44 protein-coding genes and 6 tRNA genes (1 of these 50 cut by a window edge) are annotated in these 57,274 nt (G+C 62.9%); 17 read left to right on the forward strand and 33 right to left on the reverse strand.

The window, feature by feature from the left end:
* The first annotated feature begins 437 nt into the window (after positions 1–437).
* Complete coding sequence (locus Q7V20_RS04545; RefSeq protein ID WP_304787650.1) at positions 438–1,832, forward strand: PLP-dependent aminotransferase family protein; 1,395 nt, start codon at positions 438–440, stop codon at positions 1,830–1,832.
* 54 nt (positions 1,833–1,886) lie between these two features.
* Here Q7V20_RS04545 and Q7V20_RS04550 read toward each other — a convergent pair.
* Positions 1,887–1,960 (reverse strand) — tRNA-Cys (locus tag Q7V20_RS04550).
* A 99-nt stretch (positions 1,961–2,059) separates the two neighbouring features.
* Positions 2,060–2,135: transfer RNA gene (locus Q7V20_RS04555), tRNA-Gly, on the reverse strand.
* A 139-nt stretch (positions 2,136–2,274) separates the two neighbouring features.
* Here Q7V20_RS04555 and Q7V20_RS04560 point away from each other — a divergent pair.
* Positions 2,275–2,364, forward strand: a tRNA-Leu gene (locus Q7V20_RS04560).
* 2 nt (positions 2,365–2,366) lie between these two features.
* On the opposite strand, the gene Q7V20_RS04565 is transcribed toward Q7V20_RS04560, so the two are convergent.
* Complete coding sequence (locus tag Q7V20_RS04565) at positions 2,367–2,825, reverse strand: DUF4124 domain-containing protein (RefSeq protein WP_304787652.1); 459 nt, start codon at positions 2,823–2,825, stop codon at positions 2,367–2,369.
* Between the two features lie 94 nt (positions 2,826–2,919).
* Here Q7V20_RS04565 and bla point away from each other — a divergent pair, with 94 nt between their 5' ends.
* On the forward strand, positions 2,920–3,828 hold the full coding sequence (gene bla, locus Q7V20_RS04570; RefSeq protein ID WP_304787654.1) for a class A beta-lactamase: 909 nt from the start codon (positions 2,920–2,922) through the stop codon (positions 3,826–3,828).
* A gap of 26 nt (positions 3,829–3,854) precedes the next feature.
* Here bla and Q7V20_RS04575 read toward each other — a convergent pair.
* The 9 genes from Q7V20_RS04575 to Q7V20_RS04615 all read right to left on the reverse strand — a co-directional run bounded on the left by Q7V20_RS04575 (position 3,855) and on the right by Q7V20_RS04615 (position 14,832).
* Positions 3,855–3,928: transfer RNA gene (locus Q7V20_RS04575), tRNA-Cys, on the reverse strand.
* Positions 3,929–3,994: 66 nt separating this feature from the next.
* Positions 3,995–4,070: transfer RNA gene (locus Q7V20_RS04580), tRNA-Gly, on the reverse strand.
* A 133-nt stretch (positions 4,071–4,203) separates the two neighbouring features.
* On the reverse strand, positions 4,204–6,633 hold the full coding sequence (gene lon, locus Q7V20_RS04585) for an endopeptidase La (RefSeq protein WP_304787657.1): 2,430 nt from the start codon (positions 6,631–6,633) through the stop codon (positions 4,204–4,206).
* Between the two features lie 95 nt (positions 6,634–6,728).
* A complete protein-coding gene (clpX, locus tag Q7V20_RS04590) occupies positions 6,729–8,009 on the reverse strand; it encodes an ATP-dependent Clp protease ATP-binding subunit ClpX (protein WP_304787659.1) in 1,281 nt (426 codons plus the stop codon).
* Positions 8,010–8,133: 124 nt separating this feature from the next.
* Entirely contained in the window at positions 8,134–8,754 is a 621-nt protein-coding gene (gene clpP / locus Q7V20_RS04595) for an ATP-dependent Clp endopeptidase proteolytic subunit ClpP (protein ID WP_304787661.1), read from the reverse strand.
* Between the two features lie 211 nt (positions 8,755–8,965).
* A complete protein-coding gene (gene tig, locus Q7V20_RS04600; RefSeq protein ID WP_304787663.1) occupies positions 8,966–10,285 on the reverse strand; it encodes a trigger factor in 1,320 nt (439 codons plus the stop codon).
* A gap of 38 nt (positions 10,286–10,323) precedes the next feature.
* A tRNA-Leu gene (locus tag Q7V20_RS04605) sits at positions 10,324–10,410 on the reverse strand.
* A gap of 104 nt (positions 10,411–10,514) precedes the next feature.
* A complete protein-coding gene (locus Q7V20_RS04610) occupies positions 10,515–13,658 on the reverse strand; it encodes an efflux RND transporter permease subunit (RefSeq protein WP_304787665.1) in 3,144 nt (1,047 codons plus the stop codon).
* A 16-nt stretch (positions 13,659–13,674) separates the two neighbouring features.
* Positions 13,675–14,832: an efflux RND transporter periplasmic adaptor subunit gene (locus tag Q7V20_RS04615; RefSeq protein ID WP_304787667.1), complete on the reverse strand. Its 1,158-nt coding sequence runs from the start codon at positions 14,830–14,832 to the stop codon at positions 13,675–13,677.
* Between the two features lie 176 nt (positions 14,833–15,008).
* On the opposite strand from Q7V20_RS04615, the gene Q7V20_RS04620 reads away from it, so the two are divergent.
* Positions 15,009–15,884 carry a squalene/phytoene synthase family protein gene (locus tag Q7V20_RS04620; protein WP_304787668.1) on the forward strand — a complete coding sequence of 292 codons (876 nt, stop codon included), beginning with the start codon at positions 15,009–15,011 and terminating at the stop codon, positions 15,882–15,884.
* On the opposite strand, the gene Q7V20_RS04625 is transcribed toward Q7V20_RS04620, so the two are convergent.
* Complete coding sequence (locus Q7V20_RS04625) at positions 15,867–17,015, reverse strand: TIGR03790 family protein (RefSeq protein WP_304787670.1); 1,149 nt, start codon at positions 17,013–17,015, stop codon at positions 15,867–15,869. The genes Q7V20_RS04620 and Q7V20_RS04625 overlap by 18 nt on opposite strands.
* Positions 17,016–17,139: 124 nt before the next feature.
* On the opposite strand from Q7V20_RS04625, the gene Q7V20_RS04630 reads away from it, so the two are divergent.
* A complete protein-coding gene (locus Q7V20_RS04630; protein WP_304787672.1) occupies positions 17,140–17,883 on the forward strand; it encodes an IclR family transcriptional regulator in 744 nt (247 codons plus the stop codon).
* A 94-nt stretch (positions 17,884–17,977) separates the two neighbouring features.
* On the opposite strand, the gene pbpG is transcribed toward Q7V20_RS04630, so the two are convergent.
* The 5 genes from pbpG to Q7V20_RS04655 form a co-directional block, all read right to left on the reverse strand.
* Positions 17,978–19,153: a D-alanyl-D-alanine endopeptidase gene (gene pbpG, locus Q7V20_RS04635; RefSeq protein WP_304787674.1), complete on the reverse strand. Its 1,176-nt coding sequence runs from the start codon at positions 19,151–19,153 to the stop codon at positions 17,978–17,980.
* Positions 19,154–19,263: 110 nt separating this feature from the next.
* Complete coding sequence (locus Q7V20_RS04640) at positions 19,264–20,805, reverse strand: 2-isopropylmalate synthase (RefSeq protein WP_304787677.1); 1,542 nt, start codon at positions 20,803–20,805, stop codon at positions 19,264–19,266.
* A 285-nt stretch (positions 20,806–21,090) separates the two neighbouring features.
* Positions 21,091–21,951: a CDP-diacylglycerol--serine O-phosphatidyltransferase gene (gene pssA / locus Q7V20_RS04645; RefSeq protein WP_304787679.1), complete on the reverse strand. Its 861-nt coding sequence runs from the start codon at positions 21,949–21,951 to the stop codon at positions 21,091–21,093.
* On the reverse strand, positions 21,926–23,260 hold the full coding sequence (locus Q7V20_RS04650; RefSeq protein WP_304787681.1) for a mechanosensitive ion channel family protein: 1,335 nt from the start codon (positions 23,258–23,260) through the stop codon (positions 21,926–21,928). The genes pssA and Q7V20_RS04650 overlap by 26 nt, the downstream gene beginning before the upstream one ends.
* Positions 23,261–23,271: 11 nt before the next feature.
* Entirely contained in the window at positions 23,272–24,207 is a 936-nt protein-coding gene (locus Q7V20_RS04655) for a histone deacetylase family protein (RefSeq protein WP_304787683.1), read from the reverse strand.
* 49 nt (positions 24,208–24,256) lie between these two features.
* Here Q7V20_RS04655 and Q7V20_RS04660 point away from each other — a divergent pair, with 49 nt between their 5' ends.
* From Q7V20_RS04660 to Q7V20_RS04680, 5 genes are all read left to right on the forward strand, one after another.
* Entirely contained in the window at positions 24,257–25,225 is a 969-nt protein-coding gene (locus Q7V20_RS04660; RefSeq protein ID WP_304787685.1) for a MoxR family ATPase, read from the forward strand.
* Complete coding sequence (locus Q7V20_RS04665; RefSeq protein ID WP_304787686.1) at positions 25,222–26,292, forward strand: DUF58 domain-containing protein; 1,071 nt, start codon at positions 25,222–25,224, stop codon at positions 26,290–26,292. Before Q7V20_RS04660 ends, Q7V20_RS04665 begins: the two co-directional genes overlap by 4 nt.
* Positions 26,289–28,418, forward strand: a complete 2,130-nt coding sequence (locus Q7V20_RS04670; protein WP_304787688.1) for a DUF3488 and transglutaminase-like domain-containing protein — start codon at positions 26,289–26,291, stop codon at positions 28,416–28,418. The genes Q7V20_RS04665 and Q7V20_RS04670 overlap by 4 nt, the downstream gene beginning before the upstream one ends.
* A gap of 45 nt (positions 28,419–28,463) precedes the next feature.
* On the forward strand, positions 28,464–29,639 hold the full coding sequence (mltB, locus tag Q7V20_RS04675) for a lytic murein transglycosylase B (RefSeq protein ID WP_304787690.1): 1,176 nt from the start codon (positions 28,464–28,466) through the stop codon (positions 29,637–29,639).
* Between the two features lie 151 nt (positions 29,640–29,790).
* Positions 29,791–30,129: an H-NS histone family protein gene (locus tag Q7V20_RS04680; protein ID WP_304787693.1), complete on the forward strand. Its 339-nt coding sequence runs from the start codon at positions 29,791–29,793 to the stop codon at positions 30,127–30,129.
* Positions 30,130–30,206: 77 nt separating this feature from the next.
* Here the strand turns inward: Q7V20_RS04680 and Q7V20_RS04685 are convergent, their stop codons facing one another.
* Positions 30,207–32,963 (reverse strand): M16 family metallopeptidase, encoded by a 2,757-nt coding sequence (locus tag Q7V20_RS04685; protein ID WP_370652402.1) that lies wholly within the window; start codon positions 32,961–32,963, stop codon positions 30,207–30,209.
* 120 nt (positions 32,964–33,083) lie between these two features.
* Between Q7V20_RS04685 and Q7V20_RS04690 the strand changes: the two genes are divergently transcribed.
* Genes Q7V20_RS04690 through Q7V20_RS04700 form a run of 3 tightly spaced genes read left to right on the forward strand, consistent with a single transcriptional unit; the run spans position 33,084 to position 36,122 of the window.
* Positions 33,084–34,064, forward strand: a complete 981-nt coding sequence (locus tag Q7V20_RS04690) for an HlyD family secretion protein (RefSeq protein ID WP_304787697.1) — start codon at positions 33,084–33,086, stop codon at positions 34,062–34,064.
* Positions 34,061–34,996 carry an ABC transporter ATP-binding protein gene (locus tag Q7V20_RS04695; protein WP_304787699.1) on the forward strand — a complete coding sequence of 312 codons (936 nt, stop codon included), beginning with the start codon at positions 34,061–34,063 and terminating at the stop codon, positions 34,994–34,996. Before Q7V20_RS04690 ends, Q7V20_RS04695 begins: the two co-directional genes overlap by 4 nt.
* Complete coding sequence (locus Q7V20_RS04700; protein WP_304787701.1) at positions 34,974–36,122, forward strand: ABC transporter permease; 1,149 nt, start codon at positions 34,974–34,976, stop codon at positions 36,120–36,122. The genes Q7V20_RS04695 and Q7V20_RS04700 overlap by 23 nt, the downstream gene beginning before the upstream one ends.
* A 15-nt stretch (positions 36,123–36,137) precedes the next feature.
* Here Q7V20_RS04700 and Q7V20_RS04705 read toward each other — a convergent pair whose 3' ends face one another.
* The 11 genes from Q7V20_RS04705 to Q7V20_RS04755 all read right to left on the reverse strand — a co-directional run bounded on the left by Q7V20_RS04705 (position 36,138) and on the right by Q7V20_RS04755 (position 47,259).
* Positions 36,138–36,620 (reverse strand): glycine zipper 2TM domain-containing protein, encoded by a 483-nt coding sequence (locus tag Q7V20_RS04705; protein WP_304787703.1) that lies wholly within the window; start codon positions 36,618–36,620, stop codon positions 36,138–36,140.
* Between the two features lie 82 nt (positions 36,621–36,702).
* Positions 36,703–38,301 (reverse strand): nitrogen regulation protein NR(I), encoded by a 1,599-nt coding sequence (gene ntrC, locus Q7V20_RS04710; protein ID WP_304787705.1) that lies wholly within the window; start codon positions 38,299–38,301, stop codon positions 36,703–36,705.
* A 53-nt stretch (positions 38,302–38,354) separates the two neighbouring features.
* Complete coding sequence (gene glnL / locus Q7V20_RS04715) at positions 38,355–39,464, reverse strand: nitrogen regulation protein NR(II) (RefSeq protein WP_370652404.1); 1,110 nt, start codon at positions 39,462–39,464, stop codon at positions 38,355–38,357.
* 53 nt (positions 39,465–39,517) lie between these two features.
* Complete coding sequence (locus tag Q7V20_RS04720) at positions 39,518–40,081, reverse strand: hypothetical protein (protein WP_304787709.1); 564 nt, start codon at positions 40,079–40,081, stop codon at positions 39,518–39,520.
* A gap of 97 nt (positions 40,082–40,178) precedes the next feature.
* Positions 40,179–41,597 carry a type I glutamate--ammonia ligase gene (gene glnA, locus Q7V20_RS04725; protein WP_304787711.1) on the reverse strand — a complete coding sequence of 473 codons (1,419 nt, stop codon included), beginning with the start codon at positions 41,595–41,597 and terminating at the stop codon, positions 40,179–40,181.
* A gap of 279 nt (positions 41,598–41,876) precedes the next feature.
* Positions 41,877–42,671: a molybdopterin-binding protein gene (locus Q7V20_RS04730; RefSeq protein ID WP_304787713.1), complete on the reverse strand. Its 795-nt coding sequence runs from the start codon at positions 42,669–42,671 to the stop codon at positions 41,877–41,879.
* On the reverse strand, positions 42,668–43,501 hold the full coding sequence (locus Q7V20_RS04735) for an EI24 domain-containing protein (RefSeq protein WP_304787715.1): 834 nt from the start codon (positions 43,499–43,501) through the stop codon (positions 42,668–42,670). The genes Q7V20_RS04730 and Q7V20_RS04735 overlap by 4 nt, the downstream gene beginning before the upstream one ends.
* 25 nt (positions 43,502–43,526) lie before the next feature.
* On the reverse strand, positions 43,527–44,531 hold the full coding sequence (locus Q7V20_RS04740) for a sterol desaturase family protein (protein WP_304787718.1): 1,005 nt from the start codon (positions 44,529–44,531) through the stop codon (positions 43,527–43,529).
* A gap of 10 nt (positions 44,532–44,541) precedes the next feature.
* Positions 44,542–45,360, reverse strand: a complete 819-nt coding sequence (locus Q7V20_RS04745; RefSeq protein ID WP_304787720.1) for a polysaccharide deacetylase family protein — start codon at positions 45,358–45,360, stop codon at positions 44,542–44,544.
* 7 nt (positions 45,361–45,367) lie between these two features.
* The gene (locus tag Q7V20_RS04750) at positions 45,368–46,339 is read right to left on the reverse strand and encodes a YncE family protein (protein WP_304787783.1); all 972 of its coding nucleotides are present in this window, start codon (positions 46,337–46,339) and stop codon (positions 45,368–45,370) included.
* 98 nt (positions 46,340–46,437) lie between these two features.
* Entirely contained in the window at positions 46,438–47,259 is an 822-nt protein-coding gene (locus Q7V20_RS04755; RefSeq protein ID WP_304787722.1) for a TIGR00266 family protein, read from the reverse strand.
* Positions 47,260–47,441: 182 nt separating this feature from the next.
* Between Q7V20_RS04755 and Q7V20_RS04760 the strand changes: the two genes are divergently transcribed.
* Genes Q7V20_RS04760 through ubiE form a run of 3 tightly spaced genes read left to right on the forward strand, consistent with a single transcriptional unit; the run spans position 47,442 to position 50,718 of the window.
* Positions 47,442–48,677 (forward strand): GGDEF domain-containing protein, encoded by a 1,236-nt coding sequence (locus Q7V20_RS04760; RefSeq protein WP_304787724.1) that lies wholly within the window; start codon positions 47,442–47,444, stop codon positions 48,675–48,677.
* Positions 48,678–48,721: 44 nt separating this feature from the next.
* Positions 48,722–49,990: an NAD(P)/FAD-dependent oxidoreductase gene (locus Q7V20_RS04765; RefSeq protein WP_304787726.1), complete on the forward strand. Its 1,269-nt coding sequence runs from the start codon at positions 48,722–48,724 to the stop codon at positions 49,988–49,990.
* Entirely contained in the window at positions 49,987–50,718 is a 732-nt protein-coding gene (gene ubiE / locus Q7V20_RS04770; protein ID WP_304787728.1) for a bifunctional demethylmenaquinone methyltransferase/2-methoxy-6-polyprenyl-1,4-benzoquinol methylase UbiE, read from the forward strand. Before Q7V20_RS04765 ends, ubiE begins: the two co-directional genes overlap by 4 nt.
* Before the next feature lie 14 nt (positions 50,719–50,732).
* On the opposite strand, the gene Q7V20_RS04775 is transcribed toward ubiE, so the two are convergent.
* Positions 50,733–51,329 carry a chalcone isomerase family protein gene (locus tag Q7V20_RS04775; RefSeq protein WP_304787730.1) on the reverse strand — a complete coding sequence of 199 codons (597 nt, stop codon included), beginning with the start codon at positions 51,327–51,329 and terminating at the stop codon, positions 50,733–50,735.
* Between the two features lie 114 nt (positions 51,330–51,443).
* Between Q7V20_RS04775 and Q7V20_RS04780 the strand changes: the two genes are divergently transcribed.
* Positions 51,444–52,259 (forward strand): MerR family transcriptional regulator, encoded by an 816-nt coding sequence (locus Q7V20_RS04780; RefSeq protein ID WP_304787733.1) that lies wholly within the window; start codon positions 51,444–51,446, stop codon positions 52,257–52,259.
* A gap of 7 nt (positions 52,260–52,266) precedes the next feature.
* On the opposite strand, the gene Q7V20_RS04785 is transcribed toward Q7V20_RS04780, so the two are convergent.
* Both Q7V20_RS04785 and Q7V20_RS04790 read right to left on the reverse strand, forming a co-directional pair.
* Positions 52,267–55,905, reverse strand: coding sequence for a DUF748 domain-containing protein (locus Q7V20_RS04785; protein ID WP_304787735.1), 3,639 nt, complete (start codon positions 55,903–55,905; stop codon positions 52,267–52,269).
* A gap of 49 nt (positions 55,906–55,954) precedes the next feature.
* Positions 55,955–57,274, reverse strand: the 3' portion of a protein-coding gene (locus tag Q7V20_RS04790; RefSeq protein WP_304787737.1) for a HipA domain-containing protein. Its footprint extends 18 nt past the window's final position; 1,320 of the gene's 1,338 nt are visible here — the last part of the coding sequence; its start codon lies beyond the right edge, outside the window; the stop codon is at positions 55,955–55,957.

The following is a 57,274-nucleotide window of genomic DNA, read 5'->3' on the forward strand; positions in this document are numbered from 1 at the left end:
GCCTTGACGTCCTCAAAGACCTTCTCTTCGTAATCGACCAGGAAATCGCCAGTTTGGTTGGCAGGCTTGGTGACTTTGGGCATGAATCTTCTCCGGTGGTTGTGTTCGCCGCAAACGCTGCGTGCCCAGCCTGTTTTGCACACCATGTGCCACCAGACGCCCTGTGAAAAGCGATCAATCCGCGATCAAGTCCAAGCCATGCGCCATGCCGGCCAGAAAATATTTTTTGAAGGGTTTGGCGAGCACATGAATGACCGAGCAGCCGCGATCAATCGCGCACCGAAACCGCGCCAGACCATGCAATCAATGCCTCCGATCATCGACCTGCCATGCACCTTGATTGGGATTGACCTCGCTGGGGCGCTCATGCCATCAGGCACAAACCATGCAATCAATGAACCTCACTGACATGCAATCAATGAATGCGATCAATCGCCATGAGCAAACCCATCCAGCACTGGCTGCGCCGCCTTGAATCCAGCGAGCAGCCGGCCTACACCCTGATCGCCGACCTGATCGCCGAAGACCTGCGCAGCGGCCGCCTCACCGCGCGCGACCGCCTGCCCACCCTGCGCGAACTGGCCGATGACCTCAGTCTGAACTACACCACCGTGGCCAGAGCCTATGCCGAGGCCCGCAAGCGCGGCCTGATCGACTCTCGCCCCGGCTACGGCAGCTACGTGCGCGGCAGCAGCCCGTCCCTGCCCTTGCGCGGCGGCAGCGGCGCCGAGATGACCATGAACCTGCCGCCCGAGCCGCAAGACGCTGGCCTGCAGGCACGCATGCATGAAGGCGCCATGGACGTGATGGCCCGCGCTGATCTGTACGACCTGCTGCGCTACCAGGACTTTGGCGGATCCCCCCAGGACAAGGACGCCAGCGTGCAATGGCTGCGCCGCCACCTGCCTGATTGCGATGCATCGCGCGTGCTGGTCTGCCCCGGCATCCACAGCGCCCTGGCCGCGCTGGTGTCACAACTGGCCCGCCCCGGCGAGCTGATCTGCGTGGAAGCCCTGACCTACCCCGGCATCAAGGCCATCGCCACGCAGCTGGGCATCAAGCTGCACGCCTTGCCCCTGGACGACGACGGCCCCAGCGCCTTCGAGTTCGAGCAGGCCTGCAAAACGCTCAAGCCCAAAGCCCTGTATTGCAATCCCACCATGCTGAACCCGACCACGACCACGGTGACCAAAAGCCGCCGCGAAGCCCTGGCCGACATCGCCCTGCGCTACAGCGTCCCCATCATCGAAGACGACGCCTACGGCATGCTGCCCCGCCACGCGCCCACGCCCTTGGCCCTGCTCGCGCCGGAGCTCACCTACTACGTCACCGGCCTGAGCAAATGCCTGGGCGCCGGACTGCGCACCGCCTACGTCTGCGCGCCCAACGCCCGCAAGGCGCAGACCCTGGCTGGCGCCCTGCGCGCCACCACCGTCATGGCCTCGCCCATCACCAATGCGCTGGCCACGCGCTGGGTCACCGATGGCACGGCCGACGCCATGTTGCACGCCGTGCGCGCAGAGTCGATGGCACGCCAATCTCTGGCCAGCCACCACCTGGGGCAGCACCAGTTCCTGGCACAAGCCGAAGGCTTTCACCTGTGGTTGCCACTGTCATCCGCCTGGAGCACCGTGGAATTCGCGTCCTACTTGCGCACGCAAGGGGTGGGCGTGGTGGCCAGTGCGGCGTTCTCCACCGATGGCGATCCACCAGACGCGGTGCGCATCTGCCTGGGCGGACCGTTGTCGCGCGGTGAATGCGAAGACGCTTTGAGACTGATCGCCGACACGCTGGACCACCCGCTGCACCCCCACGCCACGGTGCGCTCCTGACATGACAAAAGCCCACCGCGCTTTCAGCAACGATGGGTTTGTTCAAAAAGTGTCTGGAGGCGCGACCCGGAGTCGAACCGGGCTAACCGGATTTGCAATCCGGGGCATAACCGCTTTGCTATCGCGCCGCAAATCTGCGTGATTCTGTACAAAAAAAGGAAGCCTGTGATCTCACGGGGCTTCCTTTTCGTGATTCGACTGATCAAGGATCTGGCGAATCGAAATGCTGGAGCGGGAAACGAGACTCGAACTCGCGACCTCAACCTTGGCAAGGTTGCGCTCTACCAACTGAGCTATTCCCGCATTGTTTGGCAACCGCACGGCAGTCATCAACCAAGACCGCAAGTATACACTTTTTTTAGCCTTGTTGGCAAACAGGTTGCACCAAAATCACGCTGTCACCGACCGCAGGCCGAGAGGCTGGGCTTACACTCTCGCCCGTGCCCCGGTGGTGAAATTGGTAGACACTGCAGACTTAAAATCTGCCGCCTGCGCAAGCGGCGTACCGGTTCGATTCCGGTCCGGGGCACCAATCTATTTCACGTAGCCACATTTGATGGATGGCTCAACCACCACCGCGCAGTACTGAAAAGCCTCTGCCCTGGTCGCGCCATTCCACAACTTGTAAGGCGCAAAACACGCCTCGCTTTCCCTGTACAGGCGCGTCATGCGTTCACACTCGATTTCCTGGCGCTGCGCTTCTGGCAGCGGCTCGTCGGCACCCAGGTCCGTTGGCATCGCTGGCGGCAAATAGACACTTCGATCCCGCAGCGACTTCTCGGCCAACGCCCTGCTTTTGGCTTCTTCGCGCTGGCGCTCGGTCAACTCGTGCGTTTTGTAATGGTCTCGCCGCACTTTGCCTTGGTGCCGCTCGGGCGGCCGGTCTGACGCATGCGATTTACCTTGCCCGTCTGTCCAGCGATAGACATCGGCGGCGCAAGCCATCGACATCACCGCCAAGCTCATCAGGAAGAATGCAAAACGCCCAGCCATGTTCCAACTCCTTCGCCACAAGGCTAATGCAATTTGAGTGTCCACGCAGTACCCATGCCCTGCTCACGGCACACCAATTGCCCAGATTTCATCCATGAACCATTCACCCCTTCGCCGCTCATTGCTGCTGGCCTGCGCTTCAGCCCCATTTTTCGCAGCCTGCACCACCGCCGCCACCGTGCCCGCTCCCAACGCCAAAAAAACGTTCACCGCCGAAGCGCTGCTGGCCCAACTGGAGGCCGGCTCGGGCGGTCGCCTGGGCGTGGCCGCTTTCGATGTGGCCAACAATGCCCATGTGCAGCACCGCGCCGATGAGCGCTTCCCGCTGTGCAGCACCTTCAAAGTCATGGCCGTGGGCGCGGTGCTCAACCGCAGCACCAAAGAGCCCGCCTTGATGCAGCAACGCATCGCCTATGACGCCAGCGACCTGGTCGCCCACTCACCCATCACCGGCAAGCATGTTGGCCAGGGCATGACGGTGGCTGATCTGTGCGCCGCCGCCCTTCAACACAGCGACAACACCGCCGCCAACCTGCTGATGAAGTTACTGGGCGGGCCTTCTGCGGTCACCGCATTCGCCCGTTCCATTGGTGATGAAACCTTTCGGCTGGACCGCTGGGAAACCGACTTGAACACCGCCATCCCCGGCGATCCTCGGGACACTTCCACACCCAACAACATGGCGCGCAGCCTGCAAGGCTTGGCATTGAACAACGTGCTGGCCGATCCTCAGCGTGATCAATTGCAGGCTTGGCTGCGCGGCAACACCACCGGGGCCACACGCATCCGCGCGGGCGTTCCGGCAGATTGGGTGGTGGGCGACAAAACGGGGGCGGGCGACCATGGCACCACCAACGACATCGCGGTGCTGTGGCCACCCACGGGGTCGCCCATCGTCCTGGCCATCTACTTCACGCAGCCTGACAAGGCGGCCCCCATGCGCAATGACGTGGTGGCGGCCGCAGCGCGCATCGTCGCCGAAGCACTGCACCGTCATCGGTGATGCTGATCTGGTACTGGGGAAGGGAGTGGAGGCGCGACCCGGAGTCGAACCGGGCTAACCGGATTTGCAATCCGGGGCATAACCGCTTTGCTATCGCGCCGTTTATGCAATCTTCTCATGCGAAAAAGGGAAGCCTTCGTTAAAACGGGGGCTTCCCTCTGCATTCTGGAGCGGGAAACGAGACTCGAACTCGCGACCTCAACCTTGGCAAGGTTGCGCTCTACCAACTGAGCTATTCCCGCATCGACTGTTTTGCGCTTGACTCTGTGAAGAGTGCAACCGTTTGGTGTGCCGGTTGCTGCAATCAGCGAAGACCTGAACTATACACCGATTTTGGTGCTTTCATCAAGCTTCGCTGATTTTTGCCAACAACAATCAGTGCTTCACGGCCTCGGTTGATGTCGGCGGCGCGGCCGCTGCGGGCGCAGCATCCGGCTTGACCTCCACCTTGGCCTCTTCCTCAGGCAAAGGCGTGGGCATGCGCTCCAAGGCAATTTCCAACACCTTGTCGATCCACTTCACGGGCACGATCTCGATGGCGCTCTTGACGTTCTCGGGGATCTCCTGAAGGTCCTTCACATTTTCTTCAGGGATGAGCACCGTCTTGATGCCACCACGGTGTGCGGCCAGCAGCTTCTCTTTCAAGCCACCGATGGCCGTGATCTCGCCTCGCAGCGTGATCTCGCCCGTCATGGCCACCGAGGCCTTGACAGGGATGCCCGTGAGCACCGACACCAGGGCTGTCGCCATGGCTGCGCCTGCACTCGGACCATCCTTGGGCGTGGCGCCATCAGGCACGTGGATGTGGATGTCGCGCTTCTCGAACGCCTCATCCTTGATGCCCAGGCGGGCAGCGCGGCTGCGCACCACCGTGCGGGCAGCCTCGACCGACTCCTTCATCACATCGCCCAGCGAACCCGTGCGGGTAATGACACCCTTGCCCGGCATGCTGGCCGATTCGATGGTGAGCAGATCGCCGCCCACTTCCGTCCACGCCAAGCCAACCACCTGGCCAACCTGGTTGTCCTTCGTCGCCTGCCCATAGTCATAGCGGCGCACCCCCAGGAAGTCGTTGAGGTTGTCCTCATTGACGACCACCTTGCCGGTGTATTGCTTCAGCGCCAGGCCCTTGACCACCTTGCGGCAGATCTTGGAGACTTCACGCTCAAGCGAACGCACACCAGCCTCGCGGGTGTAGTAACGGATCACGCCACGGATGGCGGATTCGGCCACTTCCAGCTCTTCGTCCTTCACGCCATTGTTCTTGCGCTGTTTGGGCAGCAAGTACGTTTGCGCGATCGAGACTTTCTCGTCCTCGGTGTAACCCGCCAGGCGGATCACTTCCATGCGGTCGAGCAAGGCGGGCGGGATGTTCAGCGAGTTGGACGTCGCCACGAACATCACATCCGACAAGTCGAAGTCGACCTCGATGTAGTGGTCGCCGAAGGTGTGGTTCTGCTCGGGGTCGAGCACCTCCAGCAGGGCCGACGACGGGTCGCCCCGGAAGTCCATGCCCAGCTTGTCGATCTCGTCCAGCAGGAACAGTGGATTGCGCGTGCCCACCTTGGAGAGCGATTGCAGCACCTTGCCCGGCATCGAGCCGATGTAAGTGCGGCGGTGACCACGGATCTCGGCCTCGTCACGCACGCCACCCAGGGCCATGCGAACGAACTTGCGACCGGTGGCGCGGGCAATCGACTGCCCCAGCGAGGTCTTGCCGACGCCCGGAGGGCCGACCAGGCACAGGATGGGCGCCTTGACCTTGTCCACACGTTGTTGGACAGCAAGATACTCAAGGATGCGTTCCTTGACCTTGTCCAGGCCATAGTGGTCTTCGTTCAAGACCGCTTCAGCGTTCGCCAGGTTGTGCTTGATCTTGGTCTTCTTGGCCCAAGGCAGCGCCACGATCGTGTCGATGAAGTTGCGCACCACGGTGGCCTCGGCCGACATGGGCGACATCAGGCGCAGCTTCTTGAGCTCTGCATCGGCCTTCTTGCGCGCCTCTTTGGGCATGCGAGCGGCTTCGATCTTCTTGGCCAGCTCTTCGAGGTCAGCGCCCTCTTCGCCTTCACCCAGTTCTTTCTGGATGGCCTTGACCTGCTCGTTCAGGTAGTACTCGCGCTGGGATTTCTCCATCTGACGCTTGACGCGGCCACGGATGCGCTTTTCGACCTGCAGGATGTCGACTTCGTGCTCGAGTTGTTCGAGCAGCTTTTCGAGGCGTTGCGAGACCGAGAAGAGGTCCAACACCGATTGCTTGGCTTCCAGCTTCAAAGGCAGGTGAGCGGCAATGGTGTCGGCCAGGCGGCCAGCGTCGTCGATGCCGGAGATCGAAGTGAGGATCTCGGGCGGGATCTTCTTGTTGAGCTTGACGTATTGGTCGAACTGCTGCGTCACGGCGCGGCGCAGGGCTTCGACTTCGGGCGTGACGTTGGCCTCGGGCTGCACGGGCACGACCACCGAGGTGAAGAACTCACCGGAATCGTCGATCGACGAAGTATTGGCGCGCTGCACGCCTTCGACCAGCACCTTGACGGTGCCATCGGGCAATTTCAGCATCTGCAAGATGCTGGAAACGCAACCGATTTCGAACATGTCCTCGGCCTTGGGTTCGTCTTTGCCTGCCGCTTTTTGAGCGACCAGCATGATCTGACGACCGGCTTCCATGGCGGCTTCGAGCGCCTTGATGGACTTGGGGCGACCCACGAACAGTGGGATCACCATGTGGGGAAAGACGACCACATCGCGCAGCGGCAGAAGCGGCAGGCTGATGGGATCAGAGGGAAGGATGGGATGTCCTGACATGATGGCCTTTCTTTGTCAGAGTCCCAGATGGGGCTCCAAAACCAAAACACAAGGGCGCCGGGTGACCGACACCCATCAGAGCAGGATGTTCAGAATCAAGCGCTGGCCTTGACCTGTTCCCGGTACACCAACAGGGGCTTGGCGTTTTCATCAATGGTGGGTTCATCCAGCACCACCTTTTGCACTCCTTCCTGGGTTGGCAATTCGAACATCGTGTCCAGCAAGGATTGCTCCAGGATGGACCTCAAACCACGGGCGCCGGTCTTGCGGTTCAGAGCCTTGCGGGCAATGGCCGTCAAGGCGGCAGGACGGATTTCCAACTCGACACCGTCCATGCCCAGCAGTTGTTGATACTGCTTGATCAGCGCGTTCTTGGGTTCGGTCAGGATGCGCACCAGGGCGTCTTCCGTCAACTCCCCCAGAGTGGCGACCACGGGCATGCGGCCAATCAGTTCGGGAATGATGCCGAACTTGATCAGATCTTCAGGTTCCACCTCGCGGAACACCTCAGAAAGCTTGCGGTCTTCCTTGCTCTTGACCGAGGCGCCAAAACCGATGCCGGACTTGACCGAACGGTTCTGGATGATCTTTTCCAAGCCATCGAAGGCGCCACCGCAGATGAACAGGATGTTGGTCGTGTCGATCTGCAAGAAGTCTTGATTAGGGTGCTTGCGGCCACCTTGTGGAGGCACCGAAGCCATCGTGCCTTCGATCAACTTCAGCAGTGCTTGTTGCACGCCCTCACCCGACACATCACGCGTGATCGACGGGTTGTCGGACTTGCGCGAAATCTTGTCGATTTCGTCGATGTAGACAATGCCGCGCTGGGCCTTGTCGACCTCGTAATTGCAGTTCTGCAGCAGCTTCTGGATGATGTTCTCGACGTCTTCGCCCACGTAACCGGCTTCGGTCAGCGTGGTGGCGTCGGCGATCACGAAAGGCACGTTGAGCAGGCGGGCCAGCGTCTGCGCCAGCAAGGTCTTGCCGGAACCCGTGGGGCCGATCAGCAGGATGTTGCTCTTGGACAGCTCGATGTCTGGCTTTTTGCCATCGCCCGCGCCCATGTGGCGCAAGCGCTTGTAGTGGTTGTACACCGCCACCGACAGCGTGCGCTTGGCGGTGTCCTGCCCGATCACGTACTGGTCCAACTGGGCCTTGATCTCGCCAGGGGTGGGTAAATCGCTCTTGGCGGGGCGGGTGGTGTGCTCTGCCTCGGCGGCAACCTCATCACGGATGATGTCGTTGCACAGGTCGATGCACTCGTCGCAAATGAAGACCGACGGGCCGGCGATGAGCTTCTTGACCTCGTGCTGGCTCTTACCGCAGAAGGAGCAGTACAGGATCTTTTCGCTGGAAGAGCCTTTTTTTTCGGACATGGGGCAGGCCTGTCAGTGAGTCAGCAAATGTTGGTGATGATGATAAGTCAAACGCCTTGGGAGGCGGCCGGTCGAAGAAGAAGCCTTTGCTGGGGCTTTACCTCGGATCCGGCCTGCCCGCGCATCAGGAAGCTGCGGCCTGGCGCTTTTCCAGCACTTTGTCGATCAAACCGTAGGTGGCGGACTCCGAAGCGGACATGTAGTAGTCGCGCTCGGTGTCCAACTGGATCTTTTCCAGGGATTGGCCCGTGCGCTCGGCCAGGATGCGGTTGAGCTGCTCACGGGTTTTCAGGATCTCGCGAGCGTGGATCTCGATGTCCGTGGCCTGGCCTTGCGTGCCGCCCAAGGGCTGGTGGATCATGATCTTGGAGTTGGGCAAGGCAAAACGCTTGTCCTTGGCGCCCGCGGCCAGCAGGAAGGCGCCCATGCTGGCGGCCATGCCCATGCACAAGGTGGACACGTCAGGCTTGATGAACTGCATGGTGTCGAAGATCGACATGCCCGCGCTCACGCTGCCGCCTGGCGAATTGATGTAAAGCGAAATGTCCTTGTCAGGGTTTTCGCTCTCCAGGAACAGCAGCTGTGCCACGACCAGGTTGGCCGATTGGTCGTTGACCGGTCCCACCAGGAAAACCACCCGCTCGCGCAGCAAACGGCTGTAGATGTCGTAGGCGCGTTCGCCGCGGCCTGATGTCTCGATGACCATGGGCACCAAGCCCAGGTTTTGTGTGTCCAGTGCGCTCATGTGCTTCCTTAGGGAATATTCAATGCGTGATTTGATTATGGCGCCTCGGAAGGCCCGCCAGAACGCCGGAAAAAGCGGGAGAGTGTCCTTGTCGTCTTTCCGTTGCTAGGACGCACATGGGGGCGTTCCGACAAAATAAAAGGCACCTGCCTCCACTGGGGATTGGCAGGTGCCTTTGCCGGGGCCGAAACCCCGGTCGGACAGGGGCAAATCAGCCTTGCTGGCCCATCAGTTCTTCAAAGCCCAGGCCTTTGTCGGTGACTTTGGCCTTGGTCAGGATGAAATCGACCACATTGGCCTCGATCACCACGGCTTCGACTTCGGCCATGCGTTGGCGGTCGCTCATGTACCAAGCCACCACTTGCTGGGGCTGCTCGTAGCTTTGCGACAGCTCGGCAATGTGCTCTTGCAACTGCTCGGGCTTGGCTTGCAGGTTGTTGGTGCGCACCAACTCGCCCACGATCAGGCCCAGGCGCACGCGGCGCTCGGCTTGAGGCTGGAACATTTCGGCGGGGATCGGGGCCTTGTCGGCATCCTTGACACCACGGGCCTTCAGGTCGGCGCGGGCGCCTTCCACCAGGCGGTCGGTTTCGGCGGCGACCAAAGACTTGGGCACGTCGAACTCGGCGATCTTGAGCAGCGCGTCCATGGTGGCAGCCTTGTTGCGGCTGGCCACGCGGAACTTCACTTCACGCTCGAGGTTCTTCTTGATGTCAGCGCGCAGCGCTTCGATCGAAGACTCGGGCAGGCCCAGGCTGGCGACGAACTCTTCGTTCACTTCGGGCAGGTTTTGCGCTTCCAGCTTCTTCAGGGTCACCAGGAAGTCGGCTTCCTTGCCGGCCACGTCTTTGCCGTGGTAGTCGTCAGGGAACTTCAGGGGGAAAGTCTTGGACTCGCCCGTCTTCATGCCGCGCACAGCCTTCTCGAAAGCTTCGAGCATCTGGCCTTCGCCCAGCAGGAACTGGTAGCCCTCGGCCTTGCCGCCGTCAAACGGCACGCCGTCGATCTTGCCTTCGAAGTCGATGGTGACGCGGTCACCATCGGCAGCGACATCAGTGGCCGCGCGTTGTTCGAACGTGCGGCGTTGCTTGCGCAGGATCTCGACGGTGCGGTCGATGGCGGCTTCGTTGACTTCGGCGGTCACGCGCTCGACTTCGGCGGTGGCCAGATCGCCGATGACGACTTGGGGATAGACCTCGAAGGTGGCGTCGAACAGCAGTTTGCCTTCTTCAGCGGACGAGCCTTCTTTTTCCGCGATGCGGGGCTGGCCAGCGACGCGCAGTTGCGCTTCGGCCGTGGCCTTGGAGAAGGCTTGGCCAACTTGGTCGTTGACAACTTCGTACTGGACGGAATAGCCGTAGCGCTGGGCGACCACGGTCATGGGCACTTTGCCAGGACGGAAGCCGTCTACCTTGACGGTGCGGGCCAGCTTCTTCAAGCGGGCGTCGACTTCGTTCCTGAGCACGTCGGCTGGCAGCGACAGCGTGATGCGTCGTTCCAGCTTGTCGAGGGTCTCCACGGTGACAGCCATGTTATGTACTCTCAAAATTAGGTGATTGATAAAAGGCCTGGTGCGCGGGGGGGGACTCGAACCCCCACACCATTGCTGGCGTCAGGACCTAAACCTGGTGCGTCTACCAATTTCGCCACCCGCGCATCGACTTTGACAACCGGACTGCACTGATGCAGCCAAGTAGGCTATTTGGTCGGAACCGCCGATTCTACCGTGCCCTGAGCACAGTTTTCACCAGCGGCGACCCTCATGCGGGCCTGCGTACCCGGAACCAGGCCGCGTACATGGCCGGCAGGGCCAGCAGGGTCAAGGCGGTGGCCACGATCAGGCCACCCATGATGGCGACGGCCATGGGCCCCCAGAACACGCTGCGGGTCAGGGGAATCATGGCCAGCACGGCGGCGGCGGCGGTCAGCACGATCGGACGGAAACGGCGCACCGCCGCACCGACGATGGCGTCCCAGTCGGCCACGCCTTGGGCACGGTCCTGCTCGATCTGGTCGATCAGGATGACGGAGTTGCGCATGATCATGCCCATCAGGGCCACCACACCCAGCAAGGCGACAAAGCCGAACGGCCGGTTCAGCAGCAGCAATGCAGCCGCCACACCCGCGATGCCCATGGGGCCGGTCAGGAACACCAGCAAGGCGCGCGAGAAGCTTTGCAGTTGCAGCATCAACAGGGTGAAGATGATGAACAGCATGGCAGGCATGTTGGCGAAGATCGAGCCCTGGCCCTTGCTGCTTTCTTCGGCCGTGCCGGCCAGCTCGACGTGGAAGCCAGGGGGCATCTTTTGCTGCAGGGCCATCATCTGCGGCCACAAGGCCGTGCTGACGGTGGGCCCTTGCGTGCCTTCGGTGACATCACCCTGCACGGTGATGGCGAAGTGGCGGCCTTCACGCCACAGCACGCCAGGCTCCCACACCAGCTGCGGCTTGCCCACCTGCAGCACCGGGACCATGCGGCCGTTGGCAGTGGGGATGTAGGAGTTGTCCAGCGCGCTCAAGGTGGCACGCTCCGACAAAGGCGTGCGCATGACGATGTCGATGAGGCGGTCCTGGTCGCGGTACTGGCCCACGGTGGTGCCCGAGGTGGTCACGCGGATGGCTTGTGCGATCGACTGGCTGGTCACACCCAGGGCCCGCGCCTTGGACTGGTCCACGACCAGGCGGATGGCCTTGACCTGTTCGTTCCAGTTGTCGTTGACACCCGTCATGTTGGGGTGGGCACGCATCAAGGTCTTGGCTTCTTCAGCCCAGTGGCGCAGTTGGGTGGGATCCTCTCCCACGATGCGGAACTGCACCGGGTAAGGCACCGGCGGACCGTTGGGCAACAGGCGCAGGCGGCCTCGCACTTCCGGGAACTCGGTGGCCAGCAATTCGGGCAAGCGGGCGCGGAGCGTTTCGCGCATCTGCGGGTCAGTCGGCATGACCACCGCCTGGCTGACGTTGCTCTGCGGGAAGATCTGGTCCATGGGCAGGTAGAAGCGCGGCACGCCAGAGCCGATCCAGGTGCTGACGGACTTGACGCCCTCTTCCTTCATGATCCGCGCCTCGAAACGCTTGGCCACGGCCTCGGTGGCGTCAAAGCTGGTGCCTTCGGGCATCCAAAGGTCCACGATCAGCTCGGGGCGGCTGGAGTCGGGGAAAAACTGCTGTTGCACCTTGCCCATGCCGAGCACGCCCAGCACCAGGGCCAGGATGGTCAGGCCGATGGTGATCCAGCGGTGTTCCACGCACCAGTTCACCAGGGCCTTGAAACGCCGGTAGAACGGGGTGTCATGCAGATCGGCCTTGGGCGCACCGTCCACCGTCTGAACCTTGGGCCGCGTCTTGAGCAGGTGCTGACCCAGGTAAGGCACAAAATAGACCGAGACCACCCAGGACACGATCAAGGCGGCGGCCGTGACGGCGAAGATGGCGAAGGTGTATTCGCCCACCGCCGATTGCGCCAGGCCGATGGGCAGGAAGCCCGCCGCGGTGATCAGCGTGCCGGTCAGCATGGGCATGGCGGTGATGTCGTAGGCGGCGGTGGCGGCGGCGACCTTGTCATAGCCCTCCTCCAGCTTGTGCACCATCATTTCGACCGCGATGATGGCGTCGTCCACCAGCAGGCCCAGGGCAATGATCAACGCCCCCAACGAGATTTTGTGCAGGCCCACATTCCAGAAGTACATGATCAGGAAGGTGACGGCCAGCACCAGCGGGATGGTGATGGCCACCACCAGGCCAGGCCAGATGTCCAGTCGCAATGGCTTGGTGTGCAGGCCCAGGCTGATGAAGCTGACGGCCAGCACCACGGCCACGGCCTCAATCAGCACGCGAACGAACTCACCCACCGAGCTGGACACCGATTTGGGCTGGTCCTGGATCTGGTCCAGCTCGATGCCCACAGGCAGGTCGGCGTGCAGCTTGTCGGCGGCGGCGGTCAGGTTCTTGCCCAACTGGATGATGTCACCGCCCTTGGCCATGGAGATGCCCACCGCGATGATGTCCTTGCCGTTGTGGCGAACCTTGGTGGTCGCAGGTGACTCGTACGCGCGGCGGATGGTGGCGACATCGCCAAGCCGGGCGGTTCGGGCTTGGCCCGTGGCCGGATTGACGGCCCGGATGGGCATCTGACGCAGCTGGTCGATCGAGGTGAATGCCCCGGTGATGCGCATCTGGATGCTGTCGTTCGCACCCGAGTACACCCCCGCGCCCTCGATGCCATTCTGGGCATTGAGTTGCTGGATGAATTCGCCCATGTTCAGCCCCATCTGGGCCAGCTTTTGCTGAGGCACCTCCATGAAGATCTTTTCGGGCTGCACGCCGAACAGCTCGACCTTGGCCACGCTGGGCACGCGCAAGAATTGCGAGCGCACCTTTTCAGCGAACTGGCGCAACTCTTCGGGTGTGAAGCCATCGGCCGACAAGGCGTAGATGGAGCCGTACACGTCACCGAATTCGTCGTTGAAGAACGGCCCGACCACGCCAGGCGGCAAGGTCTGCTTGATGTCGCCAACCTTCTTGCGCACCTGGTACCAGAGGTTGGGGATCTCCTTGGGCGGTGAAGAATCCTTGACCTGCATGAAGGTCAGCGATTCGCCCGGTTTGCTGTACGAGCGGATCACGTCCGCATAAGGCACTTCCTGCAGCGTGCGCTCGATCTTGTCAGTGACCTGCTCGGCCATCTCTTGCGCAGTGGCACCTGGCCAGTAAGCCCGAACCACCATGATCCGGAAGGCAAAGGGCGGGTCTTCATCCTGCCCCAACTGGAAGTAGGCGGCCAGGCCCAGCAGCATGAGCACCACCATCAGGTAGCGCGTAAGGGCCGGGTGCTCCAGCGCCCAGCGGGACAGGTTGAAATGACGGGCCGAAGGATCGGGCAGTTTCTTGACGATGTCGGTCACAGCGATCTCCTGGCGATCACTGTGAAACGGCGGGCTGGCTGACCGATGCGGCCGCCGGTGGCGCTGCGGCCAGGTCCAGTGCCGTTTGATAGCGCTTGACCTTCTGACCGGGTTTGAGCACGTGCACCCCGGCGGTCACGATCTCTTGCCCGGCCTTGAGCCCACTGGCCACGATCACGATGTTGCCGGTGACGTCGGCGGTGACCACGGGCTGAGCCTTGACGGTCATGCTGCTGCCATCAAGCACCCACACGGCCGAGCGGCCATTCTGTTCGACCAAAGCTTGCAAGGGCACTCTTAATCCACCGGCGAAGCGCACAGGGGTGCTCAAGGCCACGGTGGCGGTTTGCCCCAACTCGTAGGCGCCCTGCCCCACGTCAGCCTTGACCAGGAAAGTGCGGGTCACGCTGTCGGTGGCGGCTGAGACTTCACGGATTTTGGCGGGCAGCCATTCCTGTGTGCCCCAACGGCGCACCTTGATGGCACCAGGCTTGTTCAGCAAGGCGCGCATGGTGGGCGCCATGTCTTCAGGCACCGAGAACAGCGCGTCGCGCGGGCCGTCCTGGGCCAAGGTCAGCACGGGCGTGCCCGCGCTCACCACCTGACCAGGCTCGGCGTCCACTGCCGTGATGACGCCAGAGGCATTCGCCGTCAAGGTGGCGTAAGTGGCCTGGTTGCCCTGCACACCGGCCTGCGCGCGCGCCTGGCGCAAGCTGGCCTCGGCCGACTTCAGGGCGGTGCTGTGACGGTCCAGCTCCGCCGCGCTGATGAAGCCCTGGCCCTTGAGCTCGTTGAAGCGCTTGAAGTCAGCCGCTGCCTGGGCGGCATTGGCCTCGGCAGCCGCCAATCCAGCACGGGCCGATTCCTGCGTCAAAGTCAGATCCTGGGGATCCAGCTGTGCCAGCACTTGCCCCGGCTTGACGGCCTGCCCCAACTCAACCTGGCGACGCAACACCTTGCCAGGCACCCGAAAGCTCAAGCGGGACTCGATGCGCGCACGGATCTCCGCGGAGAACTCCCGATCGACCGCGCCACCCGTTTCACTCAACACCAGGGTGCGCACAGCCCGGACCGGCTCAGGAGCCGGGGGCGTTTTGCCGCAACCCACGGTGGCCAGCAACAAAGGGGTTGCCAGGACAAACGCAAAAAGCCGGGTCCGAGGGGGCATGCTCATGAGGTCGCTCAATTGATGGAGGGCCATGGCAGCGGCACATGGTTCATCCCTGTCATGGTGTGAATCCGCTGACTTTCAGGTCGTCATCGTAACTGACCAACGGGTCAGTAATCTGATTTTTTGCGAGAGCACCGCACCAATGGCGACAATGTGGCGTCTTTGTCCACATCCAGCCCATGCCTCAAACCCCCAATGCCCCCCTGCCCCTGATCAGGCCGGGCAGCAGTCACTACTATGCGCTGCAATCCGCCCCACTGGCACTTCGCCCGTCCCTGCAAGCCTGGGTTCATTTTTGGCACGAGGTCAGCGCCATTCCCTTGACGGTGAACGACCCGGGTGTGGCCCAGACCAAACTGGCCTGGTGGCATCAGGAGGTGCGAAACAGCTTTGACGGCCAACCCGCTCATCCACTGACCAGACCATTGGCCCAGCCTGTGCCTGCCCCGGGGCAATGGCCGCCACAAGACTTGTGGTTGGCGCAGGTGGATGGCATGCAAGCCCTGGTGCAACAGACTCGGTGGCTGGACGAGGTCAGCCAGAAAAAACATGCCTTGGCCACCACCGGCGCCGCCTGCGAAGCGGCAGCCCACCTGCTGGGTGCCCGGTCGCCCGCCGCACTGTCAGCCGCCCGGGAACTGGGCTGGGGGCTGCGACAAGCCCACCATCTGAGCCGCTTGGGGCAGGACGCTCGGCTAGGCTGGCTGCACACCCCGGTCAGCATCCTGCAGCAGCACGATGTGAAGGCGCATGAACTGCTGCGCCCTTCGCCAGGCCAGGCGCCTGAACATTGGCCCGCGCTGTTGACCTACCTGCATGCGCAGGCCCGCCAAAACTTGACGGCGTCATGGCACGCCATCGCCCAACTGCCCCGAGCTGAGCGACAGACACTGCGCCCTCTGGCCGTGTTGGCGGCATTGCAGATCGCTTTGATTGACGAGATTGCCGCACAAGGCGCGCGCGTGCTGCACGAACGCATCATGCTGACGCCACTGCGCAAATGGTGGATCGCCACCCAAGTGCGCTGGGCTTGGTTTTCAGCGTCCGAACGGTGAGGCCAGAGGCTCGCCCACAAACAAACCTTGCTGAGGCCAAGCCACGCTTTTCCAGTAGGCCTCCAGGGCCGTGGCGCCTTGCAGATAGAACCCGATCAAGGCCTGGGGGTGTGGAAACTTCTGCAGATGAGCGCAGGGCTCGCTGGTCGTGCCGTAGCTGGCGGTGACCCCGGCATCAATCCACGACAGCACCGTCATCTGCCCGTGAGGCTTGTCCAGGATGCCGCCAAACGAGGTCAAGTGATCCCCCAGCGCGCCAGGAACAAACTCGTTGGTGTCCAGAAAATCCACCTGCGTAAGCCCGGTTTGATACAACAAGACGCGGTCAGCGTTTTTCAAGGCATCAGTCTGGTCCAGGTGAACGTCCACGCCAAAGGGTGGGTTGCTGCCCGCTGGTGGAAACAGTTGCTGGCGCACGCTGCGAATCTTGTCCGTGGTGGTGACGAAATGGGCATTCACCGCAGGCGCACCTCGCAGCCCCAAGGTTCCGTCAGAACGCACGCCTCGGTCAATCAAGGCCTTGGCTGAATCGGCATCCTTGGCCGCCAGCAGCATGCTCAAGCGCATGCGGTGATCCTTGAAGGGTTTGGTGGAGCTGGAGCCGAAATAGGTGGAAGCTTTCGATGGCGCGGCACAAGTGTTAGAGCACAACTTGGCGTCATAGCCCATGGCCAGCGCCCCGGTGATGGAATTGCAGTTCACCCCAAAAGGCAGCCGCCACGTCAATGCCAGCGCCTCAACCTTGGCGCCAAAGAAATCGTCGATCTGCTTTTTGAAATCCTCGAACTCATCAGGCGCCAGGGTGGCCTTCATCGGCAGGCTCAGCCGAAGCACCCGGCTGGCAGGAATGCCGCGCGCCTTGGCGTAGTACTCGCCGATCTGGACGGAATATGGATCATCGGTGTTGATGACCACGCCGAGGTCTTTGGCCGTGAGGTGCCCAAAAACACGGGGCATGGTCATCCATCGACGCCCTGATGCCGCAGAGGCGGCACTGGCCGCCGCCTCACTGAACTCGGCCGCCAGGGAGGGCACCGCCGCATTCAATGAGGGCGGGCAGAGGAGGAAACCCGCCGCCAATCCGCCGACCCAACCCGCCCGAACCAGTGCTTCATGGAAGATATTTTTCATAAGGCGTTATCAAATCCCGGAAAGTGGGCTGATGTGCCCCTATATGGGCCTCAAGCCACTGATTATTTCGCCGAATGACGAGGGATCCCACCTTTCAAAATGGTTTGCCACAAAGGAAAACCCGATGAGTGAATCCACTTCGCCCTCCACTTCGATCCAGGTCATGGCCAGAATGTTCAGTCTTTTGGACGCATTGGCCCATGAAGGAGACTCCGTTTCGCTGAAAACCGTGAGCGAACGCACGGGTTTGCACCCCTCGACGGCCCACCGCATCCTCAACGATCTGGCCGTGGGCGGTTTTGTCGAACGATCCGGCCCCGGCACATACCGCCTGGGCTTGCGTTTGCTGCAACTGGGCAACCTGGTCAAGTCCCGCCTGGATGTGCGCGACCTGGCCATGCGCCCCATGCAGGAACTGCACCGCCTGACCGGTCAGACCGTGGCTTTGCATGTTCGCCAGGACGATGAATCAGTTTGCGTGGAGCGCACCAGCAGTGAACGCAATGGCATCCAGGTCAACCGGGTGCTCGGCGCCCGCACGCCTTTGGTCGCCAGTGCATCAGGCAAGGTGCTGATCAGCCAATGGACGGCGGCGCAGTTGTACACGCTGGCCCAAGCCAACGGCACCCGCGCTGACACCCTGCACACCGAGCTGCAAAACATCCGCGCGAATGGCCTGGCGGTCGATGGTGATTCGGTGGAAGCCGCACAGCAACAAGCGGCGGCACCCGTCATTGACGACCATGGCCAGGTCGTGGCCAGCCTGGCCTTGAACACCGCCAGCTTGCGGCTGAGTGCCGAGTGGGGCGAGGCCCTGAAGGGGGCAGCCGCCCGGATCTCGACATCCATGGGCTGGTCGGGGCGCTGAGCAGGCAGGGGGCCCTCTCTCCAGACATGAAAAAAGGCCCCGCAGGGCCTTTTTCTTTGAGCTGCCCGAGCCATTCAGGCAGGCACGTGATCCATCAGGACGTGACCTTGGGAATGGCGATCAGGTCGGCAGAACCACGCGGCACCGGAGGTGCCGTTTCAATCCAGCGGCGCACACGCTCGGCATCGGCCTGACGCGAGTACTTGCCCGTGGAATCGAGGAACACCATGATCAGCTTGCGACCCGCCATGCGGGCTTGCAAGACCAGGCAGCGGCCAGCTTCGACGATGTAACCGGTTTTTTGCAGACCGATGTCCCAGTTGGGGCTGCGCACCAGGCTGTTGGTGGTGCGGAACTGAAGCTGGCGTGCGCCGAGGTGAACGGCATACTCGCGCGAAGTGGACAGCTCACGGATCAAAGGCTGCTGGTAGGCGGCTTTGACCAGGATGGCCAGATCGCGGGCGCTGGATTGGTTCTTGCTGCTCAAGCCGGTGGGCTCGACATACTTGGTGTCGGCCATGCTCAAGAGCTGCGCCTTGCGGTTCATCGCCACCACGAAGGCCTGCATGCCGCCTGGGTAGATGCGGCCCAAAGCATGCGCCGCGCGGTTTTCAGATGACATCAAGGCCAGGTGCAGCAATTCACCCCGGGTCAGCGTGGCACCCACGGCCAGGCGTGAACTGCTGTTCTTTTCGGTGTCCACATCGTCAGAGGTGATGGTGATGGACTCGTCCAGCGACAACTTGGCCTCGACCACCACCATGGCGGTCATCAGCTTGGTCAGCGAGGCAATCGGCAACACCGCTTCGGAATTCTTGGAAAACAGAACCTCGTTGGTGTCCTGATCCATCACGAAAGCCACGCTGGACTTGAGATCCAGCGGATCAGCAGTGTGGTGCAGACCATAAAGCTGGCCGAAAGAGGCGCCCGATGCTGCGGACACGCCAACGGCAGCACCAACCGCCGTGGCCTTGGTGACCGAGCGGCTGACGGGCGTAGCCCGTGACTTCACCAGGGGCCTGCGAGCTGGGGCCCGGGAGATCTTGGCGGGCGCGCGCGCACGAACCACGCGGGATTTGCGCACATTGCTGGCTTTGACCTTGTTGCCTTGAACGACACGCGAAGACTTGGCAGTGGCGGTGGTGCGAGCTTTGGACTTGGTTTTGGCTTTGGCCTCGGCCAGGCCTGGTGTACTCAGGGCCAGGCAGGCCACCGACAGCATCACCAACAACGTCAAACAACTTTTCTTGAACTTCTTGAGCACGACCATCACAGCCCTTTCGTCACAGTGCGAAGTGTAATTAAAAAGGCGCGCCAGATCAATGACTTACGCGCCTTTTGTAAAGTGACCTCGCCATTCAGGCCATCATGACCAAGGGTTTACCCCTGAGCAGCCACCCTTTCGGCCTTGCTGTGCAGCTTGTTCAAGGCTGACAGATAAGCTTTGGCGGATGCCACCACGATGTCCGGATCGGCTCCGACCCCATTGACCACGCGCCCACTGTGTTGCAAACGAACGGTCACCTCTCCCTGTGATTCTGTGCTTCCGGACGTGATCGCATTGACGGAGTAGAGGACCATTTCCGCGCCACTTTTCACGACAGCCTCGATTGCCTTGAGACTGGCATCCACGGGGCCATTGCCATCGCTCTCGGATTGGTGTTCAACATCCCCCGCGGCGAAAACCACGCTGGCGTGCGGGCGCTCACCCATTTCCGAGTGCTGGGACAACGCCACCAGGCGGTAGTGGTCCTGTTCGGCGGTCAGGCTTTCGTCGCCCACCAGGGCGATGATGTCCTCGTCGAAAATCTCGCTCTTGCGGTCGGCCAGTTCCTTGAACTTGGCGAAAGCAGCGTTGATGTCGGCCTCGGAGTCGATCGTGATGCCGAGTTCGGTCAGGCGTTGCTTGAAGGCATTGCGGCCCGACAGCTTGCCCAGCACGATCTTGTTGGCGGCCCAGCCCACGTCCTCGGCGCGCATGATTTCGTAGGTGTCGCGCGCCTTGAGCACGCCATCCTGGTGGATGCCCGAGGCGTGCGCGAAGGCGTTGGCGCCCACCACGGCCTTGTTGGGCTGCACCACGAAACCGGTGGTTTGCGAGACCAGGCGGGAGGCCGGCATGATCTGCGTGGTGTCGATGCCCACGTCCAGGCCAAAATAATCGCGGCGCGTGCGCACCGACATCACCACTTCTTCAAGCGCGGCATTGCCCGCGCGTTCGCCCAGGCCGTTGATGGTGCATTCCACCTGGCGCGCGCCACCGATCTTGACGCCGGCCAGCGAGTTGGCCACGGCCATGCCCAGGTCGTTGTGGCAGTGCACCGACCAGATCGCCTTGTCGGAATTGGGCACGCGCTCGCGCAGGGTCTTGATGAAGTTGCCGTACAGGTCGGGGATGCCGTAGCCCACCGTGTCGGGGATGTTGATGGTGGTGGCCCCTTCGGCGATCACCGCTTCGATCACGCGGCTGAGGTAGTCCATGTCCGAGCGGTAGCCGTCTTCGGCCGAGAACTCGACGTCATTGGTGAGGTTGCGGGCAAAACGCACCGACAGCTTGGCCTGCTCGAGCACCTGCTCGGGCGACATGCGCAGCTTCTTTTCCATGTGCAGCGCGCTGGTGGCAATGAAGGTGTGGATGCGCCAGGAGTTGGCACCCTTCAGGGCTTCAGCGGCACGGGCAATGTCGCGGTCGTTGGCGCGGGCCAGCGAACACACTGTGGAGTCCTTGATCGCGGCGGCAATCGCCTTGACGGCTTCGAAATCACCATTGGACGAGGCGGCAAAACCGGCTTCGATCACGTCCACCTTGAGGCGCTCCAGCTGGCGGGCGATGCGCAGCTTTTCTTCGCGGGTCATGGAGGCGCCGGGCGATTGCTCGCCATCGCGCAAGGTGGTGTCGAAAATGATGAGTTTGTCGGTCATGGTGGTCTCCGTGGGACAAGTCAAAGGGTCTGTTCAAACCTCAGCACTGAGGGCTGTTTGGGTTTGGCGACACTTGAAATGACTGCTACCAAACAAAACGGCCCGCGGGCAATGCTGGCGGGCCGTTTTGCGAAAGTTCGGATGTGTACTGTGTACAAACGAAAGCGATCAACGCGCCCGGGGCACTCCTAGAAGTAGTAGCAGGTTGGCGTTGAAGGTCGTCATGGAAAGCAATATAGCACGTGGCTCATGGCTTGATACCGGGCAAAAGCCCCGAAAAAGCTATCAGCGGTGTAGCCCTTCTTCATCGGGCTCGTCGGTCGAGGTGGAGATCACGCTCACCGGTTTGCCCTTCAGGCGCTTCCACACATAAACGCCGTAGCCCGACACGCCGTAGACCACGAAAACGCCGAAAAGCACCACGGGAGGGTGGATGGTCACCACCGCGATACCCAAGGCGATCGCCACGATCACGATGAAGGGCACCGTGCGTTTGAAACTGACGTCCTTGAAACTGTAAAACGGCACGTTGGTCACCATGGTGAGACCGGCGTAGAGGGTGAAGGCGAATGCCAGCCAGACCATCCACGGTGCAGAGCGCAGCACTGGGTCGAGGTCGGTCACCACCCAGATCAGGCCGATCACCAAAGCGGCGGCAGCGGGGCTGGGCAAGCCCTGGAAGAAGCGCTTGTCGACCACGCCGATGTTGGTGTTGAAACGAGCCAGGCGCAAGGCGGCGCAGGAGCAATACACAAAGGCGGCGATCCAGCCCCATTTGCCCAGGCCCTTGAGCGACCACTCGTAGACGATGAGCGCGGGGGCAGCACCGAAGGACACCATGTCCGACAGGCTGTCCATCTGCTCGCCAAACGCGCTTTGCGTGTTGGTCATGCGGGCGACCCGGCCATCCAGGCTGTCCAGCACCATGGCGCAGAAAATGCCGATGGCGGATTGCTCGAACTGCCCGTTCATGGCCATGACGATGCCGTAAAAGCCGCCAAACAGAGCCGCCAGCGTGAACAGGTTGGGGAGGATGAAGATGCCCTTGCGGCGCCGACGCGTGCTGGGCGAGTCTTCCGCGTCATCCAGGGGCAGGTCGACCACTCGGGTCGAGGCTGGGTCAGGTTGCGTCGTGGGTAATGTCATGTTCGGCGGAGGATACCTCAAGCGGGGGACGGACATGAACGACCCTTTGAGGATAGGGAATATCGACGTTCAATTGGTTCAGTGTGGCCAAAATGGCCAGATTGACCTCGGACCGCGCCGCCAATTGCCCGTTTTCAGGATCACCAATCCAGAAGGCCACGGTCAGGCCCAGGCCATCGGGGGCAAAGGTCGTCAAGTGGACCGCCGGAGCCGGGCTGGGCAGGATGCGGGGCACCTTGGCCACGGCCTCGGCCAGCAAGGGGCGCAGCCAGTCCAGGTCGGTGCCATAGGCAACTTGCACCTCGGTCATGAGCAGCAGCTTGTTGTCGGCCAGCGAGGCATTTTCAACCCGCTGGGTGATCAGCATTTCATTGGGCACGATGGCTTCGCGCCCCGCCGACGAGCGCAGCACGGTGTAGCGGGTATTGATGTCGGTGATGCGGCCTTCAAAGTTATCAACCTTGACCAGATCGCCAATGCGCAGGCTGCGTTCGGCCAGAATGACGAAACCACTGACGTAGTTGGCGGCCAGTTTTTGCAGGCCAAAGCCCACGCCCACGCCGATGGCGCCGCCCAGCACCGACAGCGCGGTCAGGTCGATGCCCACCGCCGACAAGGCCATCATCAAGCCCACGGTCAGCAGCAAGGCCCGGGACAGGTTGGCCATGATCTTGCGCAGCGACAGGTTGTCGGTGGCGCCTTTCAGCAGGCGGTTCTCGATGACCGAGGACAGTGACAGCGAGAGGATCAAGACCAGAACCGCGCTGAACGCCCCTTCGATCAGATTGCGCAGGCTGACCTGGCTGGAACCAATCTTCCAGGTGATGCCATCCAGTTCATCCAACACCAAGGGCATCACGCCGATGATCCACAGCACGCTGCCTGCCCAGGCCATCCAGGACACGGTGCGCTCGATGACACGCATGGCCGGTGCGTTGGGGAACACCACCCCCAGCACCTTGACGGTGAGGCGAATGACGGCCAGGGACACCAGCACCGGGATGGCCACGCGGAACACGGCCAAGGGGATTTCAACGCCCGCCAGGAAGCGGCGCGCACCCAGCGCCAGCAGGAGCGCCAGGATGGGGAACAGCACGCCGTCCACGACATGCTGGCCGAACCAAATGGACTTGGGGTCGGCCTGGCGACCCCGCGTCAGGCGCACGATCAGCCAGGCACCGCCCAGGCAAGCCAGCAGGAGGCCCAACTCGGCCATGGCCGTGGGCTGCTGCAGTTGGGTCCAGAGTTTGGTGAGTTCTTCGGCCGTCAGGGGCTGGGCAGAGTGCAGGGAGGATGGCGTCGTCGGCATGGATGAAGTTACTACTCGTCGATCAACACGCGCAGGTGGGCCGCGACACTGCGGCCCAAGGCGTCCAGGTTGTAGCCGCCTTCCAGGCAGGAGACGATCCTGCCCTTGGCAAAGCGTTTGGCCACGTCCATGATTTTGCTGGTGATCCAGGCGTAGTCGGCTTCGACCAGGCCCAGGCCACCCAGATCGTCTTCGCGGTGGGCGTCAAAACCGGCGGAGATGAAGATCATCTCAGGCTTGAAGAACTCAAGCCGGTGCATCCAGTAGGTTTCGACGATTTCGCGGATCACCTTGCCGTTGCTGCGGGCCGGCACGGGCACGTTGACCATGTTGGCGGCACGGCACTCTTCACCGCTGTAAGGGTAGAGAGGATGTTGGTAGAAACTGACCATCAAGACGCGGTCGTCGTTGGCCAGGATGTCTTGCGTGCCATTGCCGTGGTGGACGTCAAAGTCCACGATGGCCACACGCTTGAGGCCCCGCACGTCCAGGGCATGCCGGGCCGCCACGGCCACGTTGTTGAACAGGCAAAAGCCCATGGTCTGGCGGCGCGTGGCATGGTGGCCAGGCGGGCGCACCGCGCAAAAGGCATTGTGCAGTTGGCCATCGATGACGGCGTCGGTGGCCGCCACGGCGGCCCCTGCGGCCCGCCATGCGGCAGAGCGGGTGCCGGGGCAGGCCAGGGTGTCGGGGTCGAGCGCACGCGTGTCGCCGGTGGATTCCAGCTGGTGCAGGAAATCATCCAGCGTCGCCACGTAGTTGCTCTCGTGGGCCAAACTCAGGTCGGACAACTTGGCCAGCGGCGCTTCGTGCTGCGACATCAAGGCATCCAGGCCCTGGGCACGCAGGTGGTCGGCGATCGCCAGCAGGCGTTGGGGACACTCAGGGTGGCCGTGGCCCATGTCGTGGGCCAGGCAATCTGGATGGGTGAAATAACCGGTCGACATGGGTCAGTCCCGCGCGGTGTGGCCCGCCGGTTTGGGTTAAGGTAATGCCATGCTTCTTCGCACCGAACCGCTCCCTGCCGCAGCGCCAAGCGCCGCCGCCTTGAAGACCTCTCAGATCACACAGCTCGTTGATCAGATTAGCACGATCATCGTGGGCAAGCGAGAGCAGGTCACCCTCAGCGTGATCTGCTTGCTGGCCGGCGGTCACCTTCTGATCGAAGACGTGCCGGGTGTGGGCAAGACCACCCTGTCGCAGGCCCTGGCGCGGTGCCTGGGCCTGAGTTTTTCACGCATCCAGTTCACGGCCGACCTGTTGCCCTCCGACCTGATCGGGGTGAGCGTGTATGAACGCCAGCGCGAAGAGTTCGTCTTTCACCCGGGGCCTGTGTTTGCCCAGGTGCTGTTGGCCGATGAAATCAACCGCGCCGGCCCCCGCACCCAGAGTGCCTTGCTGGAAGCGATGGAAGAACGCCAGGTGTCGGTGGAGGGCGAGACGCGCCCCCTGCCCTCGCCGTTTTTCGTGATCGCCACGCAGAATCCCTCCGAGCAGTTGGGCACACACCCCTTGCCTGAATCCCAATTGGACCGGTTTGCCATGCGCCTGTCCTTGGGCTACCCGGACCCGGCCTCTGAACGCGCCCTGCTGATGGGCGAAGACCGGCGCGAGGCGATTCAACACCTGCAGCCATTGTTGTCGCCCAGCGAATGGGCAGCCTGGCAAGCCAAAGTGAACACCATCCATGTGGCCGATGCCTTGCTGGACTACCTGCAAGCCCTGCTGACCGCTACGCGCGACGGTCGTTGGTTTGCGCAGGGGCTCAGCCCTCGCGCGGGGCTGTCCTTGCTCAAGCTGGCCAGGGCGCGCGCCTTGTTCCTGGGGCGCGGCCACGTGTCGCCCGAAGACATCCAGACGCTGTGGGTACCCACCGTGGCGCACCGGCTGGTGTCGCTGCCGCAATCAGGCCGCAGCGCCGCCGCCCAGGCTCGTGCGCTGCTGGAGGCCACCCAAGTGCCATGAGCATTGGCGATGCCTTCAGGTGGCTGGTGCGGCGGCCGCAAGTGTGGTGGCGCCAATGGTGGGATTCGCGCCTGCACCCCCGCGAGCAGGTCACCTTCACGCAACGCAACCTGTACATCCTGCCCACCCCGGCCGGCTGGGGCTTTGCCGTGGTGATCATGGTGATGCTGCTGGCCTCCATCAATGAGCAGATCAACCTCGGCTATGCGCTGACCTTCATGGTCAGTGGAGCGGCGCTGATGACGATGCACATCACGCACGCCAATGTGCGCGGCTTGAGCCTGCGCCTGTTGCCCTTGCGCAGCCTGCACGCGGGCGATGTGCTGCGGGTGGGCGTGGTCCTGGCCCACACGGGCAAGCGACGCGGCCGTTTTGGCCTGGAATTGAAAGTGACCCGGCCGATTGCCGCGGGCATCGCTTCGCACGAGGAGGCCAAGGTCGAATGCGAAGTGGGGCCTGCCAGCGAAACCACCGTGGAGATGGATGTGCCCGCCGCCCTGCGTGGCTGGCTTGACCTGCCAAGATTGACGCTGCAAAGCCGTTATCCCTTGGGCCTGTTCCGGGCCTGGGGCTATTGGCGCCCTCAAGGCCGGGTGCTGGTCTGGCCCACGCTTGATCCCTTTGCACCGCCCTTGCCCGACAGCGCCAGCGAAGTGCCAGACGCGCACACCGTCCGCCCTTTCATCCCTTCCGCCGAGATGCCCGAGGGTTTGAGGGCCTACCGTCGTGGTGACCCGCTGCGCTGGATTGCCTGGAAGAAATCAAGCCACGCCCTGGCTTCGGGCACCGGGCTGGTCAGCCGAGAACCAGCCGCTGGCCGCACGCCCGATCTTTGGCTGGACTGGGACCAAAGCCCAGGACTGCAAGGCCTGGACACTGAAGCGCGCTTGAGCCGCCTGGCCAGTTGGGTGATCCTGGCCGACCAGCGAACCGGCATGGCCTATGGGCTGAAATTGCCCGGCCAGACCATTGAATGTGGGCAGGGCAGCATCCACCTCAGAACCTGCCTGGATGCCTTGGCCGTGTGGGGCCTCGTGGCACCGCCCGCCCGAAAGGCCCGCCCATGAGGGTGCCTCAACTGGCCATCAGCCGCGAAGGCCGCGACACGCTTTGGCTGTTGGCGATGCTGGCCTTGATCATGGCCCCCCACGCCGCCCGCTTGCCGCTGTGGTGCGCCGTGGGTGCCACGCTGGCCATGCTATGGCGCGCCCACATGGCCTGGCGCGACAGCCGCCTGCCACCACGCTGGGTGTTGCTGGTCGCCCTGGCCACGTGTGTGGGGCTGACTTTTTTGACTCACCGTGCGCTGTTTGGCCGCGAAGCGGGCGTGACCCTCGTGGTCGTGCTGACCGGGCTGAAGACGCTGGAGTTGCGCGCCCGCCGCGATGCCTTCGTCGTGACCTCGCTGGGATTTTTCCTGATCCTGACGCAGTTCCTTTACTCGCAAAGCATCGTGCTGGCCGCCTTGATGGCACTGGCCGTCTGGGGGCTGATGACCTCGCTGGTGCTGGCTCAGCGCCCCTTGGGCCGCCCGCCTTTGATGACCGTGGCCCGCGAGGCTGGGCGCACGCTGGTGTGGGGCGCGCCCTTGATGCTGGTGCTGTTTCTGCTGTTTCCGCGCATTGGCCCGCTGTGGGCCCTGCCCTCGGATGCACAAGCTCGCTCAGGTCTGTCCGACAGTCTGACCCTGGGCAATGTGGCTGAGCTGGCCCTGGACGACAGCATCGCCATGCACCTTCGTTTTGAAGGCACACCGCCCACCCCATCGGAGATGTATTTCCGTGGGCCGGTGCTGGACGATTTTGATGGCCAAACCTGGCGAACCCGCCGTGCGTCGCGTGACCGCGTTGAAGACATCGAGCACCACCCCATCGACACCCGTGGCCCCGCCATCCGCTACCAACTCACGATGGAAGCCACCCACGCCAGGATCTTGCCCCTGCTGGAAGCCACACTGAAAGTTCAGACACCGCCACAACAAGCCGCTTTGAGGCTGGAGCGTCGAGGGCTGGCCTGGACGATGGGCAACGCCCTCCATGAACGCATTCAACTTGACGCCCAGGCCTGGACCCAGTTCCGCCACGGCGTGAGCCACACCCCGCAAGAGCTGGCCACCTGGGTGCAACTCCCGCGCGGGTTCAACCCTCGCACCATCGCCTGGTCGCAGTCCTTCCGACGCAATCCGGCTTTGGCACAGGCCACGCCTCGTCAACTGGTTCAGGCTGTGCTGGCCCACATCCGCCAAGAAAACTACAGCTACACCCTGGCGCCCGGCAATGACGAGGTCTCGCCAGACCAACCTCAGCCGCACCAGGTCGATCGCTTCTGGCTGGACCGGCGCGCCGGTTTTTGCGAGCACTTCGCCTCGTCCTTCGTGGTGGTGATGAGGGCCATGGGCGTGCCCAGCCGCGTGGTGACGGGCTACCAGGGGGCGGAGCTCAACACCGTCAATGGCCTGTACATCATCAGGAACAGCCACGCTCACGCCTGGGCCGAATACTGGCAAGCGGGCGAGGGCTGGGTGCGTGCCGACCCCACTGCCGCCGTCGCGCCCGAGCGGATCGACCGCAGCCGCCCACTGGCCGCACCTCGCAGCGGACTCGCCGGTGCCCTGCCCCAGTTTGACTCGCCCATCTGGCGCCAAGGCAAGGCATTCTGGGAGGCGACCAACCACCGCTGGAACGTCTGGGTCTTGCAATACTCGCGAGGCCGTCAGCAGCAACTGCTGGGCAAACTGGGCTGGGATGCCAACGACTGGACGGACGTGGCGCGGGCCTTGACCATCGCCTTGTCGGGCATTGCCCTGGCGGGCGTGGGCTGGCTGTGGCTGACCCGTGAACGCCTTCATCAATCGCCCTGGTTGCAACCCATGGGACAGGTCCACCGAGCCCTGGTCAAGGCAGGCATACCGCCGCCCGATGGCCTGGCCCCGGCCTCGGCGCTGAACTGGGTTCATGCCTTGCAAAACCTGGGGCCCACTGCCGACGAACGCCAGGCGAACCTGGTGAGCCAGATGGTGTCTGCCTTGCAGGCGCTGGACACCCTGCGCTATGGCCCGAACCTGGACACTGCTGGCCAGCCCATCAAGCCACGCCAACAGGTGGCCCAAGCCAGGCCACTGCGCAGGTCCATCGAAGAAGCTGCCCGCCAGTGGCGCGCCCACCGGGCCAAGGTGCGGCATCGGGCACACTGATGTCCGAGGCGCCCATTGGGGCGCCACCAGACATCACGCGCGCCCATGACGACATTGCCAGACTTTTTTTTGCAACTCCGCCTCACCTTGCCCTGCGCGCTGGTCATGGGCTTGAGTGGCTGTGCCAGCCCCCCCGCGCCAGCGCCTCTGGCCTCCATCACCGCGTCGGCCGCACCTGACGCGGCCTTGGCATCGCCTGAGGCGCCCGATGGCCAGGCCATTCCAGCACCCGCGCTGGTTCAGACCGAGGTACCTGCCCCCGAACCTGGCAACTACGGACAAAGAGACGATGCCCGCCTGCTGGCCGATCGCTTGGCGAAAGACTTTCAGCTGGATCCAGCCTGGGTCTTCTCGGTGCTGTCCCAAGCGCGCTTCAAGGAGAGCATCACCAGGTTGGTCATGCCCGCGCCCAGTGGCACCGCCAAGAATTGGGCGGTCTACCGCAGTCGTTTCATTGAACCCATCCGCATCAGGGCAGGTGTGACCTTCTGGCGCACCTACGAAATGGACCTTAGGCGTGCGGAGGCACGTTGGGGCGTGCCCGCCAGCATCATTGCAGGCGTCATTGGGGTTGAAACCATCTACGGCCGCCAGACCGGCAGCTACCGTGTGCTGGATGCACTGACCACCTTGGGTTTGGATTTTCCAAAAGGGCGCAGCGACCGCAGTGCTTTTTTTCAAAAAGAATTGGGCCATTTCCTGAAGCTTTGCAGCGAGCAGAACATGGACCCGAGCACCGTGCTGGGTTCTTACGCCGGGGCCTTGGGTTTACCGCAATTCATGCCCAGCTCGGTGCGCAACTTCGCCATTGATTTTGATGGTGACGGCCGCATTGACCTGCTTCGCAGCCCGGTGGATGCGATTGGCAGCGTGGCCAAATACCTGGCCGAGCATGGCTGGCGAAAAGACATGCCCACATACTATGAAGTAACGCCCCCCACCGATGCGGAGGCACTGGCCAAATTGCTGGCGCCGGACATCGTGCCCAGCTTCAGCGTGGGCACGATGCAAAGCCTGGGCGCTGTCTTGCCCGATGTGGCCCAAACTCACACGGGTTTGCTGGCCTTGGTGAAACTCCAAAATGGTGAAACGGAACCCACCTATGTGGCAGGAACTGACAATTTTTATGCCGTGACGCGTTACAACCAGTCCAGCTATTACGCCTTGGCCGTGATTCAACTGGGGCAGGCGGTGTCCCGGGATGCCAGCAATTCGCCATGAATTCCAGACAGGCAATTACAAAAAATTCTTGGGGCCCGATTTGCAAACTGAATATATTTGTGTTTAGAATTCGGCCGCGGCGTTTAACGCCCGGCTCTGATTCCCTCAATAAGTATTCAACGCCCCTGACCTCGGGCCACAAGGACTCTTCATGAGCAACTACCAAGATCTTCTGGCAAAAAAGGCCGCCCTCGAAAAGCAATCGGCCGAACTCGACAAACAATTGCAAGATGCTCGCCGCGCTGAACGTGCTGGCGTCATCGCCCAAGTCAAATCCCTGATGGCCGAGCATGGCCTGACCCTGGCCGACCTGGGTGGCGGCAAGGCTGGCGCCTCTGGCAAGGCCCCTTCGGCCAGCGCTGGCCGCAAGGTCGCGCCCAAGTACCGCAACACCGCCACCGGTGAAACTTGGACCGGCCGGGGCCTGCAACCCAAGTGGGTTCAGGCTGCAGTGGCATCGGGCAAGAAACTCGAAGATTTCGCGATCTGAATCTGAATTAACCTTCGGTTAGTTCTGCAAAAAGCCGACGCTCACGCGTCGGCTTTTTTTATTGGCGCATCAAACCCTCAAGGGGCCTGGTCCTTGAAATCACCCGCCAGGCCAAACACAAATTGATCCGGCTTGAGATAACGCCTCAAAGCCTGATTGACTTGATCCAAGGTCAAGGCCTCCAAAGCCGCGTCCACTTTGGCCGACACGTCGAATGTGCGGTCCAGGTAAAGGTTGCTCACCCAAGCCCCGGCCAAGCGCGCATCTTGCGCCCGCGACAATTGGCGGAAATTCAAGAGCCCCCGTTTGCCGGACTCAAATTCGGTTTGCGTAAACCCTTGGGCCAACACCTTGGCCACTTCCTCCCGGAAAGCCGCCTCCACCTTGCCCCGATTTTGCGGCGCAAAAATGGCGGAGGCCACCCACTGCGAATTGGGCTCGATCGAATTCCATTGCACCGCGCTGTAAACGCTGTAAGACAAACCTTCCTTTTCACGGATGCGGTTCCAGAATCTGGAATCGCCCCCGGAGCCCAGCAAATGATTGGCCAGCATGAAAGCCGGGTAGTCAGGGTGCAAATCGTTCAAGGGTAAATCTTGCAGCACCTGCATGGCCGCATTTTGTTTGTCGGGCGTCAGCAGCACCAGGCGGGCGGGCGCCACGGGTATCAAAGGTGATGGCACGCGCGCAATGGCTTGTTGGCTGGACCAGCCACCCAAGGCCCGTTGCAAAGCCTGGGTCACGGCCTTGGCATCAAAATCACCCACGGCTGCAAACTGGGCCTGGCTGGCGCCCACGAATTTGGCGTGGAACTCACGAACCTGCTCAATCTTCACCGCGCGCCAATCGGCTTCGATCTCGTCAAAGGTTCGAGCATGGCGAACATCGCCGCGCGGATACGGATTACCGTGGCGCGACAAGGCTTCGCTCAACACCGCTTGAGGTTCCTTGCGCTGGCCCTCCAGCCCGGTCAGGGCCTGGCGGCGAATCTCCTCCAGCGCATCGGCCGGCAAGCTGGGGTGGCGCAGCAAATCGCCGACCAGCTCGATCGCAGCAGGCAGGTTCTCGCGCTTGGTCGAGATGCCCACGCTCAAGGTGCCATCGTCGGCCTGGAAGGACACCTCGGCTTGCAAAGCGTCCATCCGATCTTGCACCTGCTGACGGTTCAAGGTGCTGCTGCCTTTGTCCAGCAACTCACCCAAGGCTGAAGGCACTTCGCCCCAGTTGGCCAGCGATTTTTCATCGCCCATGCGCAGGGTCAAGGTGGCGCGCACAGCCTGGCCTCGCGTGGTCTTAGGCAGCAGGGCCACTTTCAAGCCAGGCTCGATGGTCAAACGCTGGGTGCGGGCATTGATGTTGGCGGGGCTGGCCACGAAGGTCTCGGCCTGCACGCCAGCATCCTGGCCTTTGAAGTCCTTCAGCATGGCGGCCACGTCCACGCGCTCGGGCGTCGGTGCGCGAGCTGGCGTGGCGGTGGGCAGGTACTCGCCCACCGTGCGGTTGGACTGCACCAGATAGCGCTGGGCCACGCGTTGCACATCGGCCAGCTTGACCGCCTTGACCCGATCACGGCTGAGGAACATCAAGCGCCAGTCGCCTTGCGCCACCGCGCTGGACAAGGCCACGCCCACGTGCTGCGAATCGGCAAAGCCCATGTCCCAATCGTTCAGCCATTTGGTGCGGGCACGGTCCAGCTCTTCCTGGGTGATGGGCTCGCGGCCCACCGACTCGACCACGTCCAGCAAAGCCTTGCGGGAAGCCTCCAGATCCTGCCCCGGGGCCAGTTGGGCGCCCATGATCATGAAGCCCGGATCGGCCAGCGCTTGCGAGAAACTGAACACCCCGGCGGCCAGTTGCTGCTCGGTCAGGCGCTTGTGCAAACGGCCCGAAGGGTTGTCTCCCATGATCACTTCCAGCAACTCCACCGCCGCGAAATCGGGGTGGGCGCCAGGTACCACGTGGTAGGCCGCGTACAGCAGCGGCACGCCGCCCACGCGGCGCAAGGTCACGGCCCGTTCGCCGTCTTGCACCGGGTCCAGCGTGTACAGCGGGGGCAACACGCGCTTGGGTTTGGGGATGACGGCGAAGTACTGCTGGACCCAGGCCAGCACCTTCGCCTGGTCGAACTTGCCGGACACGATGAGGGTGGCGTTGTCAGGCTGGTAATGCTTGCGGTAGAAGGCCTGCAGGTGGCTGATGTCCACGCCTTCCACGTCAGCACGGGCGCCGATGGTGGACTTGCCGTAGTTGTGCCACTGGTACATGGCAGCCACGGTTTTCTCCAGCAAGACGCGGCCGGGCGAGTTCTCGCCCATCTCCATCTCATTGCGCACCACGGTCATCTCGCTGTCGAGGTCCTTGCGCGCGATGAAGCTGTTGACCATGGCATCGGCCTGCCACTCCAGGTACCAGCGCAGGTTCTCATCGTTGGCCGCAAAACTGGCGTAGTAATTGGTGCGGTCATAGGACGTGGAGCCATTGGCGCTGAAGCCGCGTTTGTTGAAATCGCCCCACACCTGGGGATGGCGGGGAGAACCCTTGAACAGCATGTGTTCCAGCAAGTGAGCCATGCCAGTTTCGCCGTAACTTTCGTGGCGAGAACCCACACGGTAGGTCACGTTGACCGTGGTCGTGGGCTTGGAATCGTCCGGGATCAGCAACACCTGCAAGCCATTGGGCAAACGGTATTCACGGATGCCTTCCACCGCGGTGACCTGGCTCAGGGCCGCTGGCGAGACCGGGCCTTTGGCCAACGCCGGGCTCATCAAGGCCGTGGCCAAGGCCAGGCTCAACACGGAGGCAAATGCATTTCTTGATCGGATGGGAGTCATCACGGCGCCGACTGGATCGGATGGTGGCAATGCGGTTCAGTGTAGGCGCGGGCCCGAAAGGTTCCCGTTTCTGGCCTTATGCTGATGGGCGCCACAGCTGTCATCACAAAACTTCACATCAACATGAATCGACGCTCACGTTCAGTCACCGTTTTGGCCAGCCTGGCTGGGCTGGTTTTGCTGTCCGGCTGTGGCAAGAACGACGTCACACCATGGTCCGGTTATGCCGAGGCTGACCTGGTCTACCTGGCCTCCTCGGGCGCGGGCGTGTTGAGCACCATCCAGGTTCAGCGGGGCGATGTGGTGTCCGCCGGGGCCGATCTGTTCCAGATCGACGCCGCCTCCGAGATCTACAGCAAGCAGGCCGCCCAAGCCCAGCAAAGCAAGGCCGCCGCCCAGTTGGCCGACCTGGGCAAAGGGCGGCGCCAGAACGAGCTGAAGGCCATCAAGGCCCAGCTGGACCAAGCCAAGGCGGCGTTGACCATCTCGACCGCGCAACTCAAGCGAAACCGGGACCTGGTGCGCCAAGGGTTCATCACCCCCTCGCAGATGGACGAGCTGGAAGCCGCCAAGGCGAGGGACACTGCCCGCGTGCACGAGTTGCAAGCGCAACTGGCGGCCGCCGAAGACAGCGCCCGCCCCGACACCCTGGCCGCTGCCAAGGCCGAGCTTCAGGCGGCCAAGGCGCAGGTGTCGCAGCAGCGTTGGGCTGAAGATCAGAAGGTGCGGCGCGCGCCAGTTGCCGCCCGCGTGTTCGATGTCCTGTACCGACTGGGTGAGTGGGTGCCGGCAGGCGCCCCCGTGGTTGCCCTGCTGCCCGACCACGCCGTGAAGGTGCGCTTCTTTGTGCCGCAAGAGGCCCTGGCTCAAACCAAGGTGGGCCAGGCCGTGCGCTACAACTGCGACGGCTGCACGGCAGGCACCGCCACGATCCGCTACGTGTCGCCCCAGGCCGAGTTCACGCCCCCGGTGATCTACAGCAACGAAAGCAAGGGCAAGCTGGTCTACATGGTCGAGGCCACACCCGATGACCAAGCCACCGACGCCCTCAAGCCCGGCCAGCCCCTCAGCGTGACGCCCGCCCCTGCCGCCGCCAAGACATGAGCGAGCCGTCGTCCTCTGAGTTGGCCATCGACGTCCGGGGCCTGAGCAAGCGTTTCGGTGACCGCATGGTCGTGGATGGCATCGACATCCAGGTTCGACGCGGCGAGATCTGCGGCTTCCTGGGCCCCAACGGCAGCGGCAAGACCACCACCATCCGCATGCTCTGCGGCCTGCTGGAGCCCACCGCAGGCCAGGGCCACTGCCTGGGCTTCGACCTGGTCACGCAATCACGCCAGATCAAGCTGCGCACCGGCTACATGACGCAAAAGTTCGGCCTTTACGAAGACCTGAACATCGAAGAAAACCTTTACTTCATCGCCGAGGTTTACGGCATGCCCGGCGGACGCCAAAAGGTCGAGCAAACGCTGGACCGACTGGGCCTCACCGAGCGCCGCCATCAACTGGCCGGATCGCTCTCGGGCGGCTGGAAGCAACGCCTGGCGCTGGGCGCCTGCCTGCTGCACGAGCCCCAGTTGCTATTGCTGGACGAACCCACCGCTGGTGTCGACCCCAAGGCGCGCCGCGATTTCTGGCACCAGATCCACCTGCTGGCCGCCGAGGGCCTGACCGTGCTGGTCAGCACCCACTACATGGACGAGGCCGAGCGCTGCCACCGCCTGGCCTACATCTCTTATGGCAAGGTGCTGACCGCGGGCACGGCCGAGCACGTGATCGACACCTCCGGCCTGAAGACCTGGCAAGTGCGCGGCGAGCAGCTCGACAAGGTGATGGCCCTGACCAACCACAGCGACGACTGGATGGCCATTCCCTTTGGCACGGCCGTCCACGTCAGCAGCACCAGCCAGTCAGACTTCGCCGAATGGCTGCGGGCCCAGTCGCCCCAGCACGACTGGCTGGTCGAGACCATCCCCACCAGCCTGGAAGACGTCTTCATCCACCTGAGCCAGCATGCACAAGACAATTACCGATAAGCCGCTGTCATGGCGCCGCATCTGGGCGGTGCTGCGCAAGGAGTTCGTGCAGATCAAGCGCGACCGGCTGACCCTGGCCATGCTGGTCGCCATCCCCTTGCTGCAACTGGTGATGTTCGGCTATGCCATCAATGGCGACCCCAAGCACCTGCCCACCGTGGTCGTGGCCCCCGACGCCAGCCCCATGGTGCGCAGCATCATCCGGGCCGTTGAGAACACCGGGTACTTCGACGTCGAGGCCATCGTCACCGAGCAGGAGGCCGAGCGCTGGCTGGCCGAAGGCGATGCCCAATTCGCGCTCGTCTTTCCCTCTGACTTCACCCACAAGTTGATGCGTGGTGAGCGCCCTGCCATCGCGGTCTACAGCGACGCCAGCGACCCATCGACCTCAGGCGGCGCCCTGGCCACCCTGAGCATGCTGCCCAACATCGCCTTGAACGCCGAACTGCGCGGACCCTTGAGCCGACTGCAGGCGGGCCCTGCCCCCTTTGAGTTGCGCATCCACCGCCGCTACAACGCCGAAGGCATCACCCAGTACAACATCGTGCCCGGCCTGATGGGCATCATCCTCGTGATGACTTTGGTGATGATGACCGCCATGGCCATGACCCGCGAGCGCGAACGCGGCACTTTGGAAAACCTGCTGGCCACACCGGTCAAACCGCTGGAGGTGATGATCGGCAAGATCATGCCCTACGTGCTGATCGGCTACCTGCAGGTGCTGATGGTCTACATCGCCTCGCGCTGGCTGTTCGCCATTCCCATGTTCGGCAACCACCTGCTGCTCACGCTGACCGTGCTGGTGTTCATCATCGCCACGCTGGTGGTGGGCTTTTTGTTCTCGACCATCGCGCGCACGCAGATGCAGTCCACGCAGATGACGATCTTCTACTTCCTGCCCAACATCCTGCTGTCCGGCTTCATGTTTCCCTTTCGGGGCATGCCGACCTGGGCGCAGTGGGTGGGCGAGGTCATGCCCATCACGCACTTCCTGCGGGTGGTGCGCGGCATCATGCTCAAGGGCTCCACCTTGATGGAGATTTGGCCGCAGCTGTGGCCCATGGCGCTGTTCACCTTGGTGGTTGGCGCCATTGCCATGCTGCGTTACCGGCAGACGCTGGACTGAATCAAATCGTGTCGATCAGCGAGCGGGCCGCTGAACCGGTGGCGCACGCATCACGCGGACCTTGCCACCCGTGGTCACCAGCAGCACCGCATCGCCTGGGTTGAAGGTCTCGTTGCCCTTGGCCTGGATGATGGAGCGGCGCTGGCCATTGCTCATCTGCAGCAGGATCTCATTGGCGTCTTCGCGGGTGCCGTAGCGTTCAGCGGCATTGCCAACCACACCGCCCACCACCGCGCCAATCACCCCCACGATGACCTGTTCGCGGGAGCCCCCGACGGCCGAACCGCCCACGCCACCGATCACGGCACCCGTGGCCGCACCGGCTCCGCTTTGCGAGCCTTCAACCACCACGGGCCGCACATTCAGCACCACGGCATCTTCAACTTGCGACAGGCGCTGCGCGTCACCCGGCTTGACCACGTCGGGGCTGGTGGTGGAACAGGCGGCCAGCACGGCCAACATCAAGCCGGTACTGGCGGCGATCACAAAGCGTTTCATGGGAATGGTCCTCAGCGACTGTTGAGTCACTTTAACGCATCCCCCTCACCCCTGGCTGACACCGGGTCACCCCGGCGTCGCCTCAGTCTTCGATGCCCAATTCCTGAATCTTGCGCGTGATGGTATTGCGGCCAATGCCGAGTTTTTGCGCGGCCTCGATGCGCCGTCCGCGCGTGATCTCCAGCGCGGTGTGGATCAACTGCGCCTCGAACTGTCGGGTCAGCACATCCCAGACATCCGTGGCCCCCGACTCCAGCCTGACACGCGCCTCGCGCTCCAGGTCGGACAGCCAACTGGCGGGTGCCGCCGCGGGCGTGCTGGGGGCCAAGGTGCCGGGGAACGAGCCGGTCGGCACATAGGACGCCTCGACGCCCCCGACCATGTGGCCACCGGACACCGCCGCAGGGTCTGTGATGGCCACCGTGGCGGCATGGCTGTCCGGCAAACCCACCGGTGCGACGGGCTCAGGCGGCGGATAAGCCTGCATGGGCGCCGACAGGCTGTTGGGCGCAGAAGGTGCCATAGGCTGCACGCCCATCAACTCAGGCGGCAAGTCTTTGGACTCGATCACTTGCGAGGGCGCCATCACCGTCAGCCAATGACAGATGTTCTCCAGCTGGCGGACATTGCCAGGGAAATCAAAAGCCGTGAGCCTGGCCAGGGCTGGCTCGGAGATGCGCTTGGCATCCACGCCCAGATCCTTGCCGCTTTTCTGCAGGAAGAAGCGCGCCAAGGCGGCCACGTCTTCACGGCGTTCGCGCAAGGGCGGCAGACGCAGGCGGATCACGTTCAGGCGGTGGAACAAGTCCTCGCGGAACACGCCCTGGCGCACGCGGTCTTCCAGGTTCTGGTGGGTGGCCGCGATCACGCGCACATTGCTCTTGAGCGGGTGGTGGCCGCCCACGCGGTAGAACTGGCCATCGCTCAGCACACGCAGCAAACGCGTCTGCAGGTCAAACGGCATGTCGCCGATTTCATCGAGGAACAAAGTGCCGCCATCGGCCTGCTCAAAACGCCCACGCCGCATGGTCTGCGCACCGGTGAAAGCGCCGCGCTCGTGGCCGAACAATTCTGATTCCAGCAGATCCTTGGGGATGGCCGCCGTGTTGATGGCCACAAAAGGCCCGCTGCTGCGCGAACTGTGCTTGTGCAGCGCCTGCGCCACCAATTCTTTACCAGAGCCTGATTCGCCCGTGATCAGCACGGTGACGTTGCTCTGGCTGAGGCGGCCAATGGCGCGGAACACGTCCTGCATCGCCGGGGCCTGGCCCAGCATCTCGGGCATTTGCTGCAAGCGCTCGTCAGAGACGTCCTCGCGCACGCTCTCGTCCACCGCGCGGCGGATCAGCTCCACCGCCTTGGGCAGGTCAAAGGGCTTGGGCAGGTATTCAAACGCGCCGCCCTGGAAGGCCGACACGGCGCTGTCCAGATCGGAATACGCCGTCATGATGATGACGGGCAGGCCCGGGAAGCGCGCCTTGACCTTGCTCAGCAGGTCGATGCCCGAACCACCCGGCATGCGGATGTCCGACACCAGCACCTGGGGCTCATCGTCTTCAAGGGCAGCCAGCACGTCACGCGGATTGGTGAAGCTGCGCACCGGGAGGTCTTCGCGCGCCAACGCTTTTTCAAGCACAAAGCGGATGGATTGGTCGTCGTCAACGATCCAGATAGGTTTCATGCCGGCCTGTCAGTGTGTGCACCCGATGGTCGAATGCTGACAGGGCAGCCCGGTCACGGCAAGGGAATCAATAATTTGAAAACCGTGCGTCCTGGCTCGCTCTCGCATTCGATGGTGCCTTGGTGCTGTTGAACGAAGGTTTGTGCCAATGTCAGACCCAGTCCCGAACCACCGTCTCGCCCAGACACCAATGGGTAGAAGATGCGATCGCGGATGGACTCGGGGATGCCCGGGCCGTTGTCCTCAATATGCAAGACCAGTGCCAGGCGGTGCAATTGCCGGTTGATGGTGACGCGGCGAGCCACCCGCGTGCGCAAAGTCAGCATGGCGTCGCCGGTCTGAATTCGGTCCGACAAGGCCTGGGCGGCATTGTGGGCAATGTTCAACACGGCCTGGATCAGTTGCTCGCGGTCGCCCCGGAACTCGGGCAAGGACGTGTCGTAGTCGCGCCAGACCTTCAGCCCCTTGGGAAACTCGGCCAGGATCAGGGAGCGAACACGCTCGCACACCTCGTGCACATTCACATCGCCCACCAGGTGCGGCCTGCGGTGCGGCGCCAGCAAACGATCCACGAGTGCCTGCAGGCGATCCGCCTCGTGGATGATGACCTGGGTGTATTCGGTCAGCGATTTGGATTCCAGCTCCATCTGCAGCAATTGCGCCGAGCCACGGATGCCGCCCAGCGGATTCTTGATCTCATGCGCCAGGTTGCGGATCAGCTCCTTGTTGGCCTGGGCCTGGTCCAGCGCACGCTCTTCCCGCTCCTGGCGGGTTTGCTGCTCGACCTCGACCAGCTCGATCAAGACCAGGTCGGCATGCTCCAAGCGGGTCACGATCACCTGAACCGGCAGGGAATCCACAAAAACGTGGGGATGTCGCTTGAGCTGGGCCTCGATGCGGCTGGTGGCGTATTCGTTGCGCGCCACGGCGCCCACGATGTCTTGCAGCAGCATCGGGTCTTCGAACCAGTCGAAGATGGATTCGCGCAGCACACTGCGGCGCGACAGGCCCAGCACTTCTTCAAACGCGGCATTGGCGAACAGGCATTGCCCGTCGGGCTCGACCACAGCCACCATCGTGGCCAGGTAGTCGAACACGTCCAGATTGCTGGGCAGCAGCTTTTGAACTTCGCCTGGGTCCACGGTGGAACCGCCCCGGGCCATGCTGGCCTGGCGCCCCGAGTGAGCACCCGCCCGGCCAGATGATGCAACCTGACTCACTTGCCGCTGCCTGCCGCCGTCAACTCGCGCCTCAGGGCGGCAACGTCAGCTTCTTTGCGGGTCACGGCGGCCTTCATCTCATTGACGCGGTCCTGGTATTTCTGGAAATTGCGCTCGTCGCCCTGGCGCTCAGGCTGGCCGTTGTTGTATTGCTTTTGCAAAGAGGCCAACGCGGCCTCTTCTTTCTGGAGTTCGGCTTCCAGGATGCGGCGCTTGTCGGCGTCGCGGGCCTTCTGGTCATCGGCAGCCACTTTTTCACCACCTGATGATGGCGTGGCGGTAGAGCCTTTGGGCCTGATCGACTGGATGACGGTGATGGGCGCGCCTTCCAGCGTCTTGCACCCTTTGGCGATGGCCTCTTTGGCCGACAAGGCATCGGTGTAGAGGTTGCCCGGACAACGGTAAACCGGCTTGTCATCCGCCTGCGCCTGGGCGCCGCTCGTCAGCAGCAGTGCCGCCAAAGCCAGCCCATGAGCCGCATGGGCCCACCAAAAATCCTTGGTCGTCAAAGTGTTCTTCCTGTCGTGCATGTTGGGGCGCTCCAGCGTGATTCGGGCCAAGTATGCCTTCAGCCCAGCACCCTTAACGCCTGAAAAGCAAAAAGGGGCGACCGGAGTCGCCCCTTTTACACACGCCATGGCGTGATCCCGGGAGGAATCACAGGCTGTAGTACATGTCGAACTCGACCGGGTGAGTGGCCATGCGGAAGCGGGTGACTTCCTGCATCTTCAGCTCGATGTAAGCGTCGATGTAGGCATCGGTGAACACGCCACCCTTGGTCAGGAACGCGCGGTCCTTGTCCAGGTATTCCAGAGCCTGATCCAGGCTGTGGCACACGGTGGGGATCAGTGCGTCTTCTTCGGGCGGCAGGTGGTACAGGTCCTTCGTGGCGGCTTCGCCAGGATGGATCTTGTTTTCCACGCCGTCCAGACCCGCCATCAGCAGGGCCGAGAAGCCCAGGTAGGGGTTCATCAGTGGATCGGGGAAGCGGGCTTCCACGCGACGGCCCTTGGGGTTCGCCACGTGAGGAATCCGGATCGAGGCCGAGCGATTCTTGGCCGAGTAGGCCAGCTTCACCGGGGCTTCGAAGCCAGGCACCAGACGCTTGTACGAGTTCGTACCAGGGTTGGTGATGGCGTTCAGGGCACGGGCGTGCTTGATGATGCCGCCGATGTAGAACAGCGCGTATTCGCTCAGGCCAGCGTAGCCGTCGCCTGCGAACAGGTTCTTGCCATCTTTCCAGACCGATTGGTGAACGTGCATGCCGGAGCCGTTGTCGCCAACGATGGGCTTGGGCATGAAAGTCGCGGTCTTGCCATAGGCGTGAGCGACGTTCTGGATCACGTACTTTTGCAGCTGGACCCAGTCGGCGCGCTGAATCAGCGTGCTGAACTTGGTGCCGATTTCCATCTGACCGGCGTTGGCCACTTCGTGGTGATGCACTTCGACGGGAATGCCCAGCGATTCGAGGATCAGGCACATTTCCGAGCGCATGTCCTGGAAGCTGTCGACGGGAGGCACGGGGAAGTAGCCACCCTTGACAGCAGGACGGTGACCCGTGTTGCCGTGCTCGTATTCCTTGCCGGTGTTCCACGAAGCTTCTTCGGAGTCAATCTTCGAGAAGCAGCCGGACATGTCGTTGCCCCAGCGGACGCTGTCGAACACGAAGAATTCGGGTTCGGGGCCGAAGTAAGCGGTGTCGCCCAGGCCGGAGGCCTTCATGTAGGCTTCAGCGCGCTTGGCCAGCGAGCGAGGATCGCGCTCGTAAGGCTTGCCGTCGGCAGGCTCGACCACGTCGCAAGACAGGATCAGGGTGGGCTCTTCGAAGAACGGGTCGATGTTGGCCGTGTTGGGGTCAGGCATCAACTGCATGTCAGAGGCTTCAATGCCCTTCCATCCAGCGATCGAGGAGCCGTCGAAGGCGTGGCCCGAGGTGAATTTGTCTTCGTCGAAGTGCGACACGGGCACGGTGACGTGCTGTTCTTTGCCGCGGGTGTCAGTGAAACGGAAATCAACGAATTTGACTTCGTTGTCTTTCACCAACTTCATCACGTCGGCGACGGTCTTATTGGCCATCAGAAGCTCCTAGCCAGAGGCTTAAGTTAAAGCGAGGTAATCGAATGAGGTTGTTTCCAGATCAGAAACAGCGCGCAGTGTAATAGCAGAAAGCGTGCCGTCGTCCGGACGCCTACCTTAGGGAATTCGGTGATCCGCCAACGGTGCAATGCCCCAAGTTCAGTGCTTGATGCACCCCAACGCATCACACGACGGGGAAAGTCGGCCAAAAAGGAGGCTGAGCCCAAGCCAGGAAACCATTAATTAGCACCAATACAGTGCATTAATGAATCATAAATCTTAACGCACCATTGTTGGGCCAACTGATGCACCAATTTGAGACAAACCCGTTTGCATCCATGCGAAGGCTTGTTCGGCAGCCGGCGCCAGGCCTTTGACGCCCAATTCAATGTGGCGGCCATGCACCGGGTGGTCCACGCTGGGCAGGCTGAACACGCGGACGCCCGGAAAGCGTTGCTCCAGCTCCACCATCATCGGCGTCAGCACCGACTCGGCCATGGCATAGACGATCACCGAATGCTCGACCTGACGCGCCCGCCCGTGCAGATCGGCATGCAGTTCGTCCAGTGCCCAAGCCATCATGGGCCAAGCCATGACGGGAAAGCCCGGCAGGAAATGCACGCGCCGCTCGATCGAAAAACCCGGGATCTGGTTGTAGGGGTTGGGGACGATGGTGGCGCCCTCGGGAAAGCGGCCCATGTCCAGGCGGCGCAGGGTGTCGGGGTGGTCGGGCAAGAAGGGCACACCCTCCTTGTCGGCCATCACTTTGACGCGCGCCAGGATCAGCTCGCGCGCCTCGGGGTGGAGCACCAGTGGGCGGCCCCAAGCGGCCGCGGCGCAGGCCCGGGTGTGGTCATCGGGCGTGGCGCCAATGCCGCCGAACGAGAACACCACATCGCCGCCCGCCAAGGCGGCACGCAGCTCGGCGGTGATCTGCTCGGGTTCGTCGCCCACATAGCGGGCCCACGACAAGCGCAGGCCACGCTCATTGAGCAATTCGATGGCCTTGACCAGGTGCTTGTCTTCGCGACGTCCGCTGAGGATCTCGTCGCCAATGATGATGATGCCGATCATGCGAGATCCAGGGTGACGAGTTGAGGTGTGGGGTCGGCCGCGCGCATGTCACGCAGGGCGGCCAGCAGGTAGTGGCTGAACCACAGTGACGAGAAGGCGAACACCAGCGTGTAGACCCAGACCGAAACCACGATAAGCAAGGGCGCCACCACGACCGAGATGGCGCCAAGCACCGCCCACAGGGCCGTGGGCGCAGCACCCAGGTAACCCGAGATCACCCCCATGATCAGCAAAGGCATGCGGTGGTCTTGCAGCAAGGTGACGCGCTCTTGAACCGTGGCATGCCCTGCCAGCGCGTCATAGGCCATGACGCGGTAGGTCAGCCAACCCCAGATGAGCGGCGGCAGGACCAGGCCAAACGGCGGGATCAGCCACAGGGGCAAGCTGACCACCATCACCAGCACGGCGAGCAGGGTGGCACCCAGCGACCAGGACAGCGAGGTCCACCAGGGCGCCTCGTGCCGCACTTCCAGGCCCGCGAAACGGCGCTGAACCACCAGGCGGACCAGCGCAGGCATCATCAAGGTGGCCACCAGCAGCAGTGACAGCACCACCAGCAGCGGCACGGCCAGCACCACCACAATCAAGGGCGCGATGAATGCGCGCAAGCCCGAAGCCCCCACGGTGTCCAGCCAACTCAGCAAGGTCTGACTGATGGCCCAGCTGTCCAGGCCCTGGCGCACCCCGGCCACCGCGCCTTCCCAGTAAAAGTGAGCCAGCCCCACCGACAGCACCGCCGCCACCAACAATGGCAGCAGGGACAGCCAGATCACGCGGGGATGCAGGCAGTAGGCCGCCGCGCGCCAGAAAGCATCAATCGTCTTTTGCATGACGACAGGATACCCAAGGTCGGGTTCAGCTGCCTTGGAAGAGTCTTTTCAAACCCAGCCACTGCTGGGCCCAAAAGCCACGACCATAGTCTTTGCTGCCAAATTCTGGCAGTTGATCGCGCACGCCGGTGGGCTCCAGGGTCAGGTCATGGCGGGTGTCGATGCGGGCCGTGCCGAACAGTCTGTCCCAGACCGGGAACAGCACCGCGAAGTTGCAACCACCCAGGCTGCCCGGGGTCGGGCCCTCATGCCCTACCCCGATGCCATGATGAATGCGGTGAAAGCGCGGGCTGACGAGCAAACGCTCGCCCAACCAGCCAAAACTCAGGCGCAGGTTGGCATGGGCCAGGCTCTCCATCAATTGCGTGATGGCCACGATGGCGATGAACTGCCCGGGCGGCACGCCAATGGCACGGGCGGTGAACGCGATGATGGTGTCCCGGAGCAGGTCATCGAGGAGGTGGTTGCGGTTGTCGCTCCACATCGTCATCTGGCGCTGGCTGTGGTGCAGCGAATGCAGAGCCCACCAGCGATTCAGGCCGTGCTGACCACGGTGGATCCAGTAGTCCACCAGGTCGAACACCACCAGGTACAGGGCGAAGCTGGCCAGGGCCGTGTCGGTCACGCCGGGCCACCAGCCCTGCATCAGCGCATCCAGCTGAATGCCGTCGATGCCCTGCACACGGGCCGAGCCAAAGGCTTCGTCCAGCAGGGGGTCGATCGAGAAGAACATCAGCAGTCTGAACAGGCCCAGGCGGTGGATGAAGGTGTAGACCATGTCCACCCGCACCGCGATGCGGTCGCGCAAGGGCTCGACCGGGCGCCAACGCTGCAGAGGCGCCAGCAGGCAGAGCATCACCAGCAACTGGATGAGGCCAACCATCAGCCAACCGGTGGCCTCGAAGGCATCTTCCAGCAGATTGCCCATGCCCAGGCCGTAGACGATGGGCTGCACCAGCGTTTCGAACAACCATTGCTGGACGTTGCCAAAGGCGTCACTCAAGCTGGCGATGATGTCGAGATCGATCATGGCCAATGCCTCAGCGTGGGGCCGTGCCCACGTGCGCGTACCCGGGGTGATCGCGCAAGGTGGCAAAGCACAGGCCCTTGGCTTTCAGGCCGATGATCAAGGGCTCCAGCACCGCAGGGGCCCAAGGATCCTGGCGGGACCAGATGCCCAGGTGCATCAGCAGGATGTCGCCACTGCGGATGTGGCGCAAGGCGCGGTCCAGCAAGGCGCGGTTGGGGTAGCGATCGCTGGACAACTCGTCACCCAGGAAACCCGCCGCCGTCCACGGCACGTGCTGCCAGCCGCAAGCCTTGGCGGCTTTGAGCAAGGCGGGCGAGGTCTTGCCACCCGGGGCCCGAAACAAGGCTCGCATGGGCCGCCCGGTCATCGCCTCAAAACGGCGCGCGGGCTTGGCCAGCTCTTCGCAATAGTCGGCCTGGCCAAGGTGCAGCCTCTGCCCCGCTTGAGGGCCGGCCGTGGGTTGCAGCACAAAGCCTTTGGGCTCGCCGGCACGCCAGACCACATGGTTCCAGGTGTGGGAACCAAAATCATGGCCATCAGCGGCCAGGGCCTTCCACCAAGGGGCCCACTGGTCGTCCAGCGAGGTGCCCGCAGCCTTGCCGCCCACGGCTTGCGTGCGTTCGTTAGCCAGGAAGAAGGTGGCCTTGACGTGCTGGCGTTTGAGCACATCGCCGATCAAGGGGGCCACGCCCATGTGGCCGGTGTCGATCGTGAGGTAAACAGGCTTCGGACAGGGCTCTTCAGCCAAGGCCCCCGCACTGCACCAAGCCGAAGCCAAGGCCACGATGGCGTGAAACCAGGGTTGGGGCGATGACCACAGACTCATCATGCTGGCCTCAGTTCATCGGCGCGTGGTCCAGGGTCCACACGCCATGGGGTGAGCTGCCCACCTTCACTTGCCGCACCACCTTCTTGGTGACGGTGTCGATGAAGGTGACTTTGCGGGCCCAGCGCGAGGTGACCATGATGGTCTTGGTGTCGGCCGAGAGGTCCATGCAATCAGGCCCGCCCGGTGCGGGGTAGGTGTCCACCACGGAAAGGGTTTTCATGTCGATCCGGCTTATGGTGTTGGCGGTGCGGTTGCTCAGCAGCACGTGGCGCTTGTCGCCCCAGGCCCGGAAAGCGTGGGCGCCAGCACCCGTGACGATGCGCCGAACAATCTCGGGCCTGGCACCGGTGACATCGTAGACCTCGGCATACATGTCGCCCGTCAGGCCGATCAGGAGGCGCTTGTCGTCGGGGGTGATGAAGACGTCGGCAGGCATCTTGCCCACGGGGACTTTCCAGCGCAGTGTCTGCGTGGCCAGGTCGATGGCGACCAATTCATCGCTGTCTTGCATGGTCGAATAGACCACGGTGCTTTTGCTGTCGATGCTGAGGTGGCTGGGCGTCTTGCCGGTGGGCACGCGCTTGGCCAGGGTGAGGTCGAATCCCCCACCGGCCCGCACGGAAACGCGGTAGATGTCAATGTGGTTGAGGCGGTTGGCCGTGGTCACGAACCACTTCATGTTGGGCGAAAAGCGCAACTGGTAGGGATCGGCGATGTTTTCGATCACACGCTGGACCTGGCCCGTCTTGGGGTCGATCAGGGTCAGCGAATCGCTCAGGGCATTGGCCACGATCAGTGACTTTTCGTCCGGCGACAAGTACAGGTGGTGCGGCTCCTTGCCGGTGGGAATGCGCCGGACCTCTTTGAAGGTCACGGGGTCGATGACGCTGATGGTCGCATCCAGTGAATTCAAGGCAAAAATGGGGGCCGCGCTCGCGTTGGAGATGCAAAATGCCAGCAGCAAAGCCGCCGCGTGCATCAACCGTGACGCACGCTGTTGAATGAACTTCGTCAATTGGGTCACCTGGGATCAAGCCGGGCAGTGTACGCGCGGCGTTCACTGCCCCATCGAGACCCTCAGTCGTCGCTGCCGCCCAACACCGAACCCAGCAAACCACCGGCGCCAAAGCCGCCCAGCAAGGAGCCTTCTTCTCGGCCACCGCCACCACGGTTTTGCGGCGCTGCGGCAAAGATGCGGGAGGCCAGGCGAGAGAACGGCAAGCTTTGCAGCCAGACCTGACCGGGGCCCGTCACCTTGGCCAGGAACAAGCCCTCCCCGCCAAACAAGGCGGTCTTGATCTTGCCCACGTATTGAATGTCGAAATCGACTTCGCTGGTGTAGGCCACCACGCAGCCCGTGTCGATCATCAGGGTCTCACCCGGCTTGAGGTCGCGGCGCACAACGGTGCCACCCGCGTGAACGAAAGCCATGCCATCGCCCTCCAGTTTTTGCATGATGAAACCTTCGCCACCAAAGAAACCGGTGCCCAGCTTCTTTTGCAGTGCGATGCCCAGCGACACGCCGCGGGCGGCACACAGAAAAGAGTCTTTCTGGCAGATCAAGCGGCCGCCCAGCTTGCTCAGGTCCATGGGCAAAATCTTGCCTGGATACGGCGCTGCAAACGCAACGCGTTTTTTGCTTGACGCCTGGTTGGTGAAAATGGTCGTGAACAGGGATTCGCCCGTGATCAGGCGCTTGCCCGCCCCCAGCAGCTTGCCGAACAGGCCGCCTTGCTGGTTGTTGGAGCCATCGCCAAAGATGGTGTCCATGTCGATGCCAGCGTCCATGAACATCATGCTGCCGGCCTCGCCAATGGCCGCCTCGCCGGGGTCGAGCTCCACCTCGACGAACTGCATCTCTGCACCTTTGATCTCGAAATCCACCACATCCATGGCCATCTCTGGTCTCCTGATTCGTTAAATACGCAATGTTTATCCAGCTTTGATCACCCTCTAAAGGCGGTGCTGGGGAAACTAAGGGCACCACAACCCCTTCAAACTCATTCATGATCGGGTGTGGCCGAGCCCCGTCAATTGTCGCCCAAAGCCACCCACGCCACGAGCAAGATCAGCGTTCATCGATGTTTCACTTAGAGCCCCTTCACTCCCCCACCCTGGCCTTGGCGCTGGGGCTGGTTCTGCTCACCGCCTCGGGCATCATGACCCTGGTCGGCCTGACGCAGCGCACCTACCGTGGCTACTGGTGGTGGACCGTCGCGCAATGGGGCAACACGATCAGCGCTGGGGCACTGCTGTTCAAGGACGCGCACCCTTCCATGCTGGCCGTGTCGGTCCTGCTGTCGCTGCAGTGGCCTTTGACCATGCTGGGCGGCATGCGCCGTTTTTACGTGCGCAGCAACCTGCCCACCGAACCCTGGGTTGACCACTTCCTGTTGTTCATCGGCTTCTCCGGCTGGATGTGGGTTTGGCTGGCCAACCCCGAAGACGTGGGCGCGCGCGTGGCCATGTTCAGCCTGATCAACATCTGCGGCTACCTGTATTGCGCCTGGATCGTCAGTTGCATCCGCGACTGGCGGCAAAGCGTCTACCTCAAGGTCATCCTCTTTTTCCTGCTGGGCGGCGCCATCTTCCAGGTGCCGCGCATGCTGACGGGCATGGCCTCGTGGGGCATGACCGTGAACGATCCCAGCCTGATCCAGTTGCCCTCGTCGATGCTGGGCCTGGTGATTGGCGTGATGTTCTCGGTGTACATGTGCCTGCTTCTGACCTACGAGCGCACCGAGCACGACCTGCGCGAATCGCACCGGCAACTGCGCGTGCTGGCCGATTTCGACATGCTCACGCAGGTGCCCAACCGCCGACACTTCAACGAGATCGCCAGCCAGACCCTGCGCCTGTGCGCCCCGGGCAGCGCCTCGCTGATGCTGTTCGACATCGACCATTTCAAGCAGATCAACGACGAGTTCGGGCATGGTGCGGGCGATGAGGCCCTGAAACTGGTGGCCGGTGGTGCGCGCAAGATGCTGCGCAGCCGCGACCTGCTGGGCCGCATTGGGGGCGACGAGTTCATCGCGCTGCTGCCTGAAACGAGCGTGAACGACGCCCTGCATGTGGCTGACCGCATGGTGCGCCACGTGGACACCGAACGCCATGGCCTGCAACAGGCCCCCTTGAGCCTGAGTTTTGGCGTGGTGCAGATCATGCCGGGCGAGTCACTGCCCGAAGCCACCCACCGCGCCGACCAGGCCCTGTTCGAGGCCAAGCGCCAGGGCCGCAGCCGTGCCGTGGCCGCCGAGGCCGCGGATGGCGAAGCGGTGTTCACCCGCACCCGCCCTTTCGGGATGAGCACGCACTGACTGCACTCATGAGCCCAGGCTGATAAGGCGCGACAATCCCGCCCATGCAGCAATTTGACGTGGTGGTGATCGGCGCAGGCGCGGCCGGTCTGTTTTGCGCGGGCATCGCCGGGCAACGGGGGCTCAAAGTCCTGGTGATCGACCATGCCGAGAAGGTGGCGGAAAAAATCCGCATCTCAGGCGGTGGCCGGTGCAACTTCACCAATCGGGACGTGACGCCCGCCAATTTCCTGAGCGAGAACCCCCACTTCTGCCGTTCAGCCCTGGCGGGCTACACGCCGCAGGATTTCATCGGGCTGGTTGAACGCCACGGCATCGCCTGGCACGAGAAGCACAAGGGCCAGTTGTTTTGCGACCGGCGCGCCGACGACATCATCCAGATGCTGTTGAAAGAATGCGAGAGCGGTGGAGTGGCACGGTGGCAACCTTGCGGGGTCCAGCAAGTGCGACGCACCAACGACGAGACCGGTCACCTGTTCGAGCTGGACACCGACCAAGGCGTGGTGCAAGCCCACCAGGTGGTCATTGCGACGGGCGGCCTGTCGATTCCCAAGATCGGCGCCACCGATTTCGGCCAGAAACTTGCGCTGCAACTGGGCCACACCCTGGTCCCGCTGCGGCCCGCCCTGGTGCCCCTGACCTTCGATGCTGGCGAGTGGGCGCCCTGGTCGGCGCTGTCGGGCATCGCCCTGCCCGTGGATGTGTCGGTGAACGTGGAATCGACCGGCAAGCGCAAACAATCGGCCAGCGTGCATTTCCTGGAAGATTTGCTGCTCACGCACCGAGGCTTGAGCGGCCCTGCCGTGCTGCAGATCTCAAGCTACTGGCGCCCCGGCCAGGCCCTGACCATCGACATCGCGCCCCAAGGCAAGCTGGCAGATGCCCTGAAACAGGCCAAAACAGGCTCGCGCAAGCAGTTGTCGTCGGCCTGGGCACAAGCCCTGCCCGAAGGTGTGCCGCAACGCCTGGCCCAGACCTGGCTCGAACAGGCGGCCTTGAAAACGCCCGCCTTGCGCACCGACGCGCCCCTGGCCGAGATGAAAGACCGCGACCTGGAAGCCCTGGGCCAATCCGCCAACGCCTGGTCCATCACCCCAAAAGGCACCGAAGGCTATGCCAAAGCCGAGGTCACTGCGGGGGGTGTGAACACGCAAGAGCTGAGTTCGCAGACCATGGAGAGTAAAAAGGTCCCCGGCCTGCATTTCATCGGCGAGGTGGTCGATGTGACCGGCTGGCTGGGCGGCTACAACTTTCAATGGGCCTGGGCCAGCGCGGCCGCCTGCGCCCGCAGCTTGGTAAGATCCCACCCATGAGCTCCACACACTTCGGTTTCGAGACGGTTGACGAATCACAAAAGGCCCAGCGCGTGCGCGGGGTGTTCGATTCGGTGGCCAACAAGTACGACGTCATGAATGACCTGATGTCGATGGGCCTGCACCGTTTGTGGAAGGCCTACACCATCGCCGCCAGTGGCGCCAAAGAAGGCCAGAAGGTGCTGGACATCGCCGGTGGCACGGGCGACCTGGCACAGGCTTTCGCCAAGCGTGTGGGCGCCTCAGGCACCGTGGTGCACACCGACATCAACGAGGCCATGCTCAGCACCGGCCGCGACCGCCTGCACAACGAAGGCGTGGTGCTGCCCACCACCATTTGCGATGCCGAGAAGCTGCCCTTCCCCACCGGCACGTTCGACATCGTCAGCGTGGCCTTTGGCCTGCGCAACATGACCCACAAGGACTTGGCCCTGGCCGAGATGTGCCGCGTGCTCAAGCCGGGCGGTCGCTTGCTGGTGCTGGAGTTTTCAAAGGTGGCCAAGCCGCTGGAGAAAGCCTACGACTGGTACTCGTTCAATGTGCTGCCCAAGCTGGGCCAACTGGTGGCGGGCGACGCGGCCAGCTACAAGTACCTGGCCGAATCCATCCGCATGCATCCCGACCAGGCCACGCTCAAGGGTCTGATGAAAACGGCCGGCTTTGGCCACGTGGACGTGCACAACATGACGGGCGGCGTGGTCGCCCTGCACATGGGCATCAAGTGCTGAGCTGAGCTCAGCCTTCAGCGCGAAGACAAGCCCAGCAGGTCAGCCTTGAGGTCTTGGTCAGAGACCTTCTCGCCAATCCAGATTTTCAGCAAGCCCTGGTAAAAGTCCTCGCCCGGGATGTCCTTGCTGATCGGTTTGCCAGCCACCATGATGCGTGCGCCCGAACCCGGCAGGTAGTCCAGCTGGATCACATCACCTTTTTTGGCATCGCCCGCCGACAGCAAGGCGGTGTGCAGGTCGTCCAGGCGTGACTGCATGGCCACCAGCTCTTTGGGGCTCAGGTTGGCCTCCATGCCCTTGACCAAGGCGTGCGACAGATCTTGACCGCGCACGTTCCTGAGCATGGTGATGTGAACGCTTTTCGGCCCGGGCTGGGCCAGCACCGCGCCGGGATGGTGATCGCGGCCTGGCAGGTAAAGCGCGACGGCATAGACCTTCAGGATCAGCTTGGTGCGCAAGCCCGCGCCATTGAGCACCAGCGGCTGCCCCGCCACTTCGCACCCGTCATCGAACGTGACGCCGGCCACCACTTGAGCCGCATGCGCCACAGACGGCAACGCGGCCGCACCCCACAGGCCCAGGGCCAACACCATCGAAGCAACTGCCTTCATCTCGATCCTTGACGTCTTGCAAAATCGCCGCACCAATGCGACACAATATATGTTACATCGTCAATGCAACATTGCAACGGTATCATCCTGTTTACCGCATCCCGTTACCCTGCAATGACCGCCTCTTCTGCCAACCATTCACGGTCTCGCCGCCGCCCCGCCGACGCTTCGGCCATGACGGTGGAAGACTTGGCCAACCAGACCGGTGTGAGCGTTCGCAACATCCGCGCGTACCAAACCGCCGGCTTGTTGCCCCCGCCACGCCTGCAAGGGCGCCTGGGCCTGTACGGGCAAGAGCACCTGGGCAAGCTGGAGTTGATCCGCGACCTGCGTCAGCAGGGTTTCGGGCTGGAGGCCATTGGCAGCATGCTGGCCAACACACCCGATGGCGCATGGTCCGAGTACTCGCTGGTCACCCACCTGTTTTCCAAAAGCTTTTTCACGGTGGAGCCTTCGCAGCGCAAGGCCATGGCCGAGATGGCGGCCCATTGGGGCGCCACCGCCAGCCCGGCGCAAAAAGAGCGCCTGGCCAAGAACGGCCTGTACCGGCCGGTCGAGGGTGACGAGGTCGAGATGCTCAGCCCGTCGCTGGAGCGCATCGGCATCCAGCTCGCCGAGCTGGGCGTGTCACTGGACACCGTGCTGGACCTGCAGGACGACTTGATCCGGCACACGCGCGCCATCGCCAAAACCTACGTCGAGCAACTGTTCCTGGACCTGATCCAGATGATGACCAAGGACAAGGCGCCAGGCGCTGATGCCTCCTCGTCCCCCATTGACGCTCGGCAGATCGCGCAGTTGCACGCGGTGTTCGAGCGCTTGCGGCCGCTGGCCATCGGCTCCATCTCAGCAGCTTTCCCCGTGGTGCTTCAGCAGGAGTTCGACAACGGGATCAAGAAGCGGTTGAAGGCTGGCGGCAAGAAGCGCTGACCGCTCATCACTTCAGCGCGAACTGCACGCGCGTGGTCGGCCCCTTGTCGTCGGGCAACTTGTCGGTGCCCACTTTGGAGGCCGTCAGCAGCACCCGCTCGGGCGACAGCTTGGTGGCCAGGTAAGCCTTGACCCGATCGCCACGGCGATTCGCCAAGGTCAGAAAACTGGCCTGCTCCACCGGCGCGGCGGCTTTCAGCAAGGCCTCCATCTCTGGCGCGGGCAAGGTCTTGGCCAAGCCGACCAGGTTGCGGGGCTTCTTGATGTCGGCGGCTTTGTAGGCAGCGGTGAGCCACTGGTCGCGCTCTTCGGGGGCGATGGTGACCGAACCCAGTGACTGCTCGGTGGCCTTGGCTTTGGCCTGTCGCATCAGGCGCATCACGTGGCGCTGGCGCAGGCCTTCTTCGTCGACGGCGGGGTCCGCGCGTCCGGTCGCTTCCAGCTTGACCTGTGGGCGGTCGGCCAGCTTGGTGACCAGGGTGTCCAGGCGTTGGCGGGCGGTGTCGCTCAGGTCGTCATCGCCGGGCTCGAAGGGCACGAAGCCCAACTCGTCCTGGCCGCCGCCCATCAGCAATGAGAATGGCGCGGTCACAGCCTTGGTCAGCAAGTTGACGACGACACGCCAGATGATGCCGCCCACCGAGAACTCCGGATCGTCCAGCGAGCCCGAGACCGGCAGGTTCACATCGATCTCGCCCCGGCTGTTCTTGAGCAGGGACACGGCGAACTGCACAGGCAGGCTGGTTGCATCGGGGCTGTCCACCTTGTCGCCAAAGGTGAGCTGGTCCAGGAAGATGTGGTTCTCGGCCTCCAGCTTGCCGTTGTCGACCTTGTAGCGCACCGTCACCGACAGCGTGCCCTTCTCGATCGCATAGCCAGCGTAGCGGCCGGCATAAGGCGTCAGGCGCGTCAGCTCGATGCCTTTGGCCGAGCCCTGGATGTCGGTGTACAGGCGCGGGCCCAGCGGGTGCAGTTGTCCGGTGATCAGCAAGGGTGCGCTGTCATCCACCGCGCCAGAGATCTTGACGGTGGCAGGCTCGGGTTTGGACGAGGCCACGGCCGAGACGTCGCCCTCAACCTGCGTGAGGCGGGCGGAGTAATTGGGCTTGATGAAGTTGTCGGTGAAATCGACGCGGCCTTTGCTCAGCTTGATGCCTTGCCAGCGCAGGTTCATGCCGGCCATGGCGGGCGAAGACGTGGCAGGGGCACTGGCCGATGATGCCGGGGCGCTGGCGGCCACCGGTGCGGCGATTGGCGCGTTGGCTTGCGGCGTGGTCAGGGACTTGGTTTCAGCGCCCGCTTCATGCTTGACCAGATCCGACAGGTTGAGCTTGCCGTTGGGGTTGATGATGAGGCGGCCGTAAAAGTCATTGAGCGCGATGCGGCCCAGGTCGGCATTGAGTGCACCGGCCTTCCAGTTCACGTCCAGGCCGTCCAGGGCCAAGGAACGCCAGCGTAAAAAATCGGCCTGGTTGACGCTGTCTTGCGTGCGCAGGTCGGTCAGGGCAAAACGGCCCTGGTAGCGGGCATTGACGGCATGGGGATCTTTGCCGGGCCCGGCTTCCAGGCTGAGCTTGCCGTTGACATTGGTCTTGGCCGACACCAAAGCCACGTTCAGGTAAGGCGCGATGTAGGACTGAAAGGCCTTCAAGTCGAGCCCGGCAATGGCCAGTTGCGAATTCACCCGCAAAGGCTGCACGCGCACATCGCCGCTCAGTTTGACGCGGCCATTGCTTTGGCCCAAACCGTTCAGGTCAAAACCCATCACTTGCGTGAGATCGCTGGACAGGTTCTTCAAGCCCAGATCAGCCTGGTGCAAGGACAGGCGGGCGGCGGGTGTCACCGACTGGTCATCCACCTGCACCTTGCACAGCTTGCAACGCAATTCGCCCACCTTGATCAAGGGCGCGGCCTGCGCTGCAGCAGGCTGTGCGGGGGCAGCGCTCGGTCCAGCGGGCGCGGGCTGCATCACCCACTGGCCTTGCGGGTCGCGGGTGGCTTGCGCGTCCAGCTTGTCCAGCGTCACGGAGGCCACGGTCAGGGACTGCAAGCCCAAGGCCGTGGGGGCCAAGCCCACGCGCGCTTCCAGGCCTTGCACATCCAGGCCCGCCAGATCGACATGGTCCGTGGCTTTGGCCTTGGCCGCCTTGGTCTTGAGGCCCGTCAACTGCACCTGCCCATTGAGCAGGTTCAAGGCCTCGGCATTGGCTTGCAACTCCGTGCTCAAGGCCAGCTCGCCCGACAACACCTGCAAAGGCAAGGGCACGGCCTTGCCCAAGGCGGCCAACCACGGCACCGGTTGCAGCTTGCTGACCGAGACCTTCAAGGTAGCTTGCGGCAGCATGGACGTCACCACCCCGCTCACATTGAACTGGCCACCATGGGCATCCCTGGCCACCAGCGTCAGGGCGGCAGGCGCGGCCTTGTTGTTCGAGTTCAGGCCATCGATGCTCAAGCTCACGGGGCCCAGCTTGGGCAAGGCACCACCGCCCGGCGCTTCGGCCTGCAGGCTCGTGGCGGCCAGGCGAACCTTGTCCACCGACCAGGCCCAGGGCGCCTCAAGGCTGGAAGCCTCGGCCACCTTGTCAGGCTTGTCAGGCGTTATCACCGGCTTGGCAGCAGCGGCCGGCCGGTCTTTCGCATCGACCTGCAAGCCCGCCAGGGCCACACTGCCGATCTTCACCTGACGGGCCAAGGGCGATGCATCAATGCCTTCGATGTCCAGGGCCGACCAGCGCCCCTGCACGCCCCCGGCAGGCCAGCCGAGGTCAATGCCCGACACCTTCAAGCCACCCCGGATCGTCAAGGTGGCCGCTGCGGGCGGCCTGCGCTCTTCAAAGCTCACGGTCAGGTGGGTGTCCAGCCGGCCCTTGGCCACGTTCACCATGGCCGACGGGGGCATGAAGGGCTTGGCCGCCAGCATCCAATGGGCCACATCCACGTCACGCCAATTCAATTCCAGGGTGGAGCGCAGGCCTTCGCTGAACGGCAAGGTGCGGCCGCTCACGCGCAAGGGGCTGCCATCCACACGGGCCTCCAGCAAGGGCTCCACGTCCACGGTGACATGGGTGGGCAGGTTGGACACGAAGGGCACGCCCACGTTCAGCGCCTCGATGCGGTGCTCTTGCTGCAGCACGCGGTCTGAATAGCGCACCAACCCGTGGTTGATGCGGATGTTGTAGACGGCAAAGCGCGCGGGATCTTTCGCAGGCTGCGGTGGCCCCGACTGCAGCCGCTTGGCGATGTCGGTGAAGTTGAAATGCTCGGCAGACTGACGCTCAACCCACACCTGCGGCTGCTCCAGCGTGATGCGCCGCACCACCGGGGCCAGGCGCCAGATGGATTCCAGCGAGAGCTGAACCTGCGCTGCGGGCAATTGCAGCAACTCGGCCTTGGGCGGGCCCACCTTCAGATCCTTCAGGGACAACGTCAGGGTCCAGGGCTGAACGCTCAGATCCGCCAGCGTGACCGGGGTGCCCAGCGTCTGGGTAGCCACCGACTCGACCTGGCCCCTGGCCCAACGCGGCAACCACCACCCCAGGAGCACCGTCCAGATCAGCGCGAAAACCACCAAGCCGATGCCGGCTTTCAAGGCCCAGTGTTTGCGGTGGGACGAGGCGGCTGGCGTGACTGGCGTGCTGGACATGGTGCGAAGGCGAGGGAGAACATCGGGAATATAAGCCGGAGGCCGTTGATCACCCTTGCAATCGAGACAGCATCTCGGGCAGGATGATGTGCTGCACCACGCGCAGCAGTCGGGACTCTGAGGCCGCGTAAGGAGCCCATGCTTTGGGCAGCGTCTGCCAACGCGCCTCTTGCTCGGCGACCAGGCCCTCGAACGCACTGGCGACGCGTGTCGTGACCTCGGCCACCACGCGGCGGGCCACTCGCTCTGGCACCCCAAGCACAGCTGCTGCTTGCAAAACACTGGTCAAGGTGACATCACCAAAATACTTGGCCCCCGGCAAACTGAAAGCCATGGGCACTTGATCCCAGATCGCTTTGTCATCGGCCAGTGCACGCGTGTGGTACGCACCTGTGCACAGCAAATCGTAGTGAGGCGCCAGCGCCACGCCATCAGGTCGCACGTGGAAAGACAAGTTCTTCAAATGGCAATCATCGTTGGCCACCAGGATGTTGAACACCAGCCACCGGAAAAGCCGCTGCCGCGTGTCAATCTTGTTCGTCGTCCGATCAATGACCTCCACCAGCGCATCGAGTGAGGCCCCAACGTGCTTGAACGTGCGCGCCTTGTTCAGCAGTTGGCATGCGTCAATGATGTGCAGCCGCTGCACCGACGGCGCCGCCAAGGGATCTTTGTTGCCAGCGAGGGAGCGCTGGTCGATGACACGATCAAAACGCTCGATGAGGTAGACCGGCTGCGGCACATGGCGCATGGCCACCGGCGGGACCGACAGGCGGGCCACACGTGCCAGGCGCATGGTCAAGAACTCGTTGAAAACCGAGGCCGGGTAGCTCTCCACATCGGGGTGCTCAGGCTTGAGGATGTGGGTGGACGGCGTGGCGCCTTCGGGTTCGTACAACAAGCCCGCCTTGATCACCACCAACAGCTTGTGCTGCGCGCCCGCCAAGGACATCCGCTTGGGGGAAGTCTTGGCCAGCGTCTGGCGAGGCAGCGCTTGAATCCGCCCGCTCAAGGACTCATCGCTCAACAACTGCAATCTGGCCTCATCGGGCAAGGCCTGGCTTGGCGCGAGAAGCGTCAGCGAACCGGCAGATTCCGCCCCCAAGTGTTCGAGCAACGCGAAGGCGTCCTCTCCCCTGATGCCCGCTTCTTTGGCCACGGTCTGGCGCAGTAACTCTTCAGGCAGCAGGTTGTCAAAGTACCACTGGACGGGCCGCAAAGTCCCGCCGTCTTCATGACGAAGTTGCGCACGCGGAAACGCTGGCGACAAGTCGAATCCATCGGGAGCGGCGGCCCACAGCGGGTCGTACTCGAAGGTCCACAGGTCGTCACCCTCGCTCAGCGTGCCGACCAATCGGTGGTCAATGAA

Source organism: Aquabacterium sp. (genome assembly GCF_030652515.1).
In the GTDB taxonomy this organism is placed as follows: domain Bacteria; phylum Pseudomonadota; class Gammaproteobacteria; order Burkholderiales; family Burkholderiaceae_C; genus Aquabacterium.

Bases quoted from the DNA above. Each gene is read 5' to 3' on its own strand.
- Q7V20_RS04545 (WP_304787650.1), top strand. From the start codon at position 438: ATGAGCAAACCCATCCAGCACTGGCTGCGCCGCCTTGAATCCAGCGAG.
- Q7V20_RS04565 (WP_304787652.1), bottom strand. From the start codon at position 2,825: ATGGCTGGGCGTTTTGCATTCTTCCTGATGAGCTTGGCGGTGATGTCG.
- bla (WP_304787654.1), top strand. From the start codon at position 2,920: ATGAACCATTCACCCCTTCGCCGCTCATTGCTGCTGGCCTGCGCTTCA.
- lon (WP_304787657.1), bottom strand. From the start codon at position 6,633: ATGTCAGGACATCCCATCCTTCCCTCTGATCCCATCAGCCTGCCGCTT.
- clpX (WP_304787659.1), bottom strand. From the start codon at position 8,009: ATGTCCGAAAAAAAAGGCTCTTCCAGCGAAAAGATCCTGTACTGCTCC.
- clpP (WP_304787661.1), bottom strand. From the start codon at position 8,754: ATGAGCGCACTGGACACACAAAACCTGGGCTTGGTGCCCATGGTCATC.
- tig (WP_304787663.1), bottom strand. From the start codon at position 10,285: ATGGCTGTCACCGTGGAGACCCTCGACAAGCTGGAACGACGCATCACG.
- Q7V20_RS04615 (WP_304787667.1), bottom strand. From the start codon at position 14,832: ATGAGCATGCCCCCTCGGACCCGGCTTTTTGCGTTTGTCCTGGCAACC.
- Q7V20_RS04620 (WP_304787668.1), top strand. From the start codon at position 15,009: ATGCCTCAAACCCCCAATGCCCCCCTGCCCCTGATCAGGCCGGGCAGC.
- Q7V20_RS04625 (WP_304787670.1), bottom strand. From the start codon at position 17,015: ATGAAAAATATCTTCCATGAAGCACTGGTTCGGGCGGGTTGGGTCGGC.
- Q7V20_RS04630 (WP_304787672.1), top strand. From the start codon at position 17,140: ATGAGTGAATCCACTTCGCCCTCCACTTCGATCCAGGTCATGGCCAGA.
- pbpG (WP_304787674.1), bottom strand. From the start codon at position 19,153: ATGGTCGTGCTCAAGAAGTTCAAGAAAAGTTGTTTGACGTTGTTGGTG.
- Q7V20_RS04640 (WP_304787677.1), bottom strand. From the start codon at position 20,805: ATGACCGACAAACTCATCATTTTCGACACCACCTTGCGCGATGGCGAG.
- pssA (WP_304787679.1), bottom strand. From the start codon at position 21,951: ATGACATTACCCACGACGCAACCTGACCCAGCCTCGACCCGAGTGGTC.
- Q7V20_RS04650 (WP_304787681.1), bottom strand. From the start codon at position 23,260: ATGCCGACGACGCCATCCTCCCTGCACTCTGCCCAGCCCCTGACGGCC.
- Q7V20_RS04655 (WP_304787683.1), bottom strand. From the start codon at position 24,207: ATGTCGACCGGTTATTTCACCCATCCAGATTGCCTGGCCCACGACATG.
- Q7V20_RS04660 (WP_304787685.1), top strand. From the start codon at position 24,257: ATGCTTCTTCGCACCGAACCGCTCCCTGCCGCAGCGCCAAGCGCCGCC.
- Q7V20_RS04665 (WP_304787686.1), top strand. From the start codon at position 25,222: ATGAGCATTGGCGATGCCTTCAGGTGGCTGGTGCGGCGGCCGCAAGTG.
- Q7V20_RS04670 (WP_304787688.1), top strand. From the start codon at position 26,289: ATGAGGGTGCCTCAACTGGCCATCAGCCGCGAAGGCCGCGACACGCTT.
- mltB (WP_304787690.1), top strand. From the start codon at position 28,464: ATGACGACATTGCCAGACTTTTTTTTGCAACTCCGCCTCACCTTGCCC.
- Q7V20_RS04680 (WP_304787693.1), top strand. From the start codon at position 29,791: ATGAGCAACTACCAAGATCTTCTGGCAAAAAAGGCCGCCCTCGAAAAG.
- Q7V20_RS04690 (WP_304787697.1), top strand. From the start codon at position 33,084: ATGAATCGACGCTCACGTTCAGTCACCGTTTTGGCCAGCCTGGCTGGG.
- Q7V20_RS04695 (WP_304787699.1), top strand. From the start codon at position 34,061: ATGAGCGAGCCGTCGTCCTCTGAGTTGGCCATCGACGTCCGGGGCCTG.
- Q7V20_RS04700 (WP_304787701.1), top strand. From the start codon at position 34,974: ATGCACAAGACAATTACCGATAAGCCGCTGTCATGGCGCCGCATCTGG.
- Q7V20_RS04705 (WP_304787703.1), bottom strand. From the start codon at position 36,620: ATGAAACGCTTTGTGATCGCCGCCAGTACCGGCTTGATGTTGGCCGTG.
- ntrC (WP_304787705.1), bottom strand. From the start codon at position 38,301: ATGAAACCTATCTGGATCGTTGACGACGACCAATCCATCCGCTTTGTG.
- glnL (WP_370652404.1), bottom strand. From the start codon at position 39,464: ATGGCCCGGGGCGGTTCCACCGTGGACCCAGGCGAAGTTCAAAAGCTG.
- glnA (WP_304787711.1), bottom strand. From the start codon at position 41,597: ATGGCCAATAAGACCGTCGCCGACGTGATGAAGTTGGTGAAAGACAAC.
- Q7V20_RS04730 (WP_304787713.1), bottom strand. From the start codon at position 42,671: ATGATCGGCATCATCATCATTGGCGACGAGATCCTCAGCGGACGTCGC.
- Q7V20_RS04735 (WP_304787715.1), bottom strand. From the start codon at position 43,501: ATGCAAAAGACGATTGATGCTTTCTGGCGCGCGGCGGCCTACTGCCTG.
- Q7V20_RS04740 (WP_304787718.1), bottom strand. From the start codon at position 44,531: ATGATCGATCTCGACATCATCGCCAGCTTGAGTGACGCCTTTGGCAAC.
- Q7V20_RS04745 (WP_304787720.1), bottom strand. From the start codon at position 45,360: ATGATGAGTCTGTGGTCATCGCCCCAACCCTGGTTTCACGCCATCGTG.
- Q7V20_RS04750 (WP_304787783.1), bottom strand. From the start codon at position 46,339: ATGCACGCGGCGGCTTTGCTGCTGGCATTTTGCATCTCCAACGCGAGC.
- Q7V20_RS04755 (WP_304787722.1), bottom strand. From the start codon at position 47,259: ATGGCCATGGATGTGGTGGATTTCGAGATCAAAGGTGCAGAGATGCAG.
- Q7V20_RS04760 (WP_304787724.1), top strand. From the start codon at position 47,442: ATGTTTCACTTAGAGCCCCTTCACTCCCCCACCCTGGCCTTGGCGCTG.
- Q7V20_RS04765 (WP_304787726.1), top strand. From the start codon at position 48,722: ATGCAGCAATTTGACGTGGTGGTGATCGGCGCAGGCGCGGCCGGTCTG.
- ubiE (WP_304787728.1), top strand. From the start codon at position 49,987: ATGAGCTCCACACACTTCGGTTTCGAGACGGTTGACGAATCACAAAAG.
- Q7V20_RS04775 (WP_304787730.1), bottom strand. From the start codon at position 51,329: ATGAAGGCAGTTGCTTCGATGGTGTTGGCCCTGGGCCTGTGGGGTGCG.
- Q7V20_RS04780 (WP_304787733.1), top strand. From the start codon at position 51,444: ATGACCGCCTCTTCTGCCAACCATTCACGGTCTCGCCGCCGCCCCGCC.
- Q7V20_RS04785 (WP_304787735.1), bottom strand. From the start codon at position 55,905: ATGTCCAGCACGCCAGTCACGCCAGCCGCCTCGTCCCACCGCAAACAC.